33 protein-coding genes are annotated in these 45,319 nt (G+C 71.8%); 25 read left to right on the top strand and 8 right to left on the bottom strand.

What is annotated here, in order from left to right; translation table 11 throughout:
• Positions 1–96 precede the first annotated feature (96 nt).
• The 8 genes from ACFXPL_RS30990 to ACFXPL_RS30955 all read left to right on the top strand — a co-directional run bounded on the left by ACFXPL_RS30990 (position 97) and on the right by ACFXPL_RS30955 (position 11,497).
• On the top strand, positions 97–1,353 hold the full coding sequence (locus ACFXPL_RS30990; RefSeq protein ID WP_384925835.1) for an SLC13 family permease: 1,257 nt from the start codon (positions 97–99) through the stop codon (positions 1,351–1,353).
• A 5-nt stretch (positions 1,354–1,358) separates the two neighbouring features.
• Positions 1,359–1,871 carry a universal stress protein gene (locus tag ACFXPL_RS30985; protein WP_384925833.1) on the top strand — a complete coding sequence of 171 codons (513 nt, stop codon included), beginning with the start codon at positions 1,359–1,361 and terminating at the stop codon, positions 1,869–1,871.
• A gap of 172 nt (positions 1,872–2,043) precedes the next feature.
• Entirely contained in the window at positions 2,044–4,212 is a 2,169-nt protein-coding gene (locus tag ACFXPL_RS30980; RefSeq protein WP_384925831.1) for a phosphocholine-specific phospholipase C, read from the top strand.
• A gap of 187 nt (positions 4,213–4,399) precedes the next feature.
• Entirely contained in the window at positions 4,400–6,631 is a 2,232-nt protein-coding gene (locus ACFXPL_RS30975) for an MMPL family transporter (protein WP_384925829.1), read from the top strand.
• 32 nt (positions 6,632–6,663) lie between these two features.
• The gene (locus tag ACFXPL_RS30970) at positions 6,664–7,224 is read left to right on the top strand and encodes a GNAT family N-acetyltransferase (RefSeq protein WP_384925827.1); all 561 of its coding nucleotides are present in this window, start codon (positions 6,664–6,666) and stop codon (positions 7,222–7,224) included.
• A gap of 88 nt (positions 7,225–7,312) precedes the next feature.
• Positions 7,313–7,930, top strand: coding sequence for a hypothetical protein (locus tag ACFXPL_RS30965; RefSeq protein ID WP_384925825.1), 618 nt, complete (start codon positions 7,313–7,315; stop codon positions 7,928–7,930).
• A 212-nt stretch (positions 7,931–8,142) separates the two neighbouring features.
• Positions 8,143–8,316, top strand: coding sequence for a hypothetical protein (locus ACFXPL_RS30960; protein ID WP_384925823.1), 174 nt, complete (start codon positions 8,143–8,145; stop codon positions 8,314–8,316).
• Between the two features lie 79 nt (positions 8,317–8,395).
• Positions 8,396–11,497 carry an AAA family ATPase gene (locus ACFXPL_RS30955; protein ID WP_384925821.1) on the top strand — a complete coding sequence of 1,034 codons (3,102 nt, stop codon included), beginning with the start codon at positions 8,396–8,398 and terminating at the stop codon, positions 11,495–11,497.
• A gap of 24 nt (positions 11,498–11,521) precedes the next feature.
• Here the strand turns inward: ACFXPL_RS30955 and ACFXPL_RS30950 are convergent, their stop codons facing one another.
• The 3 genes from ACFXPL_RS30950 to ACFXPL_RS30940 form a co-directional block, all read right to left on the bottom strand.
• Positions 11,522–11,785 (bottom strand): DUF6191 domain-containing protein, encoded by a 264-nt coding sequence (locus ACFXPL_RS30950; RefSeq protein ID WP_384925841.1) that lies wholly within the window; start codon positions 11,783–11,785, stop codon positions 11,522–11,524.
• 45 nt (positions 11,786–11,830) lie between these two features.
• A complete protein-coding gene (locus ACFXPL_RS30945; RefSeq protein WP_384925819.1) occupies positions 11,831–13,000 on the bottom strand; it encodes a PQQ-dependent sugar dehydrogenase in 1,170 nt (389 codons plus the stop codon).
• Between the two features lie 130 nt (positions 13,001–13,130).
• On the bottom strand, positions 13,131–14,147 hold the full coding sequence (locus ACFXPL_RS30940) for an aldo/keto reductase (protein ID WP_384925817.1): 1,017 nt from the start codon (positions 14,145–14,147) through the stop codon (positions 13,131–13,133).
• Positions 14,148–14,282: 135 nt separating this feature from the next.
• Between ACFXPL_RS30940 and ACFXPL_RS30935 the strand changes: the two genes are divergently transcribed.
• From ACFXPL_RS30935 to serA, 6 genes are all read left to right on the top strand, one after another.
• On the top strand, positions 14,283–15,245 hold the full coding sequence (locus ACFXPL_RS30935) for a 2-hydroxyacid dehydrogenase (protein WP_384925815.1): 963 nt from the start codon (positions 14,283–14,285) through the stop codon (positions 15,243–15,245).
• A gap of 440 nt (positions 15,246–15,685) precedes the next feature.
• Entirely contained in the window at positions 15,686–18,556 is a 2,871-nt protein-coding gene (locus ACFXPL_RS30930) for a putative bifunctional diguanylate cyclase/phosphodiesterase (protein WP_384925839.1), read from the top strand.
• Positions 18,557–18,766: 210 nt separating this feature from the next.
• Positions 18,767–20,632 carry an acetolactate synthase large subunit gene (locus ACFXPL_RS30925; RefSeq protein ID WP_384925813.1) on the top strand — a complete coding sequence of 622 codons (1,866 nt, stop codon included), beginning with the start codon at positions 18,767–18,769 and terminating at the stop codon, positions 20,630–20,632.
• A gap of 29 nt (positions 20,633–20,661) precedes the next feature.
• A complete protein-coding gene (gene ilvN, locus ACFXPL_RS30920) occupies positions 20,662–21,186 on the top strand; it encodes an acetolactate synthase small subunit (protein ID WP_329822124.1) in 525 nt (174 codons plus the stop codon).
• Positions 21,183–22,331 (top strand): ketol-acid reductoisomerase, encoded by a 1,149-nt coding sequence (gene ilvC / locus ACFXPL_RS30915; protein ID WP_384925837.1) that lies wholly within the window; start codon positions 21,183–21,185, stop codon positions 22,329–22,331. Before ilvN ends, ilvC begins: the two co-directional genes overlap by 4 nt.
• A gap of 303 nt (positions 22,332–22,634) precedes the next feature.
• Positions 22,635–24,227 carry a phosphoglycerate dehydrogenase gene (gene serA / locus ACFXPL_RS30910; RefSeq protein WP_384925810.1) on the top strand — a complete coding sequence of 531 codons (1,593 nt, stop codon included), beginning with the start codon at positions 22,635–22,637 and terminating at the stop codon, positions 24,225–24,227.
• 282 nt (positions 24,228–24,509) lie between these two features.
• On the opposite strand, the gene ACFXPL_RS30905 is transcribed toward serA, so the two are convergent.
• The gene (locus ACFXPL_RS30905) at positions 24,510–25,679 is read right to left on the bottom strand and encodes a PucR family transcriptional regulator (RefSeq protein WP_384925808.1); all 1,170 of its coding nucleotides are present in this window, start codon (positions 25,677–25,679) and stop codon (positions 24,510–24,512) included.
• A 157-nt stretch (positions 25,680–25,836) separates the two neighbouring features.
• On the opposite strand from ACFXPL_RS30905, the gene ACFXPL_RS30900 reads away from it, so the two are divergent.
• Together ACFXPL_RS30900 and pruA are read left to right on the top strand one after the other, a co-directional pair.
• The gene (locus ACFXPL_RS30900) at positions 25,837–26,763 is read left to right on the top strand and encodes a proline dehydrogenase family protein (protein WP_384925806.1); all 927 of its coding nucleotides are present in this window, start codon (positions 25,837–25,839) and stop codon (positions 26,761–26,763) included.
• A 64-nt stretch (positions 26,764–26,827) separates the two neighbouring features.
• On the top strand, positions 26,828–28,459 hold the full coding sequence (pruA, locus tag ACFXPL_RS30895; RefSeq protein WP_384925804.1) for an L-glutamate gamma-semialdehyde dehydrogenase: 1,632 nt from the start codon (positions 26,828–26,830) through the stop codon (positions 28,457–28,459).
• 104 nt (positions 28,460–28,563) lie between these two features.
• On the opposite strand, the gene ACFXPL_RS30890 is transcribed toward pruA, so the two are convergent.
• Complete coding sequence (locus ACFXPL_RS30890) at positions 28,564–29,427, bottom strand: DUF1206 domain-containing protein (RefSeq protein WP_384925802.1); 864 nt, start codon at positions 29,425–29,427, stop codon at positions 28,564–28,566.
• A gap of 293 nt (positions 29,428–29,720) precedes the next feature.
• On the opposite strand from ACFXPL_RS30890, the gene ACFXPL_RS30885 reads away from it, so the two are divergent.
• The gene (locus tag ACFXPL_RS30885; protein ID WP_384925800.1) at positions 29,721–29,852 is read left to right on the top strand and encodes a hypothetical protein; all 132 of its coding nucleotides are present in this window, start codon (positions 29,721–29,723) and stop codon (positions 29,850–29,852) included.
• A gap of 60 nt (positions 29,853–29,912) precedes the next feature.
• On the opposite strand, the gene ACFXPL_RS30880 is transcribed toward ACFXPL_RS30885, so the two are convergent.
• On the bottom strand, positions 29,913–31,487 hold the full coding sequence (locus tag ACFXPL_RS30880; protein ID WP_384925798.1) for a purple acid phosphatase family protein: 1,575 nt from the start codon (positions 31,485–31,487) through the stop codon (positions 29,913–29,915).
• A 128-nt stretch (positions 31,488–31,615) separates the two neighbouring features.
• Here ACFXPL_RS30880 and ACFXPL_RS30875 point away from each other — a divergent pair, with 128 nt between their 5' ends.
• The 4 genes from ACFXPL_RS30875 (at position 31,616) to ACFXPL_RS30860 (ending at position 37,587) form a co-directional block, all read left to right on the top strand.
• Positions 31,616–32,662 (top strand): 3-isopropylmalate dehydrogenase, encoded by a 1,047-nt coding sequence (locus ACFXPL_RS30875; RefSeq protein ID WP_384925796.1) that lies wholly within the window; start codon positions 31,616–31,618, stop codon positions 32,660–32,662.
• Positions 32,663–32,893: 231 nt separating this feature from the next.
• Positions 32,894–33,994 carry a branched-chain amino acid aminotransferase gene (locus ACFXPL_RS30870; protein WP_384925794.1) on the top strand — a complete coding sequence of 367 codons (1,101 nt, stop codon included), beginning with the start codon at positions 32,894–32,896 and terminating at the stop codon, positions 33,992–33,994.
• Between the two features lie 420 nt (positions 33,995–34,414).
• The gene (gene cimA, locus ACFXPL_RS30865) at positions 34,415–36,022 is read left to right on the top strand and encodes a citramalate synthase (RefSeq protein WP_384925792.1); all 1,608 of its coding nucleotides are present in this window, start codon (positions 34,415–34,417) and stop codon (positions 36,020–36,022) included.
• A gap of 194 nt (positions 36,023–36,216) precedes the next feature.
• On the top strand, positions 36,217–37,587 hold the full coding sequence (locus tag ACFXPL_RS30860; RefSeq protein WP_384925790.1) for a hypothetical protein: 1,371 nt from the start codon (positions 36,217–36,219) through the stop codon (positions 37,585–37,587).
• A 113-nt stretch (positions 37,588–37,700) separates the two neighbouring features.
• Here ACFXPL_RS30860 and ACFXPL_RS30855 read toward each other — a convergent pair whose 3' ends face one another.
• Positions 37,701–38,318: a YceI family protein gene (locus ACFXPL_RS30855; RefSeq protein ID WP_384925788.1), complete on the bottom strand. Its 618-nt coding sequence runs from the start codon at positions 38,316–38,318 to the stop codon at positions 37,701–37,703.
• A 229-nt stretch (positions 38,319–38,547) separates the two neighbouring features.
• Here ACFXPL_RS30855 and ACFXPL_RS30850 point away from each other — a divergent pair, with 229 nt between their 5' ends.
• Entirely contained in the window at positions 38,548–39,057 is a 510-nt protein-coding gene (locus ACFXPL_RS30850; RefSeq protein WP_384925786.1) for a hypothetical protein, read from the top strand.
• A gap of 102 nt (positions 39,058–39,159) precedes the next feature.
• Here ACFXPL_RS30850 and ACFXPL_RS30845 read toward each other — a convergent pair whose 3' ends face one another.
• Entirely contained in the window at positions 39,160–40,359 is a 1,200-nt protein-coding gene (locus ACFXPL_RS30845; RefSeq protein WP_384925784.1) for a glycoside hydrolase family 64 protein, read from the bottom strand.
• Positions 40,360–40,628: 269 nt separating this feature from the next.
• On the opposite strand from ACFXPL_RS30845, the gene ACFXPL_RS30840 reads away from it, so the two are divergent.
• The 3 genes from ACFXPL_RS30840 (at position 40,629) to ACFXPL_RS30830 (ending at position 45,079) form a co-directional block, all read left to right on the top strand.
• The gene (locus tag ACFXPL_RS30840) at positions 40,629–43,040 is read left to right on the top strand and encodes a polysaccharide lyase 8 family protein (RefSeq protein WP_384925782.1); all 2,412 of its coding nucleotides are present in this window, start codon (positions 40,629–40,631) and stop codon (positions 43,038–43,040) included.
• A gap of 193 nt (positions 43,041–43,233) precedes the next feature.
• Entirely contained in the window at positions 43,234–44,817 is a 1,584-nt protein-coding gene (locus tag ACFXPL_RS30835) for an acyl-CoA carboxylase subunit beta (RefSeq protein WP_384925780.1), read from the top strand.
• A 58-nt stretch (positions 44,818–44,875) separates the two neighbouring features.
• The gene (locus tag ACFXPL_RS30830; protein ID WP_384925778.1) at positions 44,876–45,079 is read left to right on the top strand and encodes an acyl-CoA carboxylase subunit epsilon; all 204 of its coding nucleotides are present in this window, start codon (positions 44,876–44,878) and stop codon (positions 45,077–45,079) included.
• The last annotated feature ends 240 nt before the right edge of the window (positions 45,080–45,319 follow it).

Below are 45,319 nucleotides of genomic sequence, written 5' to 3'. Positions count from 1 at the left end.
CCCCAGTGGCTTCGTACGGCGTCGGCGGCCTCGTACGCCGTACCTTCGTGCCCAGGCCGTTTCGAACCACCACGATCACGAGGCTGATCAGATCCTGTGAACACCGTCGCCGCCGAGATCGTCTCCGTCGCCCTGCTGCTCGCCGTGCTGGCGTTCGCCGTCGCGCGCCCGCGCGGCCTGCCCGAGGCCGTCGCCGCCGTCCCCGCGGCCCTGCTGGTCGTCGTCCTCGGGGCGGTCTCGCCGGGGGAGGCGTGGGAGCAGACGCACACCCTGCTGCCCGTGGTCGTCTTCCTCGCGGCCGTGCTCGTCCTCTCCCAGCTCTGCGACGAGGAGGGGCTGTTCACCGCCGCGGGCGATCTGGTGGCGCGGCTGTGCGGCGGCAGGCCGCGGGCGCTGCTCGGCGGGGTGTTCGCCGTCGCCGCCGTCATCACCGCCGTACTCAGCCTGGACGCCACCGTCGTGCTGCTCACGCCGGTGGTCTTCGCGACCGCCGCGCGGGTCGGCGCCCGGCCCCGGCCGCACGTCTACGCCTGTACGCACCTCGCGAACTCCGCGTCCCTGCTGCTGCCGGTCTCCAACCTGACCAATCTGCTGGCGTTCACCGCGAGCGGGCTCTCCTTCACCCGGTTCGCCGCGCTGATGGCCCTGCCGTGGCTGGGCGCGATCGCCGTCGAGTACGTCGTCTTCCGCCGCTTCTTCGCCGCCGACCTGGCCGCCGGGGCGCACCCCCCGAAGACCGACGAGCGGCGCGACGTGCCGGTCTTCACCCTGGTCGTGCTGGGGCTGACGCTGGCCGGGTTCGCCGTCACCTCGTTCGCCGGGATCGAACCGCTGTGGGCGGCCGTCGCCGGTACGGCCGTACTCGCCGTCCGCGCCCTGCGGCAGCGGCGTACGACCCCCGCCAAGCTGCTGCGCGCCGCGTCCCCGCTGTTCTGCCTCTTCGTCCTCGCGCTCGGCGTCGTCGTCAAGGCGGTCGTCGACAACGGCCTGGACACCGGGATCTCCTGGCTGCTGCCCGGCGGCTCCTCCCTGCTCTCGCTGCTGGCCATCGCCGCGATCGCCGCCGTACTGGCCAACGCGATCAACAACCTCCCGGCCATCCTGGCGCTGCTGCCGGTCCTCGCCCCGGCCGGCCCCGGGCCCGTCCTCGCCGCCCTGATCGGGGTCAATCTGGGCCCGAACCTGACCTACGTCGGATCGCTCGCCACGCTGCTGTGGCGGCGCATCCTCCACGAGCACGACGCCGAGCCGAAGATCGGTCACTTCACCCGGCTCGGACTGCTCACCGTGCCTGCCACGCTGGCCGTCTCGACCGTGGCACTGTGGGGCTCTCTGCGACTGATCGGAGGCTGACCGCCGTGCCGCACGCCCTCCCCGCGACCGGTCCGCAGGCGGACGCCACGCCGCGGACCACGCTCGTCTGGGTCACCGAGTCCAATTGGACCGCCTGCGTCGACGCGGCCCGCGAACGCGCCCCGCACGACGCCGTGGTGCTGCTCCACGTCGGCGACGACGAGATCGCCGCGGCGGCGCACCACGCCTACGCGGGGCTCCTCGGCCGGGGCCACCGCCCGGACCGCGACCCCGGCCTCCGGCTCGAAGCCCTCTCCGGTACGGCGGGGGCCGATCTGCTGGAAGCCGCCGCGCACCGGTTCGGCCGGCCCTGCGAACTCCTCGAACACCACGGCCAGGTGGAGCACGAGGTGGTACGGGCGGCGGCCGGCGCCGATCTGCTGGTCTGCGCGCGCGACGGCGACCGCGCCCGACCCGGGCCGCACAGCCTCGGCCGCGCGACGCGCTTCGTGGTCGACCACGCGGCGTGCCCGGTCCTGCTGGTCTGGCCGTACGGGGACGAAGAGGACGGGGAGTAGCGCGCGCCGTCGGCGGGGCGGTCGGTAACGGGCGGGGAGCAGCGGGCGCAGTGGACCGTGAGGCGGTGGGCGGGCGTTGAGGGCCTGGCGGCGGGCCGCGCCCTGAGGACGTTCACCTCATGGACGCGCCGGGGTCTTCCCGCTGCCACCCACTCTCACTAACGTCCGGGACATGTCACCGGAGATGTCGCGCGGAGAGATGTCGCGCAGAAGAGTGCTCGCCCTCGGCTCGGGCGCCGTCGGCGCCGCGGCGGTCGGGTCGGTACTGCCGCCGTCCCTCCAGGCGGCGCTCGCCGCAGGACCCGCGCCCGGCGGGCTGCACGCGATCAAGCACGTGGTCGTGCTCATGCAGGAGAACCGGTCCTTCGACCACTACTTCGGCGCCCTGCGCGGCGTACGGGGCTTCGGCGACCGCAACGCCGTCGAGCTGCCCTCAGGGAAGCCCGTGTTCGCGCAGCCGGCCCCGTCGGGCGGCACCGTCCTGCCGTTCTCCGTACGGGACGCCGCCGCGACACAGCGCAAGGACCTCCAGTACATCGGCGCCCTCGACCACTCCTGGGACGGCGGCGCCGCGGCCTGGAACAACGGCTGGATGGACGGCTGGGTCTCCGCCAAGACGGCCGCCACCATGGCCCACTACGACCGGCGCGACATCCCGCTCCACTACGAGCTGGCCGACACGTTCACCATCTGCGACGCCTACCACTCGTCCGTCCACACCTCCACGAGCCCCAACCGCAACCACCTCTGGAGCGGCTGGACCGGCTTCGAGGCCGACGGGCGGCGCGCCGTCGGCAACGACGCGTACGACGAGGGCACCCACCCCGGCTACCCGTGGCCGACCTACGCCGAGCGGCTGGAGAAGGCGGGCCGGAGCTGGCGCACGTACACCGAGTGGGAGAACTTCACCGACAACAACATCGAGTTCTTCACCACGTTCAAGGAAGTGGCCCGTAAGGCGCTCACCCGGGCCCGCGCACTGCCAGGACAGCGCGGCGCCGCGGGCTTCACCTACATGGAGGCGTTCTACGCCGCCGTACGCGCCACCGACGACGCCACCGAGCGCGCGCGGCTGCTCGCCGCCCTGGAGGAGGGTGTCGCCGGGCTCACCGCCCCCGAGCGGTCGCTCTTCGAGCGCGGGCTGCGCCGCGTCGAGACCGGGACGCTCGCCGCGGCGTTCCGCGCCGACGTGGCGGCCGGGACGCTGCCGGAGGTGTCGTACCTGGTGCCCTCCGCGATCGACTCCGAGCACCCCGGCTCCTCGTCGCCGGTGGCCAGCGCCTCGCTCGTCTACCAGGTGCTGGACGCGCTCGGCGCGCATCCGGACGTCTGGCGGCAGACCGTCGTACTGATCAACTACGACGAGAACGACGGCTTCTTCGACCATGTGCCGCCGCCGGTGCCGCCGGTGGACGACCCCGACGAGCGCTGGCAGGGCCGCCCCACCGGGCTCGGTATCCGGGTTCCGCTGCTGGTCGTCTCGCCCTGGACCGTGGGCGGCTACGTCTGCTCGCAGGTCTTCGACCACACTTCGGTGATCCGCTTCCTGGAGCGGTGGACGGGGGTCGCTGAGCCCAATATCACCCCCTGGCGGCGCGCCGCCACCGGCGACCTGACCTCGGCGTTCGACTTCCGGCGTGGCCGCGTGCTGCCCGAGGTGGAGCAGCCGGGGGCGATCCCGCCGTTCACCGGCCGCTGGCAGCCGCTGCCCCCGGCCGAGCAGCGGATGCCCGTACAGGAGAAGGGCGCGCGCCCCGCCAGGCCGTTGCCGTACCAGCCGGACGCGCACGGGCGGGTCGGCGCGGACGGGCGGACGTTCACGGTCGCGCTCAGCAACACGGGCCCGGCCGGTGCCCACTTCGCGCTCTACCCGTACGCCGGCGAGTTCGCGATCCCACAGCACCGCGTTGTAAGGGGCAGGGCGCAATGGACGGTGCCCCTTACCGGCGGGAGCCGTACGGAGCGTGACGCCTACCGTTTCACGATCACCGGGCCGAACGGCTTCCGCCGCGAGTTCGCCGGTCCGGTCGCCGAGGCCGGGGCCGAGGTCGCCTCGTCCGTCGACCACCACGACCGCGATCTGCACCTCACCCTGACCAACCGGGGCACGCGGCCCGTCACCTTCACCGTGCGGCCCCTCGGATACGTCGACGAGGCCGATCTGGACGGCTGGACGCGCCGGATCACCGTGAAGCCGGGCCGCAGCAGGGGCGTCGTGCACTCGGCGGCCGACGCGCACGGCTGGTACGACATCGAGGTCACCACCGACGGCTCGGGCACCCCGTTCCGCCGCCGTCTCATGGGCCATATCGAGAACGGACGGGCGAGCGTCGCGGGTTGACGGCGGGGTGACACCCCCCGCGCGGTCACGAGAACCATTACTGTGAGTAAGGCCACCAATCGGACAAAGGATCACTAAGGATCTCTTTCGGCTGCGAGAGTAGCTCTCCGTAGGTCACGCGTTCTTTGCGGGCACCCTCAGGGGCCGTTCCCGGTAAAGATCCATGAACCACTCAGGGAGCAGTCCTTTGGCAGCCCTCGCGCGATGGTGCGTCACCCACCGGCTTCTCGCCGTCCTCCTCTGGCTGCTCGCGCTCGGCGGCGCCTCGGCCGCCGCGGGCGTGATGGGGACCTCGTACTCCAACGACTACGAGGTCCCCGGCACCGAGTCCGGCCGGGCCACCCAGCTTCTCGGCACGGCCTTCCCCGGGCTCGGCGGGGACAGCAACACCATCGTCTGGCACACGGAGCGCGGCTCCGTCCGCGACGCCGCCGTCGAGGTGCGGACCGGGGAGATGCTGGGCCAGGTCGCCGAGCTGCCCGGTGTCTCCTCCGTCGTGAGCCCGTACGCGGCCGAGGGCGCCGAGCAGATCAGCGGGGACGGCCGTACCGCCTACGCGCGGATCACCTTCGACCGGCAGGCCGACGAGATCCCGCAGTCCCAGGCACGGGCGCTGGTGGACACCGCGACCTCCGTGGAAGGGACGTCCGTGGAAGGGGCGCACAAGGGCCTTGAGGTCGAGCTGGGCGGCAGCGCCGTCGCCCTCACCGAGGCCACCTCCGCGCACACCGCCGAGATCGTCGGCGTGGCCGTGGCGGCCGTCGTGCTCTTCCTCGCCTTCGGCTCGCTCGCCGCCGGCCTGCTGCCCATCGCGACCGCGCTGGTCTCCGTCGGCACCGCGTACGCGGGCATCGTCCTGCTCGGCCACGCCATGACGGTCGCCGACTTCGCGCCCATGCTCGGTCTGCTCATCGGGCTCGGTGTCGGGATCGACTACGCGCTGTTCATCGTCGTACGGCACCGTAAGGGCCTTCAGCGCGGACTGACCGTTCCCGAGGCCGCGGTGAGCGCCGTCGCCACCACCGGCCGGGCCGTCGTCTTCGCCGGCGCCACCGTCTGCATCGCCCTCCTCGGCATGCTGATCCTGCGCCTCAGCTTCCTCAACGGGGTCGCGATCGCCGCCTCGCTGACGGTCGTCCTGACCGTCGCCGCGTCCGTGACCCTGCTGCCCGCCCTGCTCTCCTTCATCGGCACGCGCGCGCTGAGCCGGCGCCAGCGCGCCCGGCTCGCCGCCCACGGGCCGCGGCCGGACCTCCCCACCGGCTTCGCCGTCCGCTGGTCCCTCTTCGTCGAACGCCACCCCAAGCTGCTGGGCGCCGTGGCGACCGTGGTGATGCTGATCCTCGCGCTGCCCACCTTCGCGCTCCACCTCGGCACCTCCGACCAGGGCAACAACCCCGCCACGGCCACCACCCGCAAGGCGTACGACCGGCTCGCCGAAGGATTCGGGCCCGGCGTCAACGGTCCGCTGACGCTGGTCGCGCACCTCGACAGCGCCGCCGACCGGCTCGCCATGGACCAGCTCCCCGACGCACTCCGCACCACCGAGGGCGTCGCCTCGGTCGGCCCCATCGCCTTCAACGGAAGCGGCGACACCGCGCTGCTCACCGTCGTACCGGAGTCGTCGCCGCAGTCGCGGCACACCAGCGACCTGGTCGACCGGCTCCGCGACGACGTCCTGCCCACGGCGGCGGCCGGCACCTCCCTGGCGGTGTACGTCGGCGGCGTCACCGCGAGCTACGACGACTTCGCGGACATCATCGTCGGCAAGCTCCCCCTCTTCGTCGGGGTGGTCATCACCCTGGGCTGTCTGCTCCTGCTGCTGGCGTTCCGCTCCGTGGGCATCCCCCTCAAGGCCGCGCTGATGAACGTGGCCGCCGTCGCCTCGTCCTTCGGGGTCGTCGTCGCGATCTTCCAGTGGGGATGGGGGAGTGAGCTGCTGGGGCTCGGCAGCGCGGGGCCCATCGAACCCTTCCTGCCCGTGATCATGGTCTCGGTGCTCTTCGGGCTCTCCATGGACTACCAGGTCTTCCTGGTCAGCCGGATGTACGAGGAGTGGCTGGAGACCGGCGACAACGCGCGGGCCGTGCGGGTGGGGCTCTCCGAGACCGGCCGGGTGATCAACTCGGCGGCCGTCATCATGATCTCGGTCTTCCTCGCCTTCGTGCTGAGCGGCGACCGCGTCATCGCCATGTTCGGCATCGCCCTGGCCACCGCGGTCGCGCTGGACGCCTTCGTACTCCGTACGCTCCTGGTCCCCGCCCTGATGCATCTGCTCGGCGGCGCCAACTGGTGGCTGCCGCGCACCGTGGACCGCTGGCTCCCGCGCATCAGCATCGAGGCGCCGGAGTGCCGCGAACGTGCGAAGATCCCCGTGCCGCACGAGCGCGAGCACGAGCACACGCCACTCGTCCGGTGAACCGCACGACACGCACCGCAGGGGGGATCACCATGTTCGCTGTACCGCTGGGCGACGACGCCCACCTGCGCCCGCTGGAGAGCTGGCAGGCGGAGGAGTTCCTGGCCCACATGGACCGCGCCAGGGACTTGGTGGACGAGCACATCCAGCTCGCCCGGGCCGTCACGGACCTGGAGTCCGCGCGGGCGCTCCTCACCTCGTACGCGCGGAAACAGGCCGCCGACACAGGGCGCGTCTACGGGATCTGGCGCGGCCCCACCCTCGTCGGCGGGGTCCTCTTCCGCGTCTTCGACGCGTCCGCGGGCAACTGCGAGGTCGGCTGCTGGCTGGAGCCCGCGGCGACGGGGCGCGGCCTGGTCACGCGCGCCGCCGCCGTCCTGATCGACTGGGCGGTCGAGGAGCGCGGGATGCACCGCGTCGAATGGCTCGTCTCGTCGGAGAACGCGGCCAGCATCCGGGTCGCCCGTCGGCTCGGGATGACCCGGGACGGGGTGCTGCGCCAGAACTACCCGTACCGGGGAGTACGCCACGACACGGAGGTATGGGCCGTCCTCGCCCCGGAGTGGCGCGCACGGCCCGGTACGCCGAGCTGATCAACCGCTGATCACGATACGGCTGCCCCCGGGAGTGAATTTCCGCGTTCTCAGGAAGTTCTCAGAACTGGCCCCTAGCGTGCGACGTATGAAGTCCACCCCCGAGACCCAGACCCCCGAGCCGGAGACGGCCGAGGCCCCCACCACCAAGGCGGCCGAGTCCCAGGCCGATCTGAAGAAGACCGAGACCCCCGGCGACACGTCCGACATTGCTGGCGCCACCACGGACGCCACAGCCAAGGACACCGCCCCGGCCGCCGGCCTCGACGAGGACGAGGCGGCCGGCGAGGACGACGAGCTCGACCTCCTTGAGGGCGCCCCCGCGGCGTCGTCCGGCCTCGGCGCCGCCGCGGCGGCCGTCGTCGCCGTCTGCCTCGGGATCGTCGCCCTCACCGGCACCTGGACCAGCAAGGTCCTCGCCGAGCGCCAGGGCCTCGTAGGACAGCTCAAGACCGGCCAGTCCGCCACCGCCGAGCAGCAGATCTCCGCGATCTACGGCGACGCCTGGCACGTCACGGCCGCCGTCAACGGCGGGGTCGCCCTCGTGGCCCTGCTCCTCGGCGTGATCGTGCTGACGCTGCCTCAGCGCGACGGCTGGGTACGGCCCTTCGCGCTCGCCGGTGCCGTACTCGGCTTCCTGGGGCTGCTGATCTCCATGGCCATGTACTTCGACCTCTTCGCCGCGCTTCCTGCCACCGGCGCCTGAGGCCGCTTCCCCCCCCACGTCCCCCCCACCCGGTCTAAGGTCTGAGCGGCTTACGCCGCCGGGGCCTTAGGCCGTACGTATGTCCGGCCCCGCTTTCTAAGGCCCCGGGGCCCGTCAAGATGCGGCACTCTCCCGATGCGGCCCCGCCCCCTGGGAGACGAAGGTAGAGGCATCACCAGACGCCCCACCGCCTTCGCTCCAGGGAGCCCCCGATGTTCGAGTACGAACTCCAGAAGATCCACGCCGCCGAACTGATCCGCAGGGCCGAGCACCAGCGGCTCGTCCGGGAGGCCGGCGCGGCCCGTCGCTGGGCCCGGCGAACCGCCAGGAACGCCCCGGAGGGGCGGGTGAGTCAACTCCGCGGCCGGTTCGACCGCGCCGCCTGACCCCGGCCCGATCCCTGTCCGGCCGCCGCCCTGGAGTGACGGTCGGCCCCACCGCCCCCGTCCGATAACAAGTGCCGTGATGTCAGAGGGCTGTGCGATGCTCAGCGATGTGGAGACCAGGTCGCTCAGTCCGGTGTTCGTCGGCAGGTCGGCCGAGTTCACCGCGCTCACGTCAGCGCTCGCCCGCGCCACCGCGGGCGAGCCCCAGGCCGTGCTCGTGGGCGGTGAGGCCGGCGTCGGCAAGACCCGCCTCATCGAGGAGCTGCACCGGGCGGCCTGCGACGAGAAGGCCGTCGTCGCGATCGGCGGATGCGTCGAGATCGGCGCGGACGGACTGCCGTTCGCGCCCTTCTCCGCCGCCCTGCGCTCCCTGCGCCGCCGACTGCCCGACGAGCTGATGGCCGCGGCCGAAGGGCAGCAGGACGAGCTGGCCAGGATCCTCCCCGAGCTGGGCCACTCCGACCGGGACGCGCTGGGCGAGGACGGCACCGCCCGGCTCTTCGAGCTGACCGCACGCCTGCTGGAGCGGCTGGCCGCCGACCGTACGATCGTGCTCATCCTGGAGGACCTGCACTGGGCGGACACCTCCACCCGCCATCTCCTCGCCTATCTCTTCCGCTCCCTGCGCCGCGGCCGGCTCGTCGTGATCGGCACCTACCGCGCCGACGACCTGCACCGCCGCCATCCGCTGCGCCCGCTCCTCGCCGAGCTGGACCGGCTGCGCTCCGTCCGCCGTATCGAACTCTCCCGCTTCAACCGCGCCGAGGTGCGCGGCCAGCTCACCGGCATCCTCGCCACCGAACCGGGCCCCGACCTGCTGGAACAGATCTTCGAACGCTCGGACGGGAACGCGTTCTTCGTGGAGGAGCTGGCCTGCTCCATCGGTTCGGGCTGCCGCACCGGGCTCAGCGACTCCCTGCGCGATCTGCTGCTCGTACGGGTCGAGGCGCTGCCCGAGGACGCCCAGCGGGTCGCCAGGATCGTCGCCGAGGGCGGCACCACCGTCGAGTACCGGCTGCTGCTGGCCGTCGCCGGGCTCCCCGAGGACGACCTGATCGAGGCGCTGCGGGCCGCCGTCGGCGCCAACATCCTGCTGCCGACGGCGGACGGGGACGGGTACCGCTTCCGCCACTCCCTCGTCCGCGAGGCCGTCAGCGACGACCTGCTGCCCGGCGAGCGCTCCCGGCTCAACCGCAGGTACGCGGAGGTGCTGGAGGCCGGCCCCTCGCTCGTCAGGGCCGATGAGCGGACGACCCGCCTCGCCAGCCACTGGTACCACGCCCACGACCCGGCGAAGGCGCTGCCCGCCGTCCTCCTCGCCTCCGTGGAGGCCCGCGAGCGGTACGCGCACGCCGAGCAACTGCGCCTGCTCGAAAGGGCCATGGAGCTGTGGGACGACGCCCCGAAGGAGGTACGCGCGACTCTGCGCCCGCCGGACGACATAGAGGTGTACCCGCCCTGCGGGGGCCCCGCCGAGTCGTCACCCCCGCGTTACCTCGACCTGATGGCCGAGGCGACGGTCGCCGCGCGCGCCGGCGGCGAGCGCGAACGCGCCCTGGCGATAGCCAAGAAGGCCATGCGTCTCCTGGAGGGCGAGTCGGAGGGGAAGGACCCGCTGCGCGCCGCCTGGTTCTGGATCCAGCGCTCCCGGCTCGTCCAGGACCTCACCCGGGGCGACGGCTGGAGCGAACTGGCCAACGCCCAGGAGCTGGTGCGCGGACTCCAGCCCTCCGCCGTGCACGCGGAGGTCCTCGCCAACGTCGCGTCCTGGGGCGCCCTGCACCGGCCGGGACCCGAGAGCCTGGCCGCCGCCGACAGGGCCGTGGAGTACGCCCGGCTGGTCGGCGCCGAACGCACCGAACTGCACGCCCGGCTCACCCGGGGCTGGCTCACCGCCGACGCGGGCGGCGTCGAGGAAGGCATCGCCGAGATCTACGCGGCGCGCGACCGGGCCGCCGAGCTGGGCGCCGTCGGCATCCTCGGCCGCGCCAGCAACAACCTGCCGTCCACCCTGGAGAGCATGGGCCGCTCGGAGGAGGCGGTGACGACCGCCCGCGACGGCGTGGCCTTCAGCCACCAGCGCGGACTCACCGACACCGAGGCGTGGGTCCGTACGAATCTGGCCCAGTCCCTCTTCTCCCTGGGCCGCTGGGCGGAGGCGGACACGGTCCTCGACGAGACCGTGGAGCTGGCGCGGTCCAACAAGGCGCGCGCCCTGCTCGCCGTACGCCGCGGGGAACTCGCCCTCCTCAGAGGGGCCTTCGACGAGGCGGAGCGCCAGGTGGAGCTGAATCGTGGCTTCATGGGCACCCATGACCTCCAGCCGCAGCACATCATCACCCCGGTCCGGCTGACGATGGTCATAGCGGCCCGGCGCGGCGCGCTGGCCGAGGCACGCGCCGAGTTCGAGCGGATGGCCACGGGCGGCTTCCCGATCGGCACCCACCGGTACGCGCTGCCGCTGCTCTGCACGGCCGCGGCGATCGAGGCGGACGCCAGGGGCCTGCCCGGCGCCGAGGCGGGCCGCGCGGAGGTACTGGCGACGGTCCGCACCCACGCCAGGCGGCTGCCGACACTCGTCCCCGTCTGGGCGGCGTACGGGCTCATGCTGGAGGCCGAACTGGCGCGCGCGGAAGGCCGGGACGGGCCGAAACTCTGGGCGCGCGCGGTGCAGGCCTTCAGCGATGTGGAGCGCCCCTACGAGCTGGCGCTCACCCGGCTGCGCTGGGCGGCGGCGCTGCTCGGCTCGGGCGCCGGCCGTACGGACCCGGCGGCCCTGCTCGACCTGGCGCACACCACCGCGGCGGAGCTCGGCGCGCGCCCGCTGGCCGAGGAGATCACCCTGCTCGCCGGACGGGCCAGGATCGCCCTCGGCGCGGCCTCCGCGGGCGGTACGGGGCGGGCCTCAGGCCGGGTACCGGGGCCCCGGCGCGGCGGAAGGAGCCAGGAGGCCACGGCCGATCCGCTGCGCGAGCTGGGGCTCACCCGCCGCGAGCAGGACGTCCTGCGGCTGGTCTCGGCGGGGCACAGCAACCGCAGGATCGCGGAGGAGCTGTACATCTCCCCGAAGACCGCCAGCGTCCATGTCTCCAACATCCTGGCGAAACTGGGAGTCTCGGGCCGGACCGAAGCCGCGGCGCTCGCCCACCGGCTGCGCCTCTTCCCGGACCTCGCGGCCTGAGGACGCCGGCCCGAACACCGGCGGCTATTCCCCGGGCTTCCCGGAATCCTCAGAACCCCCGGAATCCTCGGGCTTCGCCGCTTCCTCGCGGTCGGTCGATCCGGTCGATCCGGTCGCATCGGCGGATTCCGCGGTATCGGTCGGAACCCGTATCGTGACTTTTCCCGAAGAGAGGTCTATGGGCCCCTGACCAGGGTCGTTGTCGTCGACATCCACCCTGCTCAGTTCCAGCCGTTTCTGCTCCTCGTGCGTGTGTTTGCGGCCCGGGGCGAAAATCTCCTCGATCATGTTGAACACGGCATGCCCACCCTCGTGATACGCATTGCTACGGAACTACGAAACCTCCAGCAGAAGGATCCGGTCGTCCCCCGGCCCTGGCGTGCCCCGGGTGTCGGTCTCGCTGGTCACGAGCCACACCCGGTTTCCACCGGCGGCGAGGACCGTACGCAGACGGCCGTACTCCCCCTCCAGGAACGCCTGGGGATCGGCCGAGGATTCCCGCCCCGCCAGCGGAATCCGCCAGAGCCGCTCACCGCGCAGCCCCGCCATCCAGATCGAGCCCCGCGCGTACGCGATACCGCTGGGCGACGCCTCACCCGTACGCCACTGTTCCACCGGGTCCACATAGCCGGCCTTTCCGGCCTTCCCTTCGGCGACCGGCCAGCCGTAATTCTTCCCGGGCTCGATCAGGTTCAGTTCGTCCCAGGTGTTCTGTCCGAATTCGGCGGCCCACAGCCGCTTCCCGGAATCCCAGGCCAGGCCCTGCACATTGCGGTGCCCCAGCGAATAGACCAGCGAATCAGGCTCCGGATTCCCGTGCACCGGTTGGCCGTCCGGCGTCATCCGCAGGATCTTCCCGGCCAGCGACTCCTTGTCCTGGGCGAGCCCCGTGTCCCCCGTCTCGCCGGTGCCCGCGTAGAGCATCTTGTCCGGTCCGAAGGCGATCCGGCCGCCGTTGTGGACGGTGCCCTTGGGGATGCCCCGCAGCACCGTGTCGGGGGCGCCCAGCTGCTGCCCCGCGGGCTTCTTCGTGTCGTGGAACATCCGGGCGATGCGGTTGTCCCCTGCCGTGGTGAAGTACGCGTAGACCAACTGGTCCGAGGCGTACGCGGGGGAGACCGCGATCCCCAGCAGACCGCCCTCGCCCGCCGGGGCGACCCCTGGCACCGAACCCATCACGGTCTTCTCGCCCGTCTCGGCGTCGACCCGGGTGATCGTCCCCTCGTCACGCGAGGAGACCAGCAGATCGCCGTCCGGCAGGGCCGCGAGGCCCCACGGCGACGCGAGCCCCTCGGTGAGCGTCGACACCACCTTCACCGAACCTTTCGCGGGCGCGGGGGACTCGGCGGGCGCCGCCTCCCGTGACGCCGACGCCGACGCGGAGGCGGCCGACGACGAGGGGCCGCGCTCGAACGCCGGGCCCACCCCCTCGTCGGAGGAGCATCCCGTCGCCAGGAGAAGGGCGGCGGCGGCCCCCACGGCCGTCCCTGCTGAACGCTTCACGGTCCCGGTCCCTTCGAAGGCTGCGGCTCTACCTGTTCTTACACCGCGTGCCCCGCGAAGGTTCCCCAACGCGTGGACCAATGTGGTGGATCCAGGCCGAGGGGCGCCTGGCGCGTCCGCCGGATCCGGCCTACTCCCAGGAGGCCAGTACCGGCGGCAGCGCCGCGATCTCGGCCACGTCCCGCGCCGTCAGCTCCAGCTCCGCCGCCCGCGCGTTCTCCACCGCCCACGGCTCCCGCTTCGTCCCCGGCACCGGCACCACCTGCCGCCCCCGCCCCAGCACCCACGCCAGCGCCACCTGCGCCGGCGTCGCCCCGTACCGCCGCGCCACCCGCCGCAGCCCCACCACCAGCGGCTGGTTCGCGGCCATCATCTCCGCCGTGAACCGCGGATGCCTGGCCCGGAGGTCGTCAGGCTCGAACCCCTGCCCCGGGGTGAGCGTGCCCGTCAGAAAACCGTTGCCCAGCGGCATCGCCGCCAGGAAGCCGATGCCGCGCGCCTGGCACCACGGCAGCAGCCGTTCCAGCGCCTCCGGAGACCACACCGACAGCTCCGCCTCCACCGCGCTCACCGGGAACACCTGCTGCACGCGCTCCAACTGACGAATCGTTTCCGCGTGCAGATCCTCGCCGGGGCCACGCCGCGACACCCGCGCCCCCGCACCGGCCGCCCGCGCGCCCACCGCGCACAGCCCCAGCGCCCGTACCTTCCCCGCGCCCACCAGCTCGGCCATCGCCCCCCAGGTCTCCTCGACGGGTATCTCCGGATCGGCGCGGTGGAGCTGGTAGAGATCGATCACATCGGTCCGGAGCCGCCGCAGCGAGGCGTCACAGGCCCGCCGCACATACTTCGGATGACCGTTGGCCACGATGTGCTGATCGCCCACGAGCAGCCCGCACTTGGTGGAGACGAACGCGTCCGAACGCCGCTGCCCGAGCACCCGGCCCAGCAGCAGCTCATTGGTGAACGGGCCGTACATGTCGGCGGTGTCGAGCAGACTCGTCCCGGCGTCCAGCGCCGCGTGCACCGTGCGCACCGAACGCTCGCCGTGCTGCTGGGAGGTGGTGTAGGCCCAGTGCATCGGCATGCAGCCGAGCCCGACCGCACCCACTTCGAGCGCCGCCGCACCGATTGTCCTGCGCTCCAACGCCGTACCCCTCCTCGTGCCACCTTCCAGCTAACCCCATCCACCTGCCCGGGTCCGGCCTCCAGGACCCGTCCGAAGATCTTCTCCGCCCCGTACGCCGGTCCCGGCCCGGGGGCGTCGCATAGCCTCCTGACCATGACTCCTGACGTGTGGCTCCCGATTCCGGCCGACGAGATCGAAGGACTCCCCGAGGGGCTCCGGTACCTCCGGTGGGACGGCGAGGACGCGTTCCCCGCCGACCCCGCCGACTGCGCCTTCTACGTCGTGCCGTACATGCGGCCCCCGGAGGTCTCGATACGGCCGCTCGCCGCGATGACCTCCGTACGCGTCGTCCAGACGCTCTCCGCCGGCATCGACCACGTGGCGCCCGGCCTCGGCGCGCTGCCCGCCGGGGTACGGCTGTGCAACGCCAAGGGCGTCCACGAGGCCAGCACGGCCGAACTCGCCCTCACCCTCACCCTCGCCTCCCTGCGCGGCGTTCCCGGCTACGTACGGGGCCAGGACCGCGAGGAGTGGCGCTCCGGTTTCCGCCCGGCGCTCGCCGACCGGTCCGTGCTGATCGTCGGCTACGGCTCGATCGGCGCAGCCATCGAGGACCGGCTCACTCCGTTCGAGTGCGCGCGGGTGGTACGCGTCGCGCGCTCCGCACGCACCACCGAGCGCGGGGCGGTGCACGCCTTCACCGAACTGCCCGCGCTGCTTCCCGACGCCGATGTCGTGATTCTCTCCACGCCGCTCACCGAAGGGACGAAAGGCCTGGTGGGAGCCGAGTTTCTGGCCCGGATGAAGGACGGCGCCCTGCTGGTGAACGTCGCGCGCGGCGCCGTCGTCGACACCAAGGCGCTCCTCGCGGAGCTGGAGAGTGGCCGGATCGAAGCCGCCCTCGACGTGACCGACCCGGAACCGCTGCCCGCGGGGCATCCCCTCTGGCATGCTCCGGGTGTCCTCATCAGCCCCCACGTCGGCGGACCCACCTCGGCCTTCCTGCCGCGCGCCAAGCGCCTGCTGGCCGGCCAGCTCACCCGGTTCGCCGCCGGGGAGGAGTTGCGGAACGTCGTCCTCACGACGGAAGGACCGACCGGATCACCCGCCGCCTGACCCGCCCCTCGGCCCGCCGCCAGGGCCACCGCCCGCGCTCGCGTCCGCGCTCGTGTCCGCGCCGCCGCCCCCGGCGCCGTCCCGACCTGTCCACGGAGCCCGCCGGCGGCACCGTACGCGCCGCCGCGCGAGCCCCCCGAAACCACGCTCCGCACCTGTCCGGACACCCTCGATACCGAACAACTCCGCTGGTCGTCACGGAGAGTAGAAGAACTATGGCCCTGAGTGACGAGTCTGGTGTATCGTCCCGATCTGGGGGCTGTGCCGCGTGTGGGGCGGCGCAGCGGAGTGACAGGAATCCGAGGGGGGCGACGGGCTATGTACGGCCAATGGACGAACGATCCGACGCGGCAAGGGTGTCGGCGACGGCGACCTCCGGACACTCCGGCGCGCGACCCGCGCCCGCCGGCGGTGACGGTGACGTCTGCCGGGGCCGTCCGGTGAGCGCCGAGGGCGTGTTCGTGAGCGCGCGCCAGGTCTCCGGCGGAAGCAAGGGGCTGGTAGCCCAGCTCCTCCTCGCCCTGATCTGCGCCGGTTACGCCGCCGGCGCGGCGCTGGGCTGGGGATCGGAGAAGCTCGCCCTGATCATGGGCGACTTCGGACTGAGTCTCGCCGCGCTGATCGCCGCGGTCTCCTGCTTCTTCTACGCACGCGGCCACACCAGCCGCTTCCGGCCCGCGTGGCTGCTCTTCTCCTTCTCCTCCGCGATGGCCTCCGCCGGCAACGCGGTCTGGGGGTGGTACGAGGTCGTCCTCGAAGAGCCCGTGCCCAGCCCCTGCCTCGCGGATCTCTTCTTCCTCTGCTTCGCGCCACCCGCCATCGTGGGCCTGCTCGTTCTCGCCAAGCGGCCGGTCAGCAGGGCCGGCTGGGTCTGTCTCGCGCTGGACTCCTGGCTGATCGGCGGCTCGCTGCTCACGCTCTCCTGGAGCCTCGCCCTCGCCCGCACCGCGCAGTTCCAGGGCGAGAGCGTCACCCAGGCCGCGCTCTCGCTCGCCTATCCGCTGCTGGACATCGTCCTCGTCAGCATGGTGCTCGCCCTGCACTTCCGTAAGGCCGCGGGCAGCCGCTCCGCGGTCAACACCGCGATCGCCGCGCTCGCCCTGACGGTGCTGTGCGACGCCCTGTTCACCTCGCCGCTGCTGCGCGAGACCTACCGCTCGGGACAGCTCCTGGACGCGGGCTGGTTCGCCGGGTCGCTGCTCCTCGCGTACGCGCCCTGGGGCGTCCGGCGCGTCCCCGAGCCCAGCGCCCCCGCCCCGTCCCGCGAGGACCGCCACACCCGGCACTCCACGCCGATCGCGGGCTCCCTGGCCGCGCTCACGCCGTATCTCGCCGCGGCCGTGTGCACGCTGGGGATCCTGTACAACGTCACCGAGGACCGCAAGGTCGACCGGGTGGTCGTCCTCACCGGCTGCACGGTCGTGCTCGCCCTGGTGGTACGGCAGGGCATCATGCTCGTCGACAACATCGCCCTCACCCATGAACTGGCCCACAAGGAGAGCCACTTCCGCTCCCTGGTCCAGGGATCCAGCGACGTCATCATGATCGCCGCGCCCTCCGGGATACTCCGCTACGTCAGCCCCGCCGCCACCGGCGTCTACGGACGCGAGGCCGAGGATCTCGTCGGCGCCGAACTCGCCTCGATCATCCACCCCGACGACCTCGGCCGGGTCGTCCACGAAGTGCGCCGCTTCCTGGCCACCCCTCCCACCGAGGAGCCCACGACCCGCATCGAGTGCCGCTTCCGCTCAGGGACCGGCGACTGGCTCAACGTGGAGTCCACCGTCAACCGCCACCAGGGCGGACTGATCTTCAACAGCCGGGACGTCACCGAACGGGTCCGCCTCCAGGCGCAGCTCCAGCACAACGCCGAGCACGACCCGCTCACCGACCTGCCCAACCGGGCGCTGTTCACCCAGCGGGTCAGGCAGGCCCTCTCCGGCCGCCGTACGACCGATCCCGGCACAGCGGTGCTCTTCATCGACCTCGACGGCTTCAAGGGCGTCAACGACCGCCTGGGGCATCAGGTGGGGGACGAACTCCTGATCCTCGCCGCCCACCGGCTCCAGGACTCCGTCAGGGCGGGCGACACCGCGGCCAGGCTCGGCGGCGACGAGTTCGCCGCCATCGTCCTCGGCGACGGCTCCGGTGACCAGGCCGCCCGCGAGTACCAGGTCCACGAGATCGCCGACCGGCTGCGCCTCAAGCTCTCCCAGCCCTACAAGATCGACGGCAACGACGTCCGGGTCGCCGCCTCCATCGGCGTCGCCTTCGCCGAGCCCGGCATAACCCCCACCGACCTCATGCGCAACGCGGACCTCGCCATGTACCGCGCCAAGGCGGGCGGCAAGAACCGCGTCGAGATGTACGCGCCCCAGATGCAGGCCGACGTGGTCCGCAGGACCGAGCTGGCGGCCAGACTGCGCACCGCGCTGCACGACGGCGAGTTCACCCTGCTCCACCAGCCCGTGGTCCACCTCACCTCGGGCCGGGTCTCCGCCGTCGCCGCCCAGGCCCGCTGGCGCTCCGCCCAGGGCATCCTCTTCACCCCGGCCGAGTTCCTGCGCGGCTCCGACGACGGGGACCGCACCTCGGAGCTGGGCCGCTGGCTCCTCGAAGAGGCCGTCAAACAGGCCGCCGACCGCGCCGGGATGGGCTACTCCGCGCCCGTCTCCGTACGGATCCCGGCCCGCAGGCTGCTCGACAAGTCCCTGCCGCTCAGCTCCGTCGAAGCCCTGCTGATCCGCCATGGGCTGCCCTCAGGCGCCCTCATGATCGAGCTGTCCGACAACGACCCGCGCGCCTCCCTGGACGAACTGGAACACCGGCTCGTCGCGCTGCGCCGGCTCGGCGTACGGATCGCGCTCGACGGCTTCGGCAGCGGATACGCGGCGATGAACGCCCTGCGCCGCCTCCCCGTCGACGTGCTGAAACTGGACCGCGGTCTGGTCGAGGGCGTCGTGGAGTCCGGCCGGCTGCACAAGATCACCGCAGGACTGCTGCGGATCGCCTGCGACCTGGGCCTGCAGTCCGTCGCCGAGGGGGTGGACCTCCCCGAGCAGGTGACCGCGCTGCGCGCCATGGGGTGCACCCACGGCCAGGGCATGGCCTTCTCCGGGCCGCTCGACGAGTACCGGCTGCGCCGCGCACTGGTGGCCGGTTCGTACCCCATGCCGGGCACCAACGCCCTGCCCGTCCTCGCGGGCACCGGCGGCGCGCTGCCCGTACGGCGTCCACGGCAGCCCGTCTCCGACCGGATCCCCCGGCCGTCGGTCCGCTCAAATAATGAGACTCCCGTCCCACCCACTTGACAGCCGGGGCGCGCCGGAGGGAGGGTCGGTTCCATGCGCACCCGAATTCTCGTACTTGGACAGCGCGTCGGCTGACGCAGAGCTTCCTTCCCGCTCTGCAGACCGCAACCGACGCGCTCCCCTCGCCTGCCTCACGGCACGAGGGGTTTTTTGTTGCACCGGCACACCACAAAACTCGCAAAAACCCTCAGCTTCGAGAAGAGAATGCCGATGACCGAGCAGGCCACCGGGGCCCACCATCCGCAGCCGCGGGCCCGTAACGGCGGACCGTCCTCCGCCTCAGTCGAGCACGTCACGGGCGCGCAGTCGCTCATCCGGTCTCTTGAAGAGGTGGGCGCCGAGATCGTATTCGGCATCCCCGGCGGCGCCATCCTTCCCGCGTACGACCCGATGATGGACTCCACCCGCGTCCGGCACGTCCTCGTCCGCCACGAGCAGGGCGCGGGCCACGCCGCGACCGGCTACGCCCAGGCCACCGGCAAGGTCGGCGTGTGCATGGCCACCTCGGGGCCCGGCGCCACCAACCTGGTCACCCCGATCGCCGACGCGCACATGGACTCCGTGCCGCTCGTCGCGATCACCGGCCAGGTGGCGAGCAAGGCCATCGGAACGGACGCCTTCCAGGAGGCGGACATCTGCGGCATCACGATGCCGATCACCAAGCACAACTTCCTGGTCACGAAGGCCGAGGACATCCCGCGGACCATCGCCGAGGCGTTCCACATCGCCTCCACGGGCCGGCCGGGCCCCGTCCTGGTCGACATCGCCAAGGACGCCCTCCAGGCCCGTACGTCCTTCTCCTGGCCGCCTACCCAGGACCTGCCCGGCTACCGCCCGGTGACCAAGCCGCACGCCAAGCAGATCCGCGAGGCCGCCCGGCTGATCACCCACGCCGAGCGCCCCGTCCTGTACGTCGGCGGCGGCGTCATCAAGGCCGGCGCCACCGCCGAGCTGAAGGTCCTCGCCGAGCTGACCGGCGCCCCCGTCACCACCACCCTGATGGCGCTGGGCGCCTTCCCCGACAGCCACCCGCTGCACGTGGGGATGCCGGGCATGCACGGTGCGGTCACCGCCGTCACCGCGCTCCAGAAGGCCGACCTGATCGTCGCCCTCGGCGCCCGCTTCGACGACCGCGTCACCGGCAAGCTGGACAGCTTCGCCCCGTACGCCAAGATCGTCCACGCGGACATCGACCCCGCCGAGATCGGCAAGAACCGTATCGCGGACGTGCCGATCGTCGGGGACGCCCGCGAGGTCCTCGCCGACCTCGTCCAGGCCGTCCAGGCGGAGCACACCGAGGGCCATGTCGGCGCGGCCGCCCAGGCCGGGTACGCGGCGTGGTGGCGCGACCTCAACCGCTGGCGCGAGACCTACCCCCTCGGCTACGAGCAGCCCGGTGACGGCTCGCTCTCGCCGCAGCAGGTCATCCAGCGCGTCGGCCAGCTGGCGCCCGAGGACACGATCTTCGCCGCGGGCGTCGGCCAGCACCAGATGTGGGCCGCGCACTTCATCGAGTACGAGAAGCCCGCCACCTGGCTGAACTCCGGCGGCGCCGGGACCATGGGGTACGCCGTCCCGGCAGCCATGGGCGCCAAGGCGGGGCAGCCGGACCGTACCGTCTGGGCGATCGACGGCGACGGCTGCTTCCAGATGACCAACCAGGAACTCACCACCTGCGCGCTCAACAACATCCCGATCAAGGTCGCGATCATCAACAACGGGGCGCTCGGGATGGTCCGCCAGTGGCAGACCCTCTTCTACAACCAGCGCTACTCCAACACCGTCCTGCACGCGGGACAGGACAACGGGGGCGGCCCCAGCGGCGGCACCCGCGTCCCGGACTTCGTCAAGCTGTCCGAGGCCATGGGCTGTGTCGCCCTGCGCTGCGAGTCCCCGGACGATCTCGACGCGGTCATCGCGAAGGCGAACGCGATCAACGACCGCCCCGTCGTGGTCGACTTCATCGTCCACGAGGACGCCCAGGTGTGGCCGATGGTCGCCGCAGGCACCTCCAACGACGAGGTCATGGCCGCCCGGGGCATCCGCCCCGACTTCGGCGACAGCGCCGACGACTGAGCCGCGAGAACGAGAGAAGAGACCGACACATGACCAGGCACACGCTCTCCGTTCTGGTGGAGAACACCCCCGGCATCCTCGCCAGGATCGCCGCACTGTTCTCCCGCCGCGGTTTCAACATCGACTCGCTCGCCGTCGGTGTCACCGAACACCCCGACATCTCCCGCATCACCATTGTGGTCAATGTCGAGGAACTGCCCCTGGAGCAGGTGACGAAGCAGCTCAACAAGCTGGTGAACGTCCTGAAGATCGTCGAACTCGAGCCCGGCGCTGCGATCCAGCGCGAGCTCGTCCTGGTGAAGGTCCGCGCCGACAACGAGACCCGCTCCCAGATCGTCGAGATCGTCCAGCTGTTCCGCGCCAAGACCGTCGACGTGTCACCCGACGCCGTCACGATCGAGGCCACCGGATCGAGTGACAAGCTCGACGCCATGCTCAAGATGCTGGAGCAGTTCGGTGTCAAGGAGCTGGTGCAGTCAGGGACGATCGCCATAGGGCGTGGCGCGCGGTCCATCACGGACCGCAGCCTGCGGGCCCTGGACCGCAGCGCCTGACGTCTCTCGTCACGAGAGGCGGACAGGACCCCGCCCGGTCCGGTTCGAATGCCGAGACCGGGAGACCGGCTTCGCGCCCACCGCCGTACGGTGGGACGCAAGCTGCGACATTTCACAGAAGTGCACACCAAGGAGAAGACCCAGTGGCCGAGCTGTTCTACGACGACGATGCCGACCTGTCCATCATCCAGAACCGCAAGGTCGCGGTCATCGGTTACGGCAGCCAGGGCCACGCCCACGCGCTGTCGCTCCGTGACTCGGGTGTCGATGTCCGGGTCGGCCTGCACGAGGGCTCCAAGTCCAAGGCCAAGGCCGAGGAGCAGGGTCTGCGCGTCGTGACGCCCTCCGAGGCCGCCGCCGAGGCCGACGTCATCATGATCCTGGTGCCGGACCCGATCCAGGGCCAGGTCTACGAGGAGTCCATCAAGGACAACCTGAAGGACGGCGACGCGCTGTTCTTCGGCCACGGCCTCAACATCCGCTACGGCTTCATCAAGCCGCCGGCCAACGTCGACGTCGCGATGGTCGCCCCCAAGGGCCCGGGCCACCTGGTGCGCCGCCAGTACGAGGAGGGCCGCGGCGTTCCGTGTATCGCCGCCGTCGAGCAGGACTTCTCGGGCGCGGCGTTCGCGCTGGCCCTCTCGTACGCGAAGGGCATCGGCGGCACCCGCGCCGGCGTCATCAAGACGACCTTCACCGAGGAGACCGAGACCGACCTGTTCGGTGAGCAGGCCGTGCTCTGCGGCGGTACCGCCGCGCTGGTCAAGGCGGGCTTCGAGACGCTGACCGAGGCCGGCTACCAGCCGGAGATCGCGTACTTCGAGTGCCTCCACGAGCTGAAGCTGATCGTGGACCTCATGTACGAGGGCGGCCTGGAGAAGATGCGCTGGTCGGTCTCCGAGACCGCCGAGTGGGGCGACTACGTCAGCGGCCCGCGCGTCATCACCGACCAGACCAAGGTCGAGATGAAGAAGATCCTGGCCGAGATCCAGGACGGTACGTTCGCCAAGAACTGGATGGACGAGTACCACGGCGGTCTGAAGAAGTACAACGAGTACAAGAAGGCCGACAGCGACAGCCTGCTGGCGACGACCGGCGCCGAGCTGCGCAAGCTCATGAGCTGGGTCGACGACGAGGACGCGTAACACCGTGGGCGGGCGGCCCCGGCACGGCTCCTGACCCCCGGGCGAACCGGGGGAGAGGGCCGGGCCGGGGCCGCCCGCCCATCGGCGACGCACGGCGCCCTGTCGCCTGTACGCACATACGAGTGATCCTGCCGCACGGGCGGAAACGCCGCCCGGCGGCAGCATTACACTGCTCAACACATACGCGTCAGGCCCACAGCGTCGTGCGTCTTTCACGCGGTTAGGGCGCGCTCCGCCCTAGGACCCCTCCACCGCATGCGGCCGTCGGGACGGCCGTCCGCAATGGGACTTGTGAGGACTCACGTGAGCTCGAAACCTGTCGTACTCATCGCTGAAGAGCTGTCGCCCGCCACCGTCGACGCGCTCGGTCCGGATTTCGAGATCCGGCACTGCAACGGCGCCGACCGCGCGGAGCTGCTTCCGGCCATCGCCGACGTGGACGCGATTCTCGTCCGCTCGGCGACCAAGGTCGACGCCGAGGCCGTGGCCGCGGCCAGGAAGCTGAGGGTCGTCGCCCGCGCCGGGGTCGGCCTCGACAACGTCGACGTCTCCGCCGCCACCAAGGCCGGCGTGATGGTCGTCAACGCGCCGACGTCGAACATCGTCACCGCCGCCGAGCTGGCCTGCGGTCTGCTCGTGGCCACCGCGCGCTACATCCCGCAGGCCAACACCGCGCTCAAGAACGGCGAGTGGAAGCGGTCCAAGTACACGGGCGTCGAGCTGAGCGAGAAGACCCTCGGCGTCGTCGGCCTCGGCCGGATCGGCGTGCTCGTCGCGCAGCGCATGTCCGCCTTCGGTATGAAGATCGTCGCGTACGACCCCTATGTGCAGCCGGCCCGCGCCGCGCAGATGGGCGTCAAGCTGCTGACGCTGGACGAGCTGCTGGAGGTGTCGGACTTCATCACCGTGCACCTGCCCAAGACGCCCGAGACGATCGGTCTCATCGGCGACGAGGCGCTGCACAAGGTCAAGCCGTCGGTCCGGATCGTCAACGCCGCGCGCGGCGGGATCGTCGACGAGGCGGCGCTCGCCTCCGCCCTCAAGGAGGGCCGGGTCGCCGGCGCCGGTCTGGACGTGTACGCGAAGGAGCCCTGCACGGACTCCCCGCTCTTCGAGTTCGACCAGGTCGTCTGCACGCCGCACCTCGGCGCCTCCACCGACGAGGCGCAGGAGAAGGCGGGCGTCGCGGTCGCGCGTTCCGTACGGCTCGCGCTCGCCGGTGAGCTGGTCCCCGACGCGGTCAACGTCCAGGGCGGGGTCATCGCCGAGGACGTGCGCCCGGGCCTGCCGCTCGCCGAGAAGCTCGGCCGGATCTTCACCGCCCTCGCGGGCGAGGTCGCGGCCAGGCTCGACGTCGAGGTGTACGGCGAGATCACTCAGCACGATGTGAAGGTGCTCGAACTCTCCGCGCTCAAGGGCGTGTTCGAGGATGTCGTCGCGGAGACCGTGTCGTACGTGAACGCTCCGCTCTTCGCGCAGGAGCGTGGTGTCGAGGTCCGCCTCACCACCTCCAGCGAGTCCCCGAACCACCGCAACGTGGTGACGGTGCGCGGCACGCTCGCGGGCGGAGAGGAGGTCTCGGTCTCCGGGACGCTGGCCGGGCCGAAGCACCTGCTGAAGATCGTCGCGATCGGCGAGTACGACGTGGATCTGGCACTGGCCGAGCACATGGTCGTCCTGCGGTACGAGGACCGCCCCGGCGTCGTCGGCACGGTCGGCCGGATCCTCGGCGAGGCCGGGCTGAACATCGCGGGCATGCAGGTCTCCCGCGCGGAGGAGGGCGGCGAGGCGCTGGTCGTCCTCACCGTCGACGACACGGTCCCGCCGGCCGTGCTCACGGAGATCGCCTCGGAGATCGGCGCGGTCTCGGCCCGCTCGGTGAACCTCACGGACTGACGCGGAGCGTTCCTGACCGAAGGACCCGGTGGCATCCCACCGGGTCCTTCGGACGTTCCCCGGGGCAGCCCGCCCCGCCCGGCGCCTCCCGGGCCGGTTCCGGCAGCGGCGCGTACGCGCGTGCGGTCCGTACGGTCCGGTCCCCGCCGCGCAGCAGCACGGTGGCGAGGACGGCCGCCGCGACCGTCGGAGCCGCCCCTGGCCCGTCTCCAGCACGGAGGGGGCGGAACCGCACTTCTGGACGGGGCGGCGGTCAGGTCCTGGCCCGGGACGAGCGCACGGTCACAGGCGCGCCGCCTTCAGCGCCATGTGCAGCAGCAGCCGGTCCTCGCCCTCGTCGAGGTCCAGACCCGTGAGCTGTTCGATCCGGGAGAGCCGGTAGTAGAGCGTCTGCCGGTGGATGCCGAGCGCCGAGGCCGTACGGCCCGCCTGGCCCGCGTGGTCGAGGAACACCTCGGCGGTGTGGGCCAGTTCGGCGTGGGCGGGGGAGAGCAGGGCCAGGACCGCCGGGTCGGGCGCCGTGGGCAGCGCCGTCAGGAGCCGGTACGCGCCCATCGACGCCCACCGCGCCACCGGGCCGAGCCGGGGCTGGGCCACCGAGGCGCGGGCCGCCGCGACCGCCTCGCGCCAGGCCTCCGGCAGCTCCGTCAGCCCCCGGCGCGGGGCGCAGACCCCGGCCCCGCCGGCCGCTCCCGCCGCCTCGCGCAGCCGCGCGGCCGCCGCCAGGACGGGCGCCTCCGCGTCCGCCGAGCGCAGCCGTACGAGCAGGGCCAGCGCCCCCTCGCCGTCCGCGCCACGGCGGGCCGCGTCCGCCCCGTACGGCGCGGGGGGCGGCAGGACGCAGAGCGCCGCCGTTCCCGGCACGGCCCGGACCGGCGGCTCCGCGGCGCCCCACGGTGCCACGCAGAGCAGGAGGTGCGGCCCGTCCGCGCTCGGGCCCAGCGCCGCACGCAGCGCCGCCGACGCCATCTCCCGCTGCCAGCCGGGGCCCGCGGCGAGGACGGCCCGCAACTCCCTGGCCAGGTCGGTGCCCGCCTTGGCCTCGTCGGCGAGGAGTTCGCCGATCCGCTCCGTCACCTCCATGGCCGCGGCGAGCGCGGCGGCGCCCGGCCCCGGGTCGGAGTCGTCGAGCAGCCAGACGTAGCCGAGGACCCGCCCCCGGTGGCGTACGGGCAGACAGATCCGGCCACGGAAGACCCCGGCGTCCGGCGCCGCCGGGATGCGGACGGGGCCGGACGCGTGGGTGATGCCGAAGTCCTCGAACCAGGCGCGGACGGCGGGCGTCGAACGGCGGGTCAGGATGGAACGCGTCCTGACCGGGTCCATCGCCGCGTCGTCGTCGCTGTCGTGCACCCCGAAGGCGATCAGCCCGAAATCCCGGTTCTCCAGGGTCGCCGGAACGCCGAGCAGCGTCGAGATCTCGTCGACCAGTTCCTGGTAATCGTCCTTCACCCGGACATTATCCCCCGGCCTTCAGACATCTGTCTGAGATCCGGGCCACGGATGCGTGACAGGTGTCGATGGCAGAGGATCGGAGCGATCCTTAGGTTTCACAGTGGTTCTCCTGCCGTTCCCCTGCCGCACCGTTCGATCCACCGTGGAGGTCCCTGTGCTGGGTCCTGTGATCCTTGCCGCGTCACGCAGCGACGCCCTGCGCCGCACACTTTCGGCCGCCCCGGTCACCAAGCCCGTGGTGAACCGTTTCATCGCCGGCGAATCCGTCGAGGAGACCACCCCGGTCGTCCGCTCCCTCGCCGACCAAGGCCTGGAGATCACGCTCGACGTCCTCGGCGAGGACATCACGGACCCGTCCGCGGCGCTCGCCGCCCGCGACGCCTACCTGCGGCTCATCGACGCCCTGGCACCGCTGGAGCTGGGCCCCCGCGCCGAGATGTCGGTGAAGCTCTCCTCCTTCGGCCAGGCGCTGCCCGGCGGGCACGACCTCGCCCTGAAGAACGTCACCGCCGTCGTCGAGGCGGCGGACGCCGCCGGTACCACCGTCACCCTCGACGCCGAGGACCACACGACCCTCGACTCGACACTCGCCGTCCACGCCGAACTGCGCGAGCGTTTCCCGTCGACCGGCGCCGTCGTCCAGTCGTACCTCTTCCGCACCGAGGAGGACTGCCGCGTCCTGGCCGCGGCCGGCTCGCGCGTACGCCTCGTCAAGGGCGCCTACAAGGAGCCCGCGTCCGTCGCGTACCAGGACAAGGCCGAGGTCGACCGGGCGTACATCCGCTGTCTGCGGATTCTGATGGACGGCTCCGGGTACCCGATGGTCGGCACCCACGACCCGCGCATCGTCGCCATCGCCCAGGACCTCGCCCGGCGTGCCGGGCGCAAGCTCGACGAGTACGAGTTCCAGATGCTGTACGGCATCCGGGAGGCCGAGCAGTTCCGGCTCGCCGCCGAGGGGCACCGGATGCGCGTCTACATCGCGTACGGCACCGACTGGTACGGATATTTCATGCGCCGCCTCGCCGAGCGCCCCGCCAACCTCACGTTCTTCCTGCGTTCGCTGGTCAGCCGCGGCTGACCCCACGCGCCCCACCGACCGCCGAAGAAGAGCAGACTTGCAGACAGAAGGAGATGCGGCCCCCATGGACGCTGTGACCCAGGTTCCCGCGCCGGTCAACGAGCCGGTGCACGGCTACGCCCCCGGCTCGCCCGAGCTGGCCCGGCTGGAGGTCCGGCTCAAGGAGCTGGCCGAGAACCCCGTCGACCTGCCGATGACCATCGGCGGCGAGAAGCGGATGGGCGGCGGCGAGCGCGTCGACGTCGTCCAGCCGCACAACCACGGAGCCGTTCTCGGCACGTTCGCCGGCGCGACCCGCCAGGACGCCCAGGACGCGGTCGACGCCGCCCTGGCCGCCGCCCCGGCCTGGCGCGCGATGGCGTTCGACGACCGCGCCGCGATCATCCTGCGCGCCGCCGAACTGCTCGCAGGACCGTGGCGCGAGAAGCTCGCCGCCGCCACGATGCTCGGCCAGTCCAAGACGGCCCAGCAGGCCGAGATCGACTGTCCCTGCGAGCTGGTCGACTTCTGGCGCTTCAACGTCAAGTACGCCCGTGACCTGCTCGCCGAGCAGCCGCCCGCCAACTCCCCGGGCGTCTGGAACCGGCTCGACCACCGGCCCCTCGAAGGCTTCGTCTACGCGATCACGCCCTTCAACTTCTCGGCGATCGCCGGCAACCTGCCCACCGCGCCCGCCCTCATGGGCAACGTGGTCGTCTGGAAGCCTTCCCCGACGCAGACCCTCGCCGCGGTGCTGCTCATGGAGCTGCTGGAGGAGGCGGGCCTGCCCAAGGGCGTCATCAACCTCGTGACGGGCGACGGCATCGCCGTCTCCGACGTGGCCCTGACCCACCCCGAGCTGGCCGGCATCCACTTCACCGGCTCGACCAGGACCTTCCAGCACCTGTGGAAGACGGTCGGCGCCAACATCGAGACGTACCGCTCCTACCCGCGCATCGTCGGCGAGACCGGCGGCAAGGACTTCGTCGTCGCCCACCCGAGCGCCGACCGCGCCGTTCTCAAGACGGCGCTGACCCGGGGCTCCTTCGAGTACCAGGGCCAGAAGTGCTCCGCGTCGTCGCGCGCCTACGTCCCCGCCTCGATCTGGAACGACGGCTTCCAGGAGGAGTTCGCGGCCGAGGTCGACGGGATCGCCATGGGCGACGTCACCGACCTGACGAACTTCATCGGTGCCGTCATCGACGAGCGCTCCTTCGCCAAGAACAAGGCCGCCATCGACCGCGCCGCCGCCGACCCGAGCTGCACGATCGTCGCGGGCGGCACGTACGACGACTCCGTCGGCTACTTCGTCCGGCCCACCGTCATCGTCTGCACCGACCCCGAGAACGAGGTCTTCACGACCGAGTACTTCGGCCCGATCCTCGCGGTGCACGTCTACGACGACGCCGACTACGACACCGTGCTCGACCAGATGGAGTCCGTCTCGGCGTACGCCCTGACCGGCGCGGTCATCGCGGGTGACCGCGCCGCCGCCGCTCACGCGATGGAGAAGCTGCGCTACGCCGCCGGTAACTTCTACATCAACGACAAGTCGACCGGCGCGGTCGTCGGCCAGCAGCCCTTCGGCGGCGGCCGGGCCTCCGGCACCAACGACAAGGCGGGCGCCCCGCAGAACCTGATGCGCTGGACGCTGACCCGCGCCATCAAGGAGACGCTGGTCCCGCCGACGGACTACCGCTACCCGCACATGGGCTGACGCCCCCGGGGCCACCGCGCCCGTCGGCCCCTCCAGGATCCCGCCCCCGTACCGGTCACCACACACCCCTCCGGTACGGGGGCGGCTCCACGCCGTGCCGTACGTCAGACCGTGCGCCAGCGGGCCATCGCCCAGGAGAAGAGCCCGAACAGCATCAGCCCCACCGCGACCAGCGCCAGCAGCCAGGGCCCCGCCGGGGTCTCGGTGAACGAGCGCAGCGTGTCGTCGAACCCCTTCGCCCGGTCCGGCTCGTACGCGACCGCCGCCAGCACCACGAAGACCCCCGCCGCCGTGAAGAGGACCCCGCGCGCCGAGCCGCCGCCGACGCCCGTCACATCGACGAGCCGCCTGGCCGGCCGCGACATCTCGGCGAGCTTCAGATGCTTGTGGTACTTACGGAGGACCGCGCGGACGCCGATCCACAGCCCCGCCGCCGCGATACCCGCCCCGGCGATCCCCACGATCCACCGGCCGCCCGGCAGCTCCAGCGCCCTGGCCGTGACGTCCCGGGACTCCTGGTCGCTCGAACCGCTTCCGCTGCCCTGGTCACCGACGGCGAACGCCAGCACGGAGTAGGCGGTGAACCCGTAGAAGACCGCGCGTCCCGCCGACAGCAGCCGCTTGCCCGCCTTGTGCCCGTCGGGGCCCGCCGCGCCGAACAGCGCCTCGGAGAGCCGCCACAGCGCCATGCCCGCCAGCCCGGCCCCGAGGGCCCAGAGCAGGACGGCGCCCATCGGCCTCGCCGCGATCTCCGCGAGCGCGCCGCCCCGGTCGGCCTGCTGACCGCCGTCGCCGCCGCTGCCTCCGCCGCTGTCGCCGAACGCGACGCGCAGCGCGAGCACCCCGATGAGCAGGTAGATCGCCCCACGCGCGGCGAACCCCCACCGGGCCGCCACATCCATGGCCTTGCTGTTCGCGGCCTGCTCCGCGGTACCGCGTCCCTTGTCCGTCCACGCCTGTGCGTTCATGAGTCGCCTCCGCCGCATCGGGTTCCCCCGCCGGGAACACGGAAACGACGGCGATGCTGGAGGACCACCGTCTCAGATAGTAGGAAGTCCGAGTAATCATGAGGACAGACCGGCCGCCCTCGCTTAGCTTGGAATGAGCCGAACGTCTCGCTCCATCCAGCGAATGGCGGCCGTTGGCACGCGCCCCCACGCAGGCAACCCCTGCCGCGTATGCCCCCCGCCCCTTCCGGCGCCTCGCAGATGCCTCACGCGGCCCTGCCGCGTGGCTCAGCTATCTCAAGGAGTCGATCACCATGGCCGAGACCACTGTCCGCAGCCGCGTCCGCCGCACCCCCCGCACCAGCGAGTCCGAGCGCAAGAACGCCGCCGCCGCCCTCCAGCGCGCACTCGACCGGAGGGACAACGGCGGCGCGACCGGCCACTGACCACCGGAAACGCGGTCGGCCACCGGCCCGGTCGGCCACTGACCACCGGCCGGTGCCGCGTCAGCGCGTGATCGTGAAGTGGTCCACCCGGTGGCCCGTCTCCGCGAGCGCCGAGACCTTCAGCGCCGGCCGGGCCCCGGGCACCACCTCGACGGCCAGGAACGAGAACCCGGTGTAGCGCACGCGCGACCACTCCACCGTCTCGGTGGCCTTCGCGCCGCCCTTCGCCCAGTGGTACGTGGGAACGGATTCCACATCGGCCACATGGCCCTCGTAACTGTCCGGTACGGGGAAGTCGTACAGCGCCTTGCCCGCGCCGCCCGCGGTCACGTACACGATGCCGTCCCGTACGGAGCTGACGGACTCACCGACCGGGACCGTGCGCCGTACCGCGCCGCCGCGCAGCGCGTCCGTCCGCTCGTACACGTGGTTGTGGCCGTTGATCACCAGGTCCACCCGGTGCTTGTCGAAGAGCGGCACCCACGCGTCGCGCACCCCGCCGTCCGAGGCGTGCGCGTTCGTCGTGGAGAAGGCGCAGTGGTGGAAGAAGACCACGACGAAGTCGATGTCCTTGTCCTTGCGCAGCTCGCCCAGACGCCTGTCCAGCCAGCGCGTCTGGGCGCCGTCCGTGTACCCGGAGTTGGCGCGGATCTCGTTCGACACGTCGTTGGCGTCCAGCGCCACCACCCCCACGTTGCCGTACGTGAACGAGTAGACGCCCGGCGACTTCTCCGCGTCCGGGCCGCTGCCCGGCAGGGTCCAGCGCGCGTTCTGCCCGCCGTAGCCGTGCGGCGAGTACCAGGCCTCCATGTCGTGGTTGCCGGTGGTCACCATCCACGGCACCCGCGAGGCCACCGACTCCGTCTGCGCGAGGAACTGGTCCCACACCCGCGCGTCGTAGGTGTCCGCCGCCTGCCCCTGGCCGCTGCTGTCCGCGTAGCAGATGTCTCCCGCGTGCAGGTGGAAGACCGGGTTCTGGCCCAGGATCACCTGGTCGTTGGCGAGCGCGTCGTACGAGACGCCCTGGTCACCGAAGGCCGTGAAGACGAAGGACCCGGCGCGGGACGGGGCCGTACGGAAGGTCCCGACCGTCCCGAGGTTGCGCCCGTCCGCCGGGTCGAAACCGCTGTGGCCCACGCCGTAGTAGTACGTCGTGCCGGGGCGCAGCCGCTCCAGCGAGGCATGCAGGTAGTACTGGTCCACGGCGGGCAGCTTCGCCGAGAGCGACGGCGTATGCAGCGGCCGTACCTCGGCCCTGATCCGCTGGCTCAGGTCCCAGGGCTTCAGCCCCACCCGCAGATACGGGTCCTTCACCGGCAGCGGCACCTGCCAGGACACCGACATCATGGTCTTCGGGTCCGCGCCGAAGGCCAGATGGCGGCCGAAGGGCGCCACCAGCGCCCCGTCCACCCGGGTGGACGCCGACGACGGCAGGAAGCCGGCGGCGGACGTCGCGGGCTCGGCGGTGGCCGCACTGGCGCCCAGCAGCCCGGCGCCCGCCACCGTGGACGCGGCCACGGTCCCGGCGCGCAGCAGGCCGCGCCGGCCGATGCGGGCCCGCAGGTACTCGTGCTGCTCCGGCATCGTCATACGGGAGGCGAGATGGTCGGGAATCCCGACGCGGGGAGTGTCCATGGACCGACGGTGACACCGGCCGGTGGCGGATACGTGGAGCAAAGGCGTACAAAGGGCGGCCGATTCGCAATGTGTCCACAGAATGGACGCACCGTGTCAGGCACTGGGACGCGGAGTAGGGTGCCGACATGTCTCGCAGCCTCAATCTCGCAGTGATCCCCGGTGACGGCATCGGCCAGGAGGTCGTGGCTCAGGGCCTCAAGGTCCTGGGCGCGGTTCTCCCGCAGGATGTGAAGCTGGAGACCAAGGAGTACGACCTCGGCGCGCGCCGCTGGCACCGTACCGGGGAAACCCTCCCGGACGCGCAGCTGGAGGCCCTGAAGGGGCACGACGCCATCCTCCTCGGCGCGATCGGCGACCCCTCCGTGCCGTCCGGCGTCCTGGAGCGCGGGCTGCTGCTCAAGCTGCGCTTCGCCTTCGACCACTACGTGAACCTGCGCCCGTCGAAGCTCTTCCCCAACACGGACACGCCGCTGGCCGGCCGCCCGGACATCGACTTCGTCGTCGTCCGCGAGGGCACCGAGGGCCCGTACACGGGCAACGGCGGCTCACTGCGCACCGGCACGCCCGCCGAGGTGGCCACCGAGGTGAGCCTCAATACGGCGTACGGCGTCGAGCGGGTCGTCCGTGACGCGTACGAGCGGGCCAACTCCCGTCCCCGCAAGAAGCTGACGCTGGTCCACAAGAACAACGTCCTCGTCTACGCGGGCCACATGTGGAAGAACATCTTCGACCGGGTGGGCCAGGAGTACCCCGAGGTCACCACCGACTACCTGCACGTCGACGCCGCGACGATCTTCTTCGTCACCCAGCCGGACCGCTTCGACGTGATCGTCACCGACAACCTCTTCGGCGACATCCTCACCGACCTCGCCGCTGCCGTGACCGGCGGCATCGGCCTGGCCGCGTCCGCGAACATCAACCCGGACCGTACGTTCCCGTCCATGTTCGAGCCGGTCCACGGTTCGGCCCCGGACATCGCGGGCCAGGGCAAGGCCGACCCCACGGCCACCATCCTCTCCGTCGCCCTGCTGCTGGGGCACCTCGGCTTCGACGCCGAGGCCGCCCGGATCGAGGAGGCCGTCGCGGCCGACCTCGCCGGGCGCGACGGTACGGCGTCCCCGCGCACCACCGACGAGATCGGCGACGCGCTCGCGGTACGCGTAGCGAGCTGACCCGCCGACTTCTCACACAGCCGCCGGGTCCACTGCCCGGCGGCTGCTTCGTGCTGTGCGGCCACCGGGTACCGACATCAGTTCCCGGATCGCACTCACCCCCATTTCCCGCGCCACCCCGCCCGAGCGATAATCGCTGTGGGCCGCGGCATGCGGGAATGCTCGGACGTCCTATCAGCAGTAGCGGCGTGAGCGCGGTCCGTCACACCCAAACGTGAAGGACGAGTATTCATGACCACGCCCACGAACGCGCCCACGATCGAACTGAAGCCCTCCTCGCACCCGCTGTCCGACGCGGAGCGCGACGCGCTGCTGGCCGACCCGGGCTTCGGCCGCCACTTCACCGACCACATGGTGACGATCCGCTGGACCGAGGGCAGGGGCTGGCACGACGCGCAGCTCGTCCCGTACGGGCCGCTCTCGCTCGACCCCGCCAACATGACCCTGCACTACGCGCAGGAGATCTTCGAGGGGCTCAAGGCCTACCGGCTGCCCGACGGCTCGGTCGCCACCTTCCGCCCCGAGGCCAACGCCGCGCGCTTCCAGAGCTCGGCCCGCCGCCTCGCCATGCCGGAGCTGCCCACCGAGACCTTCCTCGCGGCGTGCGACGCGCTGGTCCAGCAGGACAAGGCATGGGTCCCCGCGCACGGCGGCGAGGAATCCCTCTACCTGCGCCCGTTCATGTTCGCGACCGAGGTCGGCCTCGGCGTGCGCCCGGCCAACGAGTACCTGTTCCTGGTCATCGCCTCGCCCGCCGGCGCGTACTTCCCCGGCGGCGTGCAGCCGGTCTCCGTCTGGCTCTCGGAGAACTACGTCCGCGCCGTCCCCGGCGGCATCGGCGACGCCAAGACCGGCGGCAACTACGCGGCCTCCCTGCTCGCCCAGGCCGAGGCGGCCGAGCAGGGGTGCGCCCAGGTGGCCTACCTCGACGCGGTCGAGCACCGCTGGGTCGAGGAACTGGGCGGCATGAACCTGTACTTCGTGTACGGCGACCGCATCGTCACCCCGGAACTCACCGGCTCGCTGCTGGCGGGGATCACCCGGGACTCGCTCCTCACCCTCGCGGGTGACCTCGGCTACACCTCCGAGGCGGGCCGGATCTCCAAGGAGGACTGGCGCCGCGACACCGAGAACGGCACCCTGACGGAGGTCTTCGCCTGCGGTACGGCCGCGGTGATCACCCCGATCGGCACCGTCAAGTCGGCGAGCGGCGAGTGGGCGCAGTCGGGCGGCCGGCCCGGCGAGGTCACCATGAAGCTGCGCAAGGGGCTGCTCGACATCCAGCGGGGCATCACGCCGGACCTCCACGGCTGGATGCACCAGCTCGGCTGACGCACGGACCGCCAGGTCGGTGCACGGCCCGGCTGAAGGCGCTGCCTGGAGGGCGTACCGCCCGATCGACGCACGAGGGGTTCGCGTCCGTGTCCGCACGGGCGCGGACCCCGTCCGTTCCGCCCGGTCCCACAGGCGCTCGTTCGTATCGTGAGACGGGTCCTTCAGGACGCGCGAGACATGCGAAAATCGGCCCGTGCTCTCGTTCGCCATCATTATCGGCAGCAAGCGCGCCGGTCCGCAGTGACCGCCCCGTACCACCCTGTACGGCGCGGCCATCGTGCCCCAGACCCGCGCGCAGACCTCTCGCACCCGCGAGGGGTTTTTTCGTTTTCCGGCCCCACCCCGGCCGGAAGCGAGCGGCACGCGATGATGGGGGCAAGTGGAGCCAGACCTTCCACTCGACAGGAGCAGGACACCATGACCACAGAGTCCACGGTGGCGGACGACAGTTTCCATGTCTTCGACACGACGCTGCGCGACGGTGCGCAGCGCGAGGGCATCAATCTGACCGTCGCCGACAAGCTGGCCATCGCCCGGAACCTGGACGACTTCGGCGTGGGCTTCATCGAGGGCGGCTGGCCCGGCGCCAACCCGCGTGACACCGAGTTCTTCTCCCGCGCCCAGCAGGAGATCGACTTCCGGCACGCGCAGCTCGTAGCCTTCGGCTCCACCCGCCGTCCCGGAGCGAAAGCCTCCGAGGATCCGCAGGTCAGGGCCTTGGTCGAGTCCGGCGCCCCCGTGGTGACCCTCGTCGCCAAGTCGCACGACCGCCATGTCGAGCTGGCCCTGCGCACCACGCTGGACGAGAACGTCGCGATGGTCCGTGACACCGTCTCCTACCTGCGCGAACAGGGCCGCCGCGTCTTCGTCGACTGCGAGCACTTCTTCGACGGCTACCGCGCCAACCCCGAGTACGCCAAGTCCGTCGTACGCGCCGCCGCCGAGTCCGGCGCCGACGTGGTCGTCCTCTGCGACACCAACGGCGGCATGCTGCCCGCGCAGATCCAGGCCGTCGTCGCCACCGTCCTCGCCGACACGGGCGCCCGCCTCGGCATCCACGCCCAGGACGACACCGGCTGCGCCGTCGCCAACACCCTCGCCGCCGTCGACGCCGGCGCCACCCACGTCCAGTGCACGGCCAACGGGTACGGCGAGCGCGTCGGCAACGCCAACCTCTTCCCCGTCGTCGCCGCGCTGGAGCTGAAGTACGACAAGCGCGTCCTGCCCGAGGGCTCCCTCGCCGAGATGACCCGGATCTCGCACGCCATCGCCGAGATCGTCAACCTCGCCCCCTCCACCCACCAGCCGTACGTCGGCGTCTCGGCCTTCGCGCACAAGGGCGGCCTCCACGCCTCCGCGATCAAGGTCGACCCCGACCTCTACCAGCACATCGCCCCCGAGCAGGTCGGCAACACCATGCGGATGCTCGTCTCCGACATGGCGGGCCGCGCCTCCGTCGAGCTGAAGGGCAAGGAGCTGGGCATCGACCTCGGCGGCGACCGGGACCTGGTCGGCCGGGTCGTCGGCCGGGTCAAGGAGCAGGAGCTGAAGGGGTACACGTACGAGGCGGCCGACGCCTCCTTCGAGCTGATGCTCCGCGCGGAGGTCGAGGGCCGGCCGCGCCAGTACTTCCGTACGGAGTCCTGGCGCGCGATCGTCGAGGACCGCCCCGACGGTACGCACGCCAACGAGGCGACGGTGAAGCTGTGGGCCAAGGGCGAGCGCATCGTCGCCACCGCGGAGGGCAACGGCCCCGTCAACGCGCTGGACCGGGCCATGCGGTCGGGGCTTGAGCGGATCTACCCGCAGCTCGCGAAGTTGGAGTTGGTCGACTACAAGGTCCGCATCCTGGAGGGCCGCCACGGTACGGAGTCCACCACCCGCGTACTGATCACCACGGGCGACGGCGTCGGCGAGTGGTCGACGGTGGGGGTCGGCGAGAACGTGATCGCCGCGTCCTGGCAGGCGCTGGAGGACGCGTACACCTACGGACTGCTCCGCGCCGGGATCGAGCCGGCGGAGTAGACCGGGTCGGTGGCGTGGACGGGGCGGGTGGAGGAGACCCGGGTCGGTGGCGTGGACCGGGCGGGCGGAGGAGGGGGAGGGCCTGGCAGGCGGGCGCGGAGTGCCGGGCGCCGGCGCCCCGGTGGCCCGGTGGCCTTCTCCTCCAGCCGCTCCCCGCCCGTCCGTTATGGCCCCGCTTCGGGTAGCGTCGACGTATGAGGTCGAGGCTGATTTTCTTCCTGTCCGGGCTGCTTCTCGCCCTGTCGGCCGCCGCCTTCGGGGCGGCGCCCGCCGCGCAGGCCGCCACCACGGGCCCCGGGGCCGTGGCCGAGGCCCTGAAGAAGGGCCCGGTCTATGTGGATCCGGGGGCCAGGGACCAGCTCTCGGCCGCGCAGGCCGACGCCCTGGCGAAGAAGATCAAGGACGCCGACAAGCCGCTCTTCGTGGCGGTCCTGCCGGACACCGCGCAGTTCCCGGCGGCGAGCGTCCTGCGCACCGTACGGACCGACACCGGCGTGACCGGGCTGTACGCCATCCGCCTCGGCGACCGGTTCAACGCGGGCGCCGACCCCTCCGTCCTCTCCCGGCAGGCCGTCTCGAACCTGGTCGCCGGGGTCAAGGCGGGCGGCGCCCCCGCCGACGCCGCGACCCAGCTCTCCGACTTCGTCGACCAGGCGCTCCCGCAGACCCGCGGCCAGGCGCCGGCCTCCTGGGGAGGCGGCTCGGGGGACGCCGCCGGCAGCTCGTCCGCCGGACTGATCGTGCTCGGCTCGGTGGTCGTGCTGGGTGGCGCGGGCGCCTACGCCGTGGTGCGCAGGAACCGCCGGAAACAACTGGAGCGTGAGCAGGCGGCCCTGGACCAGCTGCGGGTCGTCGTGGACGAGGACATCACCGCGTTCGGCGAGGAGCTGGACCGGCTCGACTTCCACCCCGGCGAAGCGGGCGCCGACGACGCGATGCGCGGCGACTACGCGCACTCCCTGGACGCGTACGAACAGGCGAAGTCGCTGATGGGTTCGGCCCGGCGCCCCGACGACGTACGCGGAGTGACCCAGGCGCTGGAGGACGGCCGCTTCTCGCTGGCGACCCTGGCCGCGCGCCGGACGGGCGCCCCGCTGCCCGAGCGCCGTCTGCCGTGCTTCTTCGACCCGCGCCACGGCCCCTCGACCAAGGACGCCCAGTGGTCCCCGCCCGCCGGGGCGCGGCGTACGGTGCCGGTCTGCGCGGCGGACGCGGCGCGGCTGGCGGACGGCGACGAGCCGATGACCCGTACCGTCCGGACCGACCAGGGGCCACGCCCGTACTGGGACGCCGGCCCGGCGTACGGACCGTGGGCCGGCGGCTACTTCGGCGGCGGGCTGCTGCCCGGCCTGCTGGTGGGCACGATGCTCGGCTCGATGATGGCGAGCCCCGCCTACGCCGCGGACCTCGGCGGCGGGTACGGCTCCGGCTTCGAGGGCGGCGACCAGTCGGGCGCCGACTTCAACCCGGACGACTTCGGGGGCGGCGGCTTCGGCGGGGGAGGGGACTTCGGTGGAGGCGGCGACTTCGGGGGCGGGGGCGACTTCGGCGGGGGCGGTTTCTGAGGACCCCGTGGCCGTACCCCCGCGGCCGTATCCTCATCGCCGTACCGCTGTAACCCCTACCGTGCCGCCGCCGTACCCGCGTATCCCCGTCACCGCGCCGGTGGTCCCTGGCCTCAGGCGGCCTCGGGGCCCTGCTTGATCGCGGAGATGTCGAAGCCCAGCTTCACCTTGTCGCTGACCATCACACCGCCGGTCTCCAGCGCCGCGTTCCACGTCAGGCCCCAGTCGGAGCGCAGGATCGTCGCGCTGCCCTCGAAACCGACGCGCTCGTTGCCGTAGACGTCCGTGGCGGAGCCGTGGAACTCCAGGTCGATGGCGAGCGGCCGGGTGACGTCCTTGATCGTCAGGTCGCCGGTGACGCGGTACGTGTCCGCGTCGATCCGCTCGGCGGCGGTGGAGCGGAAGGTCATCGCCGGGAACGTCCCGGCGTCGAAGAAGTCGGCGCTGCGGAGGTGGCCGTCGCGGTCGGGCGCGCCGGTGTCGATGCTGGCGATCGAGACGTCGATGGACGCCGTGGAGTTCGCCGGGTTCGAGCCGTCCAGGTGGAGCGTGCCCTCGTGCTCCGTGAAGGTGCCGCGCACGTTGGTCACCATGGCGTGGCGCACGGTGAAGCTGATCGTGCTGTGCGAGGGGTCGATGGTGTACGCGCCGGTGAGCGCGGCCAGGGCCGGGTCCGCGTCGACGGTGGCGGTCGGGGCGCTGCTGTCGTTCTTGCGGCCGAAGAGAGCCATGGTGTTCCTCCAGGTACGGGACTGTCGCGGTGTTGTTTAAGCTTCAACGATTGCCACCTTAGACCTATCTCGTTCAAGGTTCAACAACATCTCGATATTCACACGAACGGGCGATGCGAATCCTCTGGCGGACGCGCGTAGACATCGGGCAGGATCAGCCCCGCACCGCCTGCTCCACCGCACCGCCTACCCCACGACGCCACGGTCTTCAGCAGGAGGCAATCCCCCCATGAGAATCCGCTCCGTCCTCAGCGCCCTCGCCCTGGTCCTGGGCGCCCTCTTCGCCCCCGGCTTCGGGGTGTTCAGCTCCGCCACCGACGCCCAGGCGGCCACGAAGATCACGCACGCCACCGCGAGCTCGATGTTCAACTCGTCCGGCATCGCCTGGGTCTCCACCGGCGGCTGCTCCGACCGGAACAACGGAAGCTGCACCTCGTTCGACCAGCTCAACCTCGACACCGCCAAGGGGGCGCAGACGCTGAGGAGCGCCACGGGCTGCGCCCTCACCATCACCGGAGGCACGGAGACCGGGCACGCGAGCGGCACGTACTCGCACTGGAACGGCTACAAGCTCGACTTCCGCCCGACCACCTGTCTCACCAACTACATCAAGAACACCTTCACGTACATCGGGGTGCGCGGCGACGGCGCCCCGCAGTGGAAGTCCGGCTCCGGCAACGTCTACGCGGACGAGAGCAACCACTGGGACGTCACGTACTACAACTGCGGCGGCTGCTGACCTCCGCACGGCGCGGCGCACCTCCGCACCGCGCGGCGCCCCGCTCTCCCCGTCCGTCACCGGGGAGAGGCGGGGCACCGTCACATCGTGCGGCGGCCGTGGTCAGGAGCCGACCGACACCGTCCAGCGGCGCGGGTTGCCGTCGTGCGCCGCGCCCGAGACGTCCGGCTGGCCGTCCGCCTGGACGTCGTCGTACGGGAACGCGTACCCGACCGGGTTGTTGTCGTGCACGATCCGGGCGAAGTGGTTGGTCACCGGGTCCTGGTAGTAGTCCGCCGCCGTGAGGCCGTTCGGCGTCTGTGTGTGGGTGAGCAGCGTCGAGCGGTTGAACGCCGCCGCGAGCCGGGCGAGCAGCCCCTTCTTGTCGTCCGAGTCGGCGGGGTTGTTGGCGAACGGGCCGCTGTTGCAGGTGAAGATGTCCATCGAGTTCGGCTTGGCGAAGGTGTGGCCGCCGTTGAAGGTGAGCGTGTCGCCGCTGACCCGGCCGGTGAAGACGCCCCGGCCACCCTGGAGGTCGATGGTCAGATCGGTGGTGCGGTACTTCTCCCAGACCTGGTCGGCGTAGCCCTCGAAGACGCCGCCGAACCCCGTCTGGCCGGGCAGGTTCTGCGGCGAGATGACCCGTAGCACCTTCCCGTCCGTGTTGCGCAGGACCAGCTTGTCCCACGGGTGGCCGTCCTTCGCCGCCTGGGCGGTGAGCCCGTCCGCGATCCGCTCCAGCGCGCCCTCGGGCAGCGGGGCGACCGTGTGGGTGTCATCGCCCTCCAGCGAGATGCCGATGGGCAGGGCCGTCACCAGGTCGACATAGCTGATGTTGGAGAAGAGCTGGTCCTGGTTGAACGTGAACTCGCAGAACGACCAGGTGCGGCCGTAGTTGGGGTCGGCCTCGGTCGCGAACGCCGGCTCGACCAGGGCCGGGCCCGGGTTGAGGAAGAAGTCCAGCTTGTCGTCGCGTACGAAGTAGACGCGGGCGCCGAACATCTGGGGCAGCCGCAGGACGACGGGCGCGCCGCCCGCGGGGTTCAGCGGGATCGCGCAGTCGACCGGCAGCGGGGTCTGCGGGGCACCGACGGAGTCGGGCCGGTAGATGCTGCCGTCGGCGCGCAGCAGGACCCAGCCACCCTGGTCGTGGCCGGTGACATAGGCGTTGACGGCCCCGGGCAGCGACTTGTTCTGGAGGGCGAGCTCGCAGGTCTCCGGGGCTGCCGAGGCGGTCGGGCTGAGAGCGCTTCCCCAGACGGGGTAGGTGAGCGCCGTCGCCGCGGCGGCCGTGCCGGTGAGGAACAGTCGGCGGGATATCACGGAAGTACTCCTGATATGTGGGGGGCACGAGGGCGCGGCGGGTGGGAGGAGGCGCCCAGCGTGGCCCCCCAGCCTCGCGTCGGGTGGGGAACGAGTCAAGAGTTGAGGCTGAGAGCGCTCTCACAATCGAGCGACGGCTGATCGGGCGTCACACACCGTGATCGGGGCGGAAGTTGACGGAACGGCCGCGCTCACCGTTGAAAGCCGCAGCGTGCGGTGCTAGACCAACGGACAGCCGGTCCATACCACTTCCGTTCCGGAGGTCTCCCGTGTCGCTGCCGTCCGCCTGGACCCGCCGTACCGTGCTCACCGCCCTGGCCGCCACCGGCGCGGGCTCCTTCCCGTACGGGTCCGCCCAGGCCGCCGAGGCCGAGCGCACCGCCGTACAGGCCACCGGGACCGAGCCCGCCGACCCGTTCGACGAACTGCGGCTGCGCTGGGTGGAGCTGTCGCTCGGCAGCGGCTACGACCCGGCCGCCGAGCCGTACGCCTCCCGCCTCGCCGAGACCGGCGAACTGGCCGCCCGTTTCCGCCGGACGATGGCCCCGGCCGCCGCCTCCCTCTGGCCCGACCACCCTTACGACCCGCCCGCCGGCATCACCCAGAGCTACGGCAGGCTCTGGACCATGACCCGCGCGTACGCCCAGCCGGGCACCGGGCTCACCGGGGACGCCGGCCTCCTCGCCGCCGTACTCCAGGGGCTCGACCACCTCGCCGCGACCGTCTACCACCCCGCCACCACCCCGTACGGCAACTGGTGGGAGTGGCAGATCGGCAGCCCCCGGCTCCTCATGGACATCACCGCCGTCCTGTACGACCGGCTCACCGCCGCGCGGCGTGCCGCCGGGACCGCCGCCGTCGACCACTTCATCCCCGACACCCTGCTCACCGACTACACGGGCACCAGCACCGGCGCCAACCGCGTCGACCTCTGCCGCTCCGTCGCCCTGCGCGGCGTCCTCGGCCGGGCACCCGACCGGATCGCGCTCGCCCGCGACGCGCTCTCGCCCGTCTTCCCGTACGTCACGAAGGGGGACGGACTCTACGCCGACGGATCGTTCGTCCAGCACACCTGGGTCGCCTACTCCGGGACGTACGGACAGGTCATGCTGGACGGCCTGGGCCGGCTCCTCACCCTCCTCGCCGGTTCGTCGTGGGCCGTCACCGACCCGGCCCGGCAGACCGTCCTCGACAGCGTGGAGCGCGCGTACGCCCCGCTGATCTACAACGGACTGATGATGGACAGCGTCAACGGGCGCGCCGTCAGCCGCGGTCTTCTGCGGAGCGACGAGCGGCAGGTACCGCGGAGCGACCACTTCCACGGCCAGGGGGTGATCGCCGCGATCGCGTTGCTCACGGGCGCGGCCGGCGCCGCCGAGCGCGAGCGGTGGACGGCGCTGCTCAAGGGGTGGATCGAACGGGACACGGTCTCGCCCGTCCTCACCGCCCGCCAGTTCGACGTCGCCGATCTCGCCCGGCTGCGCGCCGTCGCCGCGTCGAGCGCGCCCGCCGCCCCCGAGCCGACCGGCCACACCCTCTTCGCCGCCATGGACCGGGCCGTGCACCGCCGCCCCGGGTGGGCCGCCAACATCGCCATGGCCTCCGACCGGATCGCGCACTACGAGTGCGGCAACGGCGAGAACCCGCGCGGCTGGCACACCGGCGCGGGGATGCTCCTGTGGTGGTGCGCGGACCGGGGCAACGACCAGTACACGAACTGGTTCTGGCCCACCGTCGACCCGTACCGGCTGCCCGGTACGACGGTCTCCACCCGGCGCCTGCCGGACCGCGCGGGCGGCGAGTGGGGCGAGCCGAAACCGGACGTACGGTGGGTCGGCGGCGCGACCGACGGGACGTACGCCGCCGTCGGACAGCACCTCAAAGGGCTCGGCTCCACGCTCGAAGCCCGCAAGTCCTGGTTCTGCCTCGGGGACACCGTCGTCTGCCTCGGAGCCGGGATCAGCGCCACGGACGGGGTGCCCGTCGAGACGATCGTCGACAACCGCAACCTGGGCGAGCGGCCCGAGGCCGCTTTCACGCTAGGGCCTCTCCCGCGTCCAGGCCCCGGCGGACCCCTGACCCGCTGGGCGCATCTCGCCGGGCACGGTGGCTGGGTCTTCCCCGGGGGCGCGCGGGTACGGACGCTCGCCGAGGCGCGCACCGGCGCGTGGAGCGACATCAACACCACCAGCTCACCCGAACGCCGTACCCGCCACTACCGCAGTCTCTGGCTCGACCACGGCACCGACCCGGTCGCCGCCTCGTACACGTATCTGCTGATGCCCGGTGCGTCCCGGCGCGCCGTCGCCGCCCGCGCCGCCGACCGGCACGGTCCGGTGGTCCTGGCCAACACGGCCGCCCGGCAGGCAGTGGCCGACCGCTCTCTGGGGTGCGTCGCCGCGAACTTCTGGCGCCCGGGGACGGCGGGGCCGCTCACCGTGACCGCCCCCGCGAGCGTCCTCGCCGTGGAACGGGGCCGTACCGCCACCCTGCACATCAGCGAGCCTCCCCGGACGGGGGAACCCCTGGAGGTCGTCTGGGACCGGCCGGGCCGCCCGGTACGGCGCGTCACCGCCCACGACCCGTCCGTCGAGGTCCTCGCCGCGGGCCGTACGGTACGGCTGAGGATCACCCCGGGAACGGCCGGCGCCACCCACGGCTGCACCATGGAGCTGCGCTGAGGACTGCTCGGCGGGAACCACGCGGCCCGGTAGTACGGAAGTACTAGGCGGATCCCTACAACGGCCGGGGGTACCGTGCTGTGCGGTGACTCCGTAACGGGCCGGGTTCTGTCCATGCCCACCAGGAATACCGCCGGGAGACTGTGCGGAGTCGACGGCGCGCATTCCTTGGTGGTGTTCGTAGGGTTGGGACATGACCGTAGTGGACGAGACGCCGAGCGAGCCCATCGACGCCCGGGGCCGTGTGGCGGAACTGCACGCGCTGCGCGAGACGGCCCGCCGAGGGCCCAGCGACCGCGCGACCGAGGCCCAGCGCGCCAAGGGCAAGCTGACCGCGCGCGAGCGCATCGAGCTGCTGCTCGACGAAGGATCGTTCAAGGAGGTCGAGCAGCTCCGCCGGCACCGGGCGACCGGCTTCGGCCTGGAGGCGAAGAAGCCGTACACCGACGGTGTGATCACCGGATGGGGCACGGTGGAGGGCCGTACGGTCTTCGTCTACGCCCACGACTTCCGGATCTTCGGTGGCGCCCTCGGTGAGGCGCACGCCACAAAGATCCACAAGATCATGGACATGGCCATCTCGGCCGGTGCCCCGCTGGTCTCGCTCAACGACGGCGCCGGCGCCCGTATCCAGGAGGGCGTCTCCGCGCTCGCCGGATACGGCGGCATCTTCCAGCGCAACACCCGCGCCTCCGGTGTCATCCCGCAGATCAGCGTGATGCTCGGCCCGTGCGCGGGCGGCGCCGCCTACAGCCCCGCCCTCACCGACTTCGTGTTCATGGTCCGCGAGACCTCGCAGATGTTCATCACGGGCCCCGACGTGGTCAAGGCCGTGACCGGCGAGGAGATCACCCAGAACGGTCTGGGCGGCGCGGACGTGCACGCCGAGACCTCGGGCGTCGCGCACTTCGCGTACGACGACGAGGAGACCTGCATCGCCGAGGTCCGCTACCTCCTGTCGATGCTCCCGCAGAACAACCGTGAGAACCCGCCCACGGTCGTCTCCGAGGATCCGGCCGACCGCCGTTCCGACGTCCTGCTCGACCTCGTGCCCGCCGACGGCAACCGGCCGTACGACATGCACAAGGTCATCGAGGAGCTGGTCGACGACGGCGACTTCCTGGAGATCCACGAGCGGTGGGCCCGTAACATCATCTGCGCGCTGGCCCGGGTCGACGGCCAGGTCGTCGGCATCGTCGCCAACCAGCCGCAGTCCCTGGCCGGAGTGCTGGACATCGAGGCATCGGAGAAAGCCGCACGCTTTGTCCAGATGTGCGATGCTTTCAACATTCCGATCGTTACGTTGCTGGACGTGCCCGGGTTCCTGCCGGGCGTCGACCAGGAGCACGGCGGAATCATCCGGCACGGCGCCAAACTGCTCTACGCCTACTGCAACGCGACCGTGCCGCGGATCTCCCTGATCCTGCGCAAGGCGTACGGAGGCGCGTACATCGTCATGGACTCCCAGTCCATCGGGGCCGACCTGACCTACGCCTGGCCCACCAACGAGATCGCGGTGATGGGTGCCGAGGGTGCCGCCAACGTGATCTTCCGCAAGCAGATCGCCGAGGCCGAGGACTCCGAGGCCATGCGTGCCCGCATGGTCAAGGAGTACAAGGCCGAGCTGATGCATCCCTACTACGCCGCCGAGCGCGGCCTCGTCGATGACGTCATCGACCCGGCGGAGACCCGCGAGGTCCTCGCCGGCGCGCTCGCCATGCTCCGTACCAAGCACGCGGACCTGCCGTCCCGCAAGCACGGCAACCCCCCGCAGTGACGCGACGCCCCGCCCGCCCCGCCGTCCCTGCCGAGACAGACAACGGAGACACGACTTCATGAGCGATGCCACGAACGAGTCCCTGCTGCGCGTAGAGAAGGGCCACGCCGCCCCCGAGGAGCTGGCCGCCATCACCGCCATCCTGATGGCCCGCGCGGCGGCCAGGCCCGAGGTCCCCGCGCACCGAGGCCGCTCCACCGCCGGCTGGCGCCGTCTGGAGCGCACCCCCGGCTTCCGCGCCCCGCACAGCTGGCAGGGCTGACCCCGCCGCCGTACCGCGCACACGACGAAGTCCCCGCACTCGGTGAGAGTGCGGGGACTTCGTCGTGTACGGAACTGGACCCGGCACGGACCCGGTGCCCGGCGCCGCGTGGCGCCGGGCGTCCGGTACTGGGGCGCGTTTCGAAAGTAGCGCCGTCCGCCCGTAGGGCGGGGCCTGCGGCGTCCGGTGCACTGCACTCGCTCCGTCTCGGCGCACTGAATTGCCCTTGGGATGCCGAGC

The sequence above is a fragment of the Streptomyces sp. NPDC059092 genome (assembly GCF_042756365.1).
Lineage (GTDB): Bacteria > Actinomycetota > Actinomycetes > Streptomycetales > Streptomycetaceae > Streptomyces.
Note: the sequence above shows the minus strand (reverse complement) of the source record. Positions and strands in the feature narration are given on the sequence as shown.

What these genes read in the sequence shown, in the direction of transcription:
- ACFXPL_RS30980 (WP_384925831.1), top strand. Translation starts at nt 2,044, where the DNA reads ATGTCACCGGAGATGTCGCGCGGAGAGATGTCGCGCAGAAGAGTGCTC.
- ACFXPL_RS30970 (WP_384925827.1), top strand. Translation starts at nt 6,664, where the DNA reads ATGTTCGCTGTACCGCTGGGCGACGACGCCCACCTGCGCCCGCTGGAG.
- ACFXPL_RS30965 (WP_384925825.1), top strand. Translation starts at nt 7,313, where the DNA reads ATGAAGTCCACCCCCGAGACCCAGACCCCCGAGCCGGAGACGGCCGAG.
- ACFXPL_RS30960 (WP_384925823.1), top strand. Translation starts at nt 8,143, where the DNA reads ATGTTCGAGTACGAACTCCAGAAGATCCACGCCGCCGAACTGATCCGC.
- ACFXPL_RS30955 (WP_384925821.1), top strand. Translation starts at nt 8,396, where the DNA reads ATGTCAGAGGGCTGTGCGATGCTCAGCGATGTGGAGACCAGGTCGCTC.
- ACFXPL_RS30950 (WP_384925841.1), bottom strand. Translation starts at nt 11,785, where the DNA reads ATGATCGAGGAGATTTTCGCCCCGGGCCGCAAACACACGCACGAGGAG.
- ACFXPL_RS30935 (WP_384925815.1), top strand. Translation starts at nt 14,283, where the DNA reads ATGACTCCTGACGTGTGGCTCCCGATTCCGGCCGACGAGATCGAAGGA.
- ACFXPL_RS30925 (WP_384925813.1), top strand. Translation starts at nt 18,767, where the DNA reads ATGACCGAGCAGGCCACCGGGGCCCACCATCCGCAGCCGCGGGCCCGT.
- ilvN (WP_329822124.1), top strand. Translation starts at nt 20,662, where the DNA reads ATGACCAGGCACACGCTCTCCGTTCTGGTGGAGAACACCCCCGGCATC.
- pruA (WP_384925804.1), top strand. Translation starts at nt 26,828, where the DNA reads ATGGACGCTGTGACCCAGGTTCCCGCGCCGGTCAACGAGCCGGTGCAC.
- ACFXPL_RS30890 (WP_384925802.1), bottom strand. Translation starts at nt 29,427, where the DNA reads ATGAACGCACAGGCGTGGACGGACAAGGGACGCGGTACCGCGGAGCAG.
- ACFXPL_RS30885 (WP_384925800.1), top strand. Translation starts at nt 29,721, where the DNA reads ATGGCCGAGACCACTGTCCGCAGCCGCGTCCGCCGCACCCCCCGCACC.
- ACFXPL_RS30880 (WP_384925798.1), bottom strand. Translation starts at nt 31,487, where the DNA reads ATGGACACTCCCCGCGTCGGGATTCCCGACCATCTCGCCTCCCGTATG.
- ACFXPL_RS30875 (WP_384925796.1), top strand. Translation starts at nt 31,616, where the DNA reads ATGTCTCGCAGCCTCAATCTCGCAGTGATCCCCGGTGACGGCATCGGC.
- ACFXPL_RS30870 (WP_384925794.1), top strand. Translation starts at nt 32,894, where the DNA reads ATGACCACGCCCACGAACGCGCCCACGATCGAACTGAAGCCCTCCTCG.
- cimA (WP_384925792.1), top strand. Translation starts at nt 34,415, where the DNA reads ATGACCACAGAGTCCACGGTGGCGGACGACAGTTTCCATGTCTTCGAC.
- ACFXPL_RS30860 (WP_384925790.1), top strand. Translation starts at nt 36,217, where the DNA reads ATGAGGTCGAGGCTGATTTTCTTCCTGTCCGGGCTGCTTCTCGCCCTG.
- ACFXPL_RS30855 (WP_384925788.1), bottom strand. Translation starts at nt 38,318, where the DNA reads ATGGCTCTCTTCGGCCGCAAGAACGACAGCAGCGCCCCGACCGCCACC.
- ACFXPL_RS30850 (WP_384925786.1), top strand. Translation starts at nt 38,548, where the DNA reads ATGAGAATCCGCTCCGTCCTCAGCGCCCTCGCCCTGGTCCTGGGCGCC.
- ACFXPL_RS30835 (WP_384925780.1), top strand. Translation starts at nt 43,234, where the DNA reads ATGACCGTAGTGGACGAGACGCCGAGCGAGCCCATCGACGCCCGGGGC.
- ACFXPL_RS30830 (WP_384925778.1), top strand. Translation starts at nt 44,876, where the DNA reads ATGAGCGATGCCACGAACGAGTCCCTGCTGCGCGTAGAGAAGGGCCAC.